Consider the following 57,671-nt stretch of genomic DNA (forward strand, 5'->3'; position numbering starts at 1 on the left):
CTCAGTTTTTATATCAATTTTCAGAATTTACCGCTTTTGGCCAATTTGCTTTCTGGCCAAAGTCTCCCTTTTGTAGAAGGCCTAGCCAATGATTTTAGCTGGCAGGGCTTCGATTGCCGCTTCCAAGAACAACATCTGGTGGGGAGCGGACAGCTTTATTTGGCCCAAAAGGATGATTACTGGAGCTATTTGTTAAATGCGCCTAGCAATGAAAATAGCCAAATTGCCGCCTATTTGCCCGAACAGCTGGCTTTTGCCCTAACGGTTAATATCTCGGCCTTTGGCGATTATTACCGCCAACAAAAAGAGTTGGATCCCGATTTCTCTCGCTATATTTTGCCCTATTTGGGCCGAGAGCTGGCCTTTTTTATGCAAGAGCCCGCCCAAGAAGAAGATTTACAACCTGCTTATGCAGTGGCGCTGGCCCTGCAAAATCCCTTGGAGGCCAAAGAGAAACTCAAAAAACTGGAAGGCGAAAAAGGCCTATTGGATAGTATGCAATACCAAGGGGCCGAAATTAGAAGGTTGGCCAAAAATGGCCTGCTCAGCCCCTTGTTTGGAGGCGAGTTTGCCCCCTTGCAAACTCCCTATTATCTGATTGCCGACAACTACCTGATTTTGGCCAATAGCCGCCGACAGCTAGAACGCTGGTGGGAGCAATACCAAAATAAAAAGATGCTGGTCCATAATCCCGTTTTTAAGGGCCAAGTAGAGCAGATGAAAAACCGCTCGACCCTCTATTTCTTGATTAATACGCCCAATGCAGCCCTTTTATTCAAAAAGTTTTTGCGCAAAGATTGGCGAGATGCCTTTGACCAGCGCTTTTTGGCCTTTCGCTCGCTCTATCCCATGGGCCTGCAGCTAACGGCGCATAAGGGCCATTTCCTCAGTACCTTTTCGGCTGCTACCCAAGCACTACAAGAACAGGCAGGGGCCGAACTGCTCTGGCGGGCCGCCTTAGACAGCAGTTTGTTGATGCCACCCAGCCTGTTGCAAAACCCCAAAACAGGAAGCTATTTTATTGCGGCCCAAGATAAGGCCAAGCGCCTCTATCTTTTTAATAATGCGGGAGAATTGCTCTGGAAAAAAGCCCTGGGCGAGCAGCTATTGGGCCCTCCCCAATTGGTGGATTATTATAGTAATGGAAATTATCAGTTGGCGGCAAACACCAAAAGCAAGATTTATATCTGGGAAGAAGATGGCGAGCTGCTCAAGGATATTCCCTTGGTCATTCGGGCCCTAAATGCGGTTATGTCGGTAGACTATGGCCGAGGATTGCGCTTTTTTGTCTCCGCTGCCGATAAAAATATTTATGGCTTCGATAAATTTGGAAAACCCCTAGAAGGCTGGAACCCCAACAGCAAAATGGGCGCTCTGCGCTTTCCCTTGCGCTATCTAGAAAAGGGCGAGAAGGATTATATCTTGGGTATGAGTGGCTCGGGCCAGTTGTACTTTATGAAGCGCAATGGCGACCGAAGAATGCCGACCAAAAGCTTTAAGGGCTATTATCTCGATAATTTTTATTTGGACCTAGAGCAGGAGCGGATTGTGGCCGGAGCCACCAACGGACAAATTGAAGTCTGTAACCTGCAAGGCAAAAAGTTTGGCATTCCGCCCCCAGAAAAAAATATGAAGGGCGTTCAATTTGCTTATGCCGATCTTTTGGGCGACCTTCGCCCCGATTTTATGCGCCTGATGGGGCAGAAGTTGTACATCCATTATTATGATACGGCCCAAAGTCTGCAAGCGGCTCCGGTATATGAATATGAGGCGCCTCAAACAGACATTTTTCCGATTCGTTTATTGGCCCAAGAAAAAGCACTTTTGGGCAGTTATTCGGCAACAAAGGGCCAGATTTATCTGATTGATGCGGCAGGAAAACTACAAAAGGGTTTTCCCCTTGCCGCCGATGGTCCCTTTGTGGTAGCCGATCTTTTTGATGATAATAATAATGTCTTGCTTTGTAGCCAAGGTAAGGAATTGAAGGCCTATAAGTTGCGTTAGAAGATGGATTTGGGGCTTGCCCGCCCTGCGGGCGGGCCGGGCTGTGCGGCAGCTCGCTGTTCGCTCGGCCCTGCGCAAAAAAGCGAAGCTTTTTTGCGCGGTCTGGCCCTTCGGGCCACTGCCTACCATCCCTAAGCCGAGGGCCAGCCGCTTGGCCGGGCGGTCCTTGGCCCAGCGCTGCGGAGGGGTGGCCGCAGGCCAGACCGAAGGCGAAAGGAACTGAAGCCTGAAGGGCCGAGCAGACCTGCGAGCCCCGCAGCATAGCGGCGGCCGCTTTGCGGCCGCGGGCCCCAAAAAAAAGAAAAAAAACGCTTGAAAAGCAACGAACAAAAAAAATAAAATAGAACAAACAAAATGAAAGCAGCAGGTCAAAATGTAAAGGTTTGGGACAAAGAATTTGCGCCCTTTATTTCTGCCCAGCAGATAGAGGAACGGATTGAGCAATTGGCAAGAAAAATAGAGCAGCAGTATGCCGAAACAGAACAGCCCATCGTTATTTTGGGCATCTTAAATGGCTCATTTCGCTTTGCCTCCGATTTGGTCAAGGCCTTGAACATCCCCCTAGAAATTAGCTTTGTGAAGCTGCAATCTTATTCGGGAACCAGTTCTACGGGGCAGGTCACCGAAATGATTGGTTTGGACCTTGATTTGGCGGGCAGAGCCGTATTGATTGTAGAAGACATTGTTGATTCGGGCCGTACGCTCTACCATTTTTTGCCCAGCTTGAAGGCCAAAAACTGCTTGTCGGTGGGCCTTTGCAGCCTATTGGTCAAGCCCGATGCCATGCAATATAAACTGCCCATTGACTTTGCGGGTTTTGCAGTGCCCAACGACTTTTTGCTCGGTTATGGCTTAGATTACGACAAGCGTGGCCGAGAATTAAATGATATTTATAAGGCGATAGATTAAGAAAAATGAGAATTGATATCCTTTCTGCGCAGCCTCAATTGATGGAGAGCCCTTTTGCGCATTCTATAATGAAACGGGCCCAAGAAAAGGGGCTTTTAGAGGTTGTTTTGCATGATTTGCACGACTTTTCTACCGATGAAAAGTATCGCCGAATTGACGACTATCAATTTGGAGGTGGCGCGGGCATGGTCTTGGCCATTGAGCCTATTCATCGGGCCATAGAGCATTTGCGGGCCGAGCGGGAATACGAGCATATTATTTATATGACGCCCGATGGGCAAACCTTGAATCAAAAAACTTGTAACCATTTATCCTTGGCGGGTAATTTGATTATCATCTGTGGACATTACAAGGGCATTGATGAGCGAGTGCGCGAGCATTTTGTGACTATGGAAATCTCTGTGGGCGATTATGTGCTTTCTGGTGGAGAATTGCCAGCTTGCATCTTGGTGGATGCCATTGGGCGTTTGTTGCCAGGTGTATTAGGCGATGAATCTTCGGCCCTCTTGGATTCTTTTCAGGATGGCATTTTGGCGCCCCCCGTATATACTCGCCCAGCCGACTATAATGGCTGGAAAGTGCCCGATATTTTGCTGTCGGGCCATGAGCGAAAAATCAATGCTTGGCGAGATGAGCAAGCCTTGTTGCGGACCCAGCAGCGTCGGCCCGATTTATTGGAGGAATAGATCAGCTATGAAGTTTTTAGTCAGTTTATTATTTGTTGGCTCGACTGTCCTGCTTTTTGGGCAGTCGAGACTGTCTACGCCCATGGAGATCATGGCATTTATGGAGGCTTCGCCCACCCAATACCGCATCGATCAATTGTATGGGCCGCCGCCCAAGCGGGAGCGGCCTGTTTTGGCCAATGGGAATTATGTGGAGCTAGAGGACAATCGAGAGCATTTGCGAGATTATGCGGCCTTAGAAACGGAGGCGCATAAGGCCCTTAAAGCCAAAGCTTTGGCCTTGGCCAATCGGGAACGGCCCAAGTATAAAAAGATACGCAAGCTGTATCAGCAAATCTTAGATGATATTCCGCAGCATGCCCAGATATTAACATATATGGGCGACAGCTATTATCGGCAAAAAAACTGGGAAAAAGCGCTCTTGTACTTTGATCAGGCCCTAGCCGCCAACCCTATTGATTATGTGGCCCAACGCCTAAAAGCGGAGGTTTTTTTACTGCAAAAAGATACGGCCAAGGCGGCCCAAGCCATTGCCAAGGCCCATCTGTTGAATCGGAATAATAAGCTGCTCTTGCTTCGCTTGAAAGAAATTTGGGCCTTAAATGGCCAAAACTATGAATTGGCCTGGGGCTTTGACCCCAAATGTTATCTAGAGCGAGAGGCCGATACCGTCAGCATTGTAGCCGATGGGGTTTGGTTGACCTATGGCATGTACAAGGCGGTTTGGTCCTATGAACCCGACTATCAGTACATCAAGTCCAGACAAGAGGTTTCTGATTTTCTCTTTCATGCCGAATTAGAAGGGACCCTAGGCACCTTTTTGACCTATAGCGCCCTGCCCGAAAAGGGCCGAAGAATTGAGCCCGCCCTAGAGGCTTTCGCCCAAGCCCTAGATGCCGATTTATTGGAGGAATACGTCTTTTATGAGGTCCTTTTGGTCGACCATCCCGCTTTGGCGGCCCATTTGACGGATGAGTTTGCGGCCAAGCTTTTAGAGTATATGCAAAAGATTAGGAATCAGGACTTTGGGCGAGATTAAATTAACAGATCTATAACAAGGAAAGGGAACAATAAGCTGTTTAGAGTTGTATAAAAGGCTTAAGTTTAAAATAGAACAACCAAACTCCCTTTTTCGCTTATGGCAGCAAAACCGATTTCCATTGATTTACAAGCGATTTGGCGCAAGTATATTTGGCCTTATCGTTCTTTTTATTTGCTTGGCGGCTTCCTTATTTTGGGCCTTATTATCCTTTTTGGGACCCCGCTGGGGCTTTATCTTCGGGATATAGAGCAGCTTCGTCAAGACATACAGGCTTTTGGTCCTTGGGGGGCGGTCATTTATGTGGCGGTCTTTCTTTTGGCCAGTTTGCTCGGTCTGCCGGGCTCTGCTTTTATGCTGTTGGCCATGCTTTTATATGGTAGTTGGGAGGGGGCGGCCCTGACCTATTTTGCGGCTTGGTTATCGGCCTTGGCTACTTTTTATTGGGCCAAATTGTTGGGTGGAAAAAATGCACCTCAGGCCAAGGGCTGGCTCAAAAAATATGTCGAAAAGGTAGAGCAGCGCCCTTATTGGAGCCTCATTGTAATTAGAACGTTCATGCAATTATCGCCTTTTGTGGGCTATAGTTTGGCCTTTAGCCAAATGAAACCCAAAGACTATATTTTGGGAAATGCCCTGGCGCTTTTGGTCCCTATTAGCTATATGGCTTTGGCCTATGCCATTTTTGAGGCGGGCTATTTTTCCTAATGAGTATAAAGGTTTGGGGCCCGCGGCCAGCTAGCCGAAGGCTAGCTGGCCGCCGCTATGCTTCGCCGCTCGCAGGTCTGCTCGGCCCTGCGTTTTTTTCGCTACGCTCAAAAAACTTGGTCTGGCCTACGGCCACGGCTGCGCAGCGCTGGGCCGCTCAACGGTCTTTTTTTCTTTTGGGCATTCTTCTTTGGCGGTTTTGGCCCTTGCCTAAATTCCTTTTGAAGGAACAGAAAACGACATAGAGGAGTTAATAGAGACTTCAAGCATCAGCGCTAATCAAAAAGATATGATAACAATTACGAATGGTTTTTTACAGCCTTATATCAAAGACCTAACGCCTTTAGCGACTTATAGGTCTAAATTTTTTAAGTACTTTTTACAGGCCCATCATATTCCAGTGAGAACAGATGATTTAATAGATTGGGAACATTTAGGCCAAGAATATTATACCTTTGATGTAGAGACAGATGAGGACTGGGTTACTGCTCGGCTAAAAGAGACTGAGTTATCAGAATATCCAGAGTTAATTGTAGAGATGGGCTATGGTAAACCAATTTGCAAAGTAAAAACCTCGACTTTTATAGCGCACTGGTACGATTTCTATGGAGCTTCTGGTTACCAAGGTATCAGCGCAGTCAGTTTAAATTTAAAATATCTGATAGAATTACGTCATGATACAGGCTTGTTTTACAGTAACTTCAAGATAGATCCAGATTCATAGCCTCTTGTTTTTAAGCTATGTCTACTAGGCTGTTCTTCTTTGGCAGTTTTGAGCCCATGGGCTTAAGCCCATTTTTATTGCCTTTAGCATGGCCGCTTTTGTATATATATCCATCCTACAGGCCCAGCTAGCAGGCGGCGCAGCCGCCGCAAAGGAGCGAAGCGACTTGGCCTAGGGGCCTGAAAGGGTGCCGCGCAGCGGCAGACCCAGCCAGCTTGCTGGCGCAGGGCCGAGCAGACCTGCGAGCCCGGCAAGGGCCCGGCCGCCAAAGGCGGCAGGCCCCAAAAAAAAACTCCAGATAAAAATCAGTAGAAAATAGGAAACCTTAGGCCAAGGCATATAGGGTAGCCAAAAATAAGTTGCTTTGCAAAACAATATATTGCGTCGCTCTTCTTATCTTGTAGGACCAAAAATCAATCAGTTATGTCAAGAATAAATAATAGAACAGTCCTGATTACAGGGGGGGCGGCCGGAATCGGGAAGCTCATTGCAGAACGCTGCCTGCGCCAAAGGGCCTATAAAGTGATCCTTTGGGATATTAACGAGCAGAAATTATTGGCTACTCAGGCCGAGTTTAAGGGCCGAGGTCATGAGGTGGCCGTGCAGGTAGTTGATGTGGCCAATTTAGAAGATATTGAGACCGCCGCCGCCGCTTGTAAAAAACAATGGGGAATGGTGGATATCCTCTTTAATAATGCCGGCATTGTGGTCGGTAAACGCTTTGAGGAACATAGCCACCGAGAAATTCGGAAAACGATCGATATCAATGTTTCGGCCCCTATGCATATTGCCCTGCAGTTTTTGCCCGATATGCAAGACCAAGGTGAAGGCCATATTGTTAATATTGCCTCGGCTGCCGGCCTGATTCCTAACCCGAATATGTCTGTATATGCAGGCAGCAAATGGGCCGTAGTCGGTTGGTCCGAATCTTTGCGTCTAGAACAAGAGGAGGCCAAAAATGGGGTAGTGGTGAGCACCATCCTGCCTAGCTATATCAATACAGGCATGTTTGATGGCGTGACCGCACCCGCACTTACGCCCATTATGGAACCCGAATATATTGTGGATAAAATCATGAAGGCGGTTAAGGAAGATGATATCCTGGTGATGGAGCCCTTTATGACCAAGGCGATTCCCTTGCTCAAAGGTGTTTTGCCCACCCGCGCTTTTGATTTTATCGCAGGCCGCCTATTTGGGGTCTATAAAACCATGAGCACCTTTAAAGGGAAAGCGCCCAAAGAGGCTGTACCCGATAAAGATGAGTTGAAAGCAGAATAAAATAGAAAGGGCCAGCGATTTTCGCTGGCCTTTTTTTGCCCAAAATTAAAATAATCAGAACTTGAGAAACTATTTATTCCTCCTATTTACCACCTATGCATTGGCGGCTTTCGGACAGAGCCCCCTAGTCAGTTTTCAGCAGGTCTTGGATAAAAATAAGGCCGAGGGATTAAGTCCTATTTATTTGCTTTTGGATGATAATATGTTGCTAAATGCGCAGGCTTTTCCTTTTGGAACTTGGCGCAGAGATAACCCAGCGGAAGAATTGAATCAAGGCTTAAGCGAGGGAATTACATATTATTTACCTTTTAGTCAAGCCTATTATCGAGATCAAATCCATGTCAAATGGGCCAAATTGACGCCCATGGAACAATATGCCCTGCATCTATTTATAGAGGAGGCCATCGCCTATTGTGAAACTTTTTCTCTGGCCCAAGAAGAACAATACTTAGCCAACTTGCAGCAGCTGGGCAGCTTGCCCAATTATGCCAACCGTTATGCAGAACGCCAAACTTATGGCTTTAATGTGGCTGCCAAAGAGCTTTTTGTGCGCTATGGACCAGCCGATTTTTATGGAGGAAACCTAAAACATCCCAAACCCTATTTTGCTCGCCAAGGTTTTCGCCGACTGCAAGCTTTTATTTACCGAAGAGTAAAGGCAGGAGTGCCAATTGAAAATATAGAACGCTTATTTTTAGGCCTGCAAAAGCTGTTGCCAGCATTGAAGGATGGCCAGTATACCGCCTATGATGAAAAAGGACGCTTGCAAGAAGAAGGCGAAATCCGAAATGGAAAGCCCTATGGCCGTTGTCGGCATTATCGCTATTCCTATGGCGCGCCTCAAGAGAAGCTGCTAGCTGTAGATTGGCAGACGGACAAAAAAGGTCGGCTGAAAAAACTGTACTTTATAGACCTTTATGCACTATCCGATATGCGGCATTATTTGCAATATAAAAAGGGAAAATTGCAGGCTTATCAGATCAAGTTGCGAGATCTGCGAGCCTCTTCTTATTATCAGCTAGATAGTTTGAGTATGGATTTGCGCAAAAAAAAGGTGCAGCTATTTAGAAAAAATAGAAAGCTGCCTTATACGCTTAGTTTTAAGCGGGCCCCAGAGCGGTTTAGCCAGTATATCTGGGACCAAAAAGAGCTACAAGAAGATATCGTTTTGGACCTTCGACTTTGTGATCAGGAAGATATTTGTTTTCCTGTAGAGGAGTTAACTATGGCTAATCGAATCGTAGGTCTTTATATAGCCCCTCAGAGCCCCGAAGAATTTGTAACAAAATGGAAGCCCTTGCTGCAGCAGTTCCCTCGCCTGAAAAAGGTGTACCTCTATTTGGAGAAGGAGGCCGATTGGCCGCTTTATCAAGAGCTGTTGGATCAGGGGATAAAGTGGGAGCTCTATTAAAAGTATTGCTGTTGGGCTAAAATCTCCCTGAGGCATTGGTCCAAGGGCGCCCGCAAAAAGAAATGCCCATCAGCCACCCAATGAAACTGGGCCGAAGGAAGCTTTTGGGCAAACTGCTGCCCATAGCGGCCAGGCGTAATCTCATCTTCCTGACCATAGAAGAGGTAGAGCGGCAGCTCTTTTTCTCGAACCAACTTTTTGAGTTTTCGCTTATAGACCGGAAAGTCGTATAGTGAAATCCAGCAGTTGAACAAACGATGCCGACGATCAGCCTGCTCAATTTGTTGGCGAAAAAGGACGTAGGTGGCCTTGTTGAGCAAATTGGCCCTTCTGGCCCAAGCAAAAATAGAGAGGATCCATCCTGGCGGCTCTAGACGAGCCGCCAAAAAGCGACGCAAGAAAAGGGGGAACAAAATGGGGCTGTCCGAGGGAGTAGCTTGCAGGCCCGCTGGAGCCAAGAGAATCAAGGCCTCTAAATTGGGCAAGAGCTCGGGCGCTAGGCTCAGGGCAATGCGTCCCCCCATGCTATGCCCAGCCAAGCTAAAGCGCTGAACGTTTTCTCGGGCCAAAATGAGCCGAATAATTTCTAGCAGCTCTTGGGCGCTAAAATGATCGCTTTCCCACTTCGTTTTTCCATGAAAGGGCAGGTCTAGGGCAAAAACCCGATAGCGTTCTCCCAAGCTTTTCAATTCCTCAAAGTAGCCGCCATGATTGGCAAAGCCGTGTAGGGCCAAAAGGGCCTTGGGCCCATGGCCAAAACAACCATAATGCAAGCGGTGCGGACCAAAATCAATTTGATGATAACTAGGAGACATTTGTTTTGGGCGTTTGAGGCTGCCAAAGGCGAAGCAAAAGCGTTTCTAGCAAAAGAAAGAGCAGGGCGAGAATCAAGAAGTATTTCCAAAGAGAGGCCCCTTCTGTTTCTTCCAAAACCAAGCTGCCAAAGTCTTGGCCGTAGTTGCCGTCAATGATATTGTAACGCCCATCTGCACTGCTTTCCAACTCTTCTAAAGAATAGAACTCTAGGGCCGATTCTCGACGGTTGTAGTTGAAGGCAAATTGGTCCAATACTTCTTCTTTATTCAAATAGAGTTGATAGAAACCCGCCTCCTGCAATTGGTTGTTGAGGCCCAAAAGTAGGCGATTGCCCAAACGGCGCTGCTCCGGAATAAACTCCAGTTGCCTCGAGCCTAATTTAAAGGCGGTTTCTTGCTGCTGGGCCTGCGCCTCAGATTCTAGATTTTGATCTTGGCCAACAATATAGGCGATCTGCTGCCGCTTGCCACTTTCTAAGGCCATACGATAGAGCATAGGCACAAAGACTTCCCCATTCTTGCTCAGGTCCGAGCTCTCACTATCCGCAGGGGCAGAACAGAGGTAAAGAAAACCATTTTTCACCTTGTATTTTCCCAAAAAGCTGCTGCCATCTCGGTAGCGCAATAGCTGCTGTTCTGCCGCTCGGGCCGATTTACTCAAAGGGAAGTTGGCTTGACTAATCGGCAGTTTCATCCGATCACTCTCATTTTCATAGACATCGCTAAAGATAAAGTCTTGGTAGTTGATGCTCACCACTTTGCGCTCTTTTTGCTCTAAAGGCTGCAAACGATTGGCCCCCAATTGCTGCAAAAAGTTGTTGTAGTCCTCTAGCTTTGCCGAGCGACTGGGCAAGATGAGCAGCTTACCGCCTTCTTCTACATAGGTCTTGAGCTCGGCCTGTAGGCCCGAAGATAATTTGCTGAGTTGGCTGAGTATAATGAGGTCGTTTTGGGGCAGCTTAGAGTAGTCTAACTGACTTACAGATTGAGATCGCATCTCAAAATAGTTATCATCAGAAAAGGCGGCAGAAATGGCGCCCAAAGCTTGGCCCTCATAGAGCTCTAGCAGCTGCAGCTTCTCCTTGACATAAAAAGAAAAGCGATAGCTGTTGTCAAATTCAATCGGAAAATCAGTAAGCTGTAGCTCGGCCAAATACCAGCCCGTTTTGTTCAAGTTGAGGCTGATGGTATCATAAATAGCACTGTTGGCCGGTACATCTAGGCTCCCAATTGGCCGATTTTCGCCATTGAGTTGTAGCGAAAGACGCAGTTTGTTCTGATCCGTTTGCCCATAGTTGCGAATCTTCACAAAAAGGCGGTTATTTTGGTTCAATCCCTGAACGGGGGCCTCAAACCAAGCGCTATCAATGGCTACATTTTTTAGGGCGGCTGCTTGCAAGGGGACCAAACTCAACTGTAGCTGGGTATCGGCCTCTATTTTGGCCAAATCACTGCTGTTTTTCTGAAAATCAGAGATAATGAAGGCCTGCTTTTTCTTATTCTCTCCTTTTTCTAGGGCTTGCTTTTGGCGGTTAAAAACCCGCTCCATATCCTGCACCTGATAAGACAATTGAATTTCCCGAATTCTTTGCAAAGCATCTTCCTTAGACAACAACCGTTGGTCGCGGCCCTCTAGGTCCATAGACAAAATCTGAATGCGGTCATTGGGCCCATAAGCGGCCACAATTTCCTCGGCCCGAAGACGAGCTTTTTCTAGCAGACGCAAATCTTCGGCCTCGGCAGACATGCTGTAAGAGTTGTCAAAAAAGATACTCACATCATGGTTGCCCAATTCGGTTTTGCTGCCCGCTTTCTGCCAATAGGGCTGTGCAAAGGCAAAGACCAAAGCCGCTAGGGCCAGCATCCGAGCAGCCAGAACCAGCAGGTTGCGCAGCCGCTGCCAAGAGTTGGTTTGTTCCTTGACCTCTTTCAAAAACCGAAGGTTGGTAAAATAAATCGTCTTGTACCTCCTAAAGTAAAAGAGATGAATAATAACAGGGATAATCAGGGCAAAAAGGGCCCATAAAAAGCTGGGATATAGAAAACTCATAGTCTATTTTAAGAAAACCTATTTTTATTTTTTGGGGGCTGTCCCGCCCTGCGGGCGGGTCGCTATGCTTTGGGGCTCGCTATTCGCTCGGCCCTTCGCCAGCTTTGCTGGCTCGGTCTGGCCTGCGGCCACCCCGCCGCAGCGCTCATCCTGCGGCCCTTCGGGCCTGCAAGACGCCATAGTTTGGACCATTGATTTAGCCCAGCGCTAAATATAAACAATCTTTAGGGCTAATGTTTTTTTTAGGTCCAAAAGCTTTGTTAAGCCCTTAGCGGAAACGGCCTAGCGCTGGGGAGCAGTGCCGCATCGCGGCAGACCCAGGCGGCGTAGCCGCCGCAGGGCCGAGCAGACCTGCGAGCTGCGGACCATAGCGCCGACGACTAAAAGGAGGCGACAACAAGGCTGAAAGCCGCAGTTCGACGACTAAAAGGAGTAACGCCCCTAATAACCAAAACGCTCTTTAATCATCCAGTAGAGTAGGCCAACACTAGCGCTCAAGAGCAGGAGCAAGGCGGGCAAGCCCCCCAAGTTAGAGAGCATTTTGATGCCTTCTATACCTGCTTGACTGACCATAATGTAGGCGGCGGCACCAATGCAAAGGCCCCAAATTACTTTGATGTAGAGCTTGGGCGACTCCCCCGCTTTTAGTCCATCCATACTAATGCTGCCCATGGCTTCGGTGTTCGAATCGGCGGCAGTAACATAGGATAAAAAGACCGTGAAAATGAAAAGCAGGGCCATAAAGGGCATTAGAGGGGCGGCATATTTGGCCATCAGCTCATAGATGATAGACTCGGCGCCATGGGCCGCAAGGCTGCCCAGCAAATCTTGGCCAGTTTGCACCGCCCAAAGGGCCGAGCCGCCAAAAATGCTCATCCAGAGCAGGGCAAAAATAGAGGGCAAAATCCAGTTGAAGAGCAGCATTTCTCTAAGGGTATAGCCCTTGGCAATTTTGCCCAAAAAGAGGGCCGTAATAGGGGCCCAAGCCATCCAATTGGCCCAGTAGAAAGTGGTCCAGCTATTGGCCCAATCCTCTTCTGGATGATAAATGTTGTAGAGGTTTTTTTCTATAAAATGACCAAAGTACTCGCCTAAACTGCCTCCAATTAGGGGCAGCATCTTTTGGCCCGGCCCCAAAAATAAAAAGCTAAGCGCAATAAAAATAAAGGCCCAAATATTTACCGTCGATAAAAATTGAATACCTTTCTTAAGGCCCGTAGCCGCCGAAATAATAAAGGCCAGGACCGTCAGTATGCAAAGTAAAAGCAGCATATTGTTGTTGCTCGTCCAGCCGAATTGGCTGCTTAAGCCCCCCGCCAAAGTGAGCAAACCGGCCCCCAAAGAAGAAGCCATGCCCGCCACCAAAGCAAATAGACAAAGGCTGTCTATGGTAGAGGATAAGCCCTTGAAGCTATGGAAACCACCTTCTTTTTTGGCTTTTAAGAAGGGAAATAAAAGGGCGCTTAAGCTATATTTTGCCCCATAATTATAGTGGGCCAAGGCAAAGAGTAGGGCGGGCAAGCAATAAATGGCATAGGGCGTAAAGCTCCAGTGCAAATAGAGGGTAGAAAGGGCAAATTGGGCAGCTTCTGGGCTCTGGGCGGCCAGTTTGGCGGCAGCCGGGGGACTCCCATAATGGTAGAGGGGTTCGGCCGTGCCCCAAAATAATATCCCTGTGGCAATAGTCGTACAGATGCTAATGCTAAACCATTTCCAGCGGCTGAGCAAGGGTTGGGCATCGGCCCCGCCAATGCGGATTTTTCCTAGCGGCGAAAGCAGTAGGACAAGCAACAGGCAGAGCATTAAAAAGCTCGTGAGGCTAAATAAGGAACCAAAATTGGCCAGCAGGGCCGCATTTAGGGCTTTCATTTGGGCCAAAAAGGCTGTTGCTTGGCTCATACTATATATTATAGCGAATAATAGCAGGCCAAAGCTTGGCCAAAAAACAGTCTTTCGAAGAGTTTGCATATCTTTGGGGCTCAAATTTTGATGATGAAGAGATATTTTCTAGAATTTGCCTATAACGGCAGTCGATTTCATGGTTTTCAGCGCCAGCCTCAGCAAATGAGCGTACAGCAGAAAATAGAAGAGGCCCTATCTACAGTTTTGCGACAAGAAATCCAAATTGTGGGTTGTGGCCGCACCGATACGGGGGTGCATGCTCTACAGTATTTCGCTCATTTTGATGCCCAAGGGGAGCTGCCCCAGCGCATTCCCTTTCGCCTCAATAGTTTGCTTGGGGCCGATTTTGCCGTTTATCGTTTATTAGCCGTAGAGGCTGAGGCTCATGCCCGCTATGATGCCTGTTCTAGGGCCTATGTCTATCAGCTGAGTTTGCGGCCCGATCCCTTTCGGCAAGAAACGGCCTTCCATTTTCCTCGGGCGCAGATGTTGGACCCTCAAAAGATGCAGGCAGCAGCGGCTTTGTTGCTCGACTATGAGGCCTTTTTCCCTTTTTGCAAAACCAATAGCGACGTGAAGCATTATGGCTGCCAATTGAGTCGGTCGGAATGGGATTTTAGCGACCCCTATCTTTGGCGCTATGAGGTGCAGTCTAATCGTTTTCTTAGGGGCATGATTCGCCTGATTGTTGGCGCTTGTTTAAATGTGGGCTTGGGCAAATTGTCTTTAGCTGAGCTAAAAGCAGCTATGGACCAACAAAAAGCCCTGAAACGAGCCTATTCGGTCCCGCCTCAGGGTTTGTTTCTCAAGGATATCCAATATCCATATATTCAAGAGGATTTGCCTAGTCTGTAGCTTGGCTGCGCAGTCGCTTTTCTACCGTATCGGTTACCGACCGAAGGATAGAAAAGGCGGTTTCGGCCATTAGGTTGCGTTTGTTGTCTAGTAGGGGATTCACTTCAGTTACCTCCATGCACTTCAGGCGGTCTTCCTGCGCAAACCGACAGAGGAGTTGTCGGGCTTCTTCTGGGGTCAATCCATTGGGGACGGGGGTACCGGTGCCCTCAGAAACCAGTTCGCAATCCATGCTATCTACATCAAAAGAGACATAAATTATATCGCAGTTTTGGAGGTAGTGCAGACTTTCTTCGGCAATGCGGAGCGCTCCTTTTTCTTGCACCTCAGCCACTTCAAAGACCTTGATTTTATGTTGGTCGATCAAAAAGTTTTCTTCTTTTTCGGTATCTCTCAGGCCAATAAAGACGAGGTCTTCTGGATATATTTTTGGCGAGATTTCGCCTACTCTTTTGAGCTGCTCCCAATAGACATTGAGCTCAGGGGATAGGTTATTTTGGCGCATATCTAGGTTGTCAAAACCCAAAGAGGCGGCCAGGGGCATACCGTGCACATTACCCGATGGGGTGGTATAAGGGGTATGCAAATCGGCATGGGCATCTACCCAAATGACGCCCAGTCGTTTGTCTGGATAGGACTTGCGCAGGCCAGCAATAGAGGCCCCTGCCGAAGAGTGGTCGCCGGAAAGGATGGTAAGAAACTGGGTCCCTTCGGTGAGCAATTGCTCCATAGCATCGGCTACATAATTATAGACCTTGAGGATGCCCTTAATGTGTTTGGCATGCCGAGTGGTTGAGCTGGGCCGAAACAGAATTTCGTTTTCATTGGGCACCAAATGCAGGGGGTAATGGGCAAAATAGGTATCATTCATTTTGAGGGAGGCCACTTTCATGGCGCCAATACCTAGGCTGGCCCCGCGGGTCCCTGCGCCCAATTCAGAGCGGATTTCTAAAATTTGTATGTTTTCCATAGCTGTTGTTGTTGTTCTGTGAAGATGGCCAAGATAAAAAAGCATTAGAGAAAATAAAAATTATGATTCTATAGCTTTTTGCTTTCATTTTATTAGGTTTTGGGGCCCGCGGCCAGCAAAGCTGGCCGCCGCTATGCTGCGGGGCTCACAGGGCTGTTCGGCCCTTCAGCCGCCAGCTGTTCATCGCCTAGGGACAAGCCCCTAGGCTAATCCAATGGAGTCAGCCCTAAAGGGCCTCAACTGCTGATATAGCTGGTCTTGCTCATCTGTTTTTGCAAAGAAGGGCCATATCCAATGACTGGTTTTGCGCTTGCTGTAGGTTTCAACCTACAGTGAAAAGGGCCGAAGGCCCGCCGGCCTAGGGATGGAAAAGGGGGCGGCGAAGCCGCAGACCGAGCAAAATGAGCGTAGCGAATTTTGCGAAGGGCCGAGCAGACTTGCGAGCCCTGACACAGCCCGGCCGCCTTTGGCGGCAGGCCCCAAAAAACAAAAATAGTCCTTCAACTTTTTCTGGCAAACTTTAAACCCTTACTAAAATTATGAGCGACTCCTTTGGGAAAAACCTATTGAGAAAGCGCTGGCTAAATATTCTGCTTATCGTCTTAGCTACTTACTTGAAAAGTATACTAGAGAAAAAATGGCTGCTCTTTATCTTAATGATTCAGTTGACTTATCTGCTATCCTTTATTTTTTTAGATAATCAGGCGGCCAAATATGGAAATGGGCTGTTTAAGGGTTCCTATCGACTTACGGATGATGGGGTATATATTGCTAATTTTTCAAAGCAATCTATCCATAAAGATGAGAGTCCTTTTGGGCTGCCTTCTTGGAGTGAAGAAGAGGCTAAACCTTTTGTTTACAGCATAAATCGTTATGCCTTAAAAGACGGTCAGTTATTCTTTGATCTTGTTACCGACAGTGGCTAGTACTGGTATTATGCAGATGATGGTTTATTGCCAATTTCAAAAAGAGAGCTAGAGCCCCTTGCTTTATCTTGGGTAAATTTAGCTTCAAAACCTACAGTCTATTACTACTGGAAGCTAATTTTTGTAATTATGTTCTTATCTATTATGGGCACCTCCTCTTATCTAGGGATTTTGATGCTGGTCTTTTTTCTGAGAAGAAAAGAGTTTTATAAAATATATTGAATTTAGTCCCTCAGCTTTTTCTCACCGCCCTTGAGCGCTAAAAAATGAGCGAAGAACCACAGTTCTTCGCCCAAATCTATTTTCAGCTAAAAGAAAATGGCCTAATGCTGTTGGCAGCAAGCGGGAAGCTGATCATGGGCTTTTGGATCGGCAGGGAGCTCATCGGCGGGATAGCCCAATTGGCTGAGGGCCTTGCGCAGGGCAGCGGGATTGGTTTTTTCCTCATCGTAGTGAATCTCTACGGTCTTGCTGTTCAAATCAACGCTAGCATGATAAACGCCTTCTATTTTTTCTAGGCCCTGACTAATTGTCGTTTGACACATACCACATTGAGGGTCAGATTTAATCAAAAGTTCGGCGCCATTTTCATGATGATGCTCTTTTGTAGCATGATGCTCTTCATTGGGCCCATGATGATGTCCAGCATGGGGATCGGCCTTGGTTTTTTCGCCTAAAGTGTAGCGGAAGCCCGCATAAACCATCGTTCCAAAAACAGGGGCATAAACGGCAGAAGCATCAAAAAGCTGGGGTTGTAGGTTTTGCCCAAAAGGATCTTGAGCGCCCAAAATAGGTTGCTCTTGGCGGTAGTTCGTCAGGTTTTCTCCACCCAAATAAACTTCCCAACCTTTGCCCAATTTTTTACTAACTTGCGCATTGAGCAAGGCAAAAGTAGGAGAGAGGGCCTCTTGTCGATAAGCGGGAAGGTTGTTTAGGTCGCCATAAAGCGTAGGGAGACGTTGTGGCCCCAGCAATTGGCTGTTGAAGTTAAACTGCCAGCCCGATTTAGGCAGTTGGTATTGTAAGGCCATCAAGCCACGGTGACGAGGAGAAAAAGCCATCCAGGTCAATTGCCCATGATGTGTGGTATACACATCATTGTATTTGTAGGCCAAACGCAACTCTAGGTTTTCAATAAGGTCTTGGGTCCAAGATAATAAAATGCTGTTGGCAAAAGAGCGGCCGTCTAAATTGTAAAACTGAACTTGGCTGCTGCTGTGGTCAATATCTGCCACCAAACGCTGCTCAAAATCAGTGCGGTAAACATCTAGACTCAAGCTTCCCGCACGCTCGCCCAAAATATAGTTGTGCGTGATATTGAGGCCGTAGTTCCAGGCTTTTTCTACGGCAGGAGTTTCGTTTAGGATAAAGGCCCGGCTGCTGGGCAAATAACGAAAGTTTTCAATCAATAGGTTGGGCAGGCGAATTCCCCGGCCCCCAGAAGCCCTAATGATAAAGTCTTGATTGAAGTTGTACTTGAAGTTGAGACGGCCAGTGGGGAAGTACTGCATGCCATTAAGGGTTTGGACCTGGTCCAGACGGAGCCCAGCAATAAGGCCAAAACCTCGGCCTGTTTCTGGATCGAGCTCCTGCTGCCAGTTGTATTCGGCAAAAAGAGCAGATTGCTGCTCTCTGCGGTCCATATTGAGCTCATTTACTTGCTCCTGAAAGTCATCTAGGCGATAGTTAAAACCCGCCATCAGCTCTTGTCCCTTGCCCAAAGGCGTTTGAAAGAGCAAGTTGAGGTAAGCTGTGTTTTGCTTTCCATCATAAAGTCGGTCGCCAAAAGAAGAAGATTGATTGTGCTGGCTAAGGCTATAAATAAGGGCCAAAGATTGCAAGGGGTTGTCAAAACCAATAAATCCAAGTTTACCAAAGACCTCATAACGCTCAATATCAGAGTCGATTTGGTATAAGCGCTGGGGCAAGTCAGCTGCGGAAAAGAAGCTCGCCACTTGTCCGCCCTCTCTTTGGTCCAATATAGCTTGCGCATTGATTTCGGCATGTAGGTTTTTGGTCCGGTGGTTCAATCGCCAAAGGGCGTTGAGCTGCCGCTTGAGGGGGATGTCCATAAAGTTGTCCCCATTATGATCTACCGCCTGGTTAAAGTAGTTGCCATGTAGCAAAAGCCCCGTAGCCGTTTGCTCATTAAATTTATGAGCCAAGTTTAGGTTGAGCTCGCTGCGGCCCAAATGATTGAGAAAGCCATTGAGGTAGAGCTTGGGCGCATGATGTGGCTTAATCAATTCGGTGTTAATTTGCCCCGTAAAGCCCTCTACGCCATTGCGTACCGTGCTCGCGCCCTTAGAAATTTGGATGCTTTCGACAAATGTACCAGGAATGTATTCTAAGCCATAAGCTAAGCCCAAACGATTAAAGTTGGGCCGGTTTTCTATCATCAACTGACTGTAAATGCCCCGCAAGCCCAACATTTCAATGTCTCTGGCCCCAGTAACGGCATCGGTAAAACTTACATTGACGCTCCCATTGTTTTCAAAGCTTTCAGCCAAAGAGCAGCAAGCCCCTCTGTGTAATTCTCCCTGCCCTAAGGTCTCTACATTGATGGGGTTGATCGTTGACGCAAAGGCATCGCCTTGCTTAGCCGTTACTTCAACGGTGGCCTGCTCTAGAAGTAGGTCATCGCCCACAGTAAGAATTAAATCTTGCTCCGAGGGCAGTATTTCTACAGATACCGGCTCATAAGAAAGATGGCGAATTTCTAGGGTGTGTGGCTGGACCGTATCTAGGCGAAGAATGCGAAATTTCCCCTCAAAATCCGTAACCGTCCCAATGCTCGCACTATCCTGCCAGTGCAAACTAGCCGAAATAATAGCTTCCCCTTGGCCATTAACAAGCTGGCCCGAAAAATAAGATTGGCTATAGGCCAACTGGCTCCATGCTAGCCCAACTAGCAGGAGAATATATTTGTAAAATTGCATAAATTTTTGATTTTCTGATTATTAACTAATACTCGTACAGAAAATCAATTCTAGCAACGCATGATCTGAATAAATTGCAAATAATCCGCCCCCGAAAAAAGCAGCGGCGCCCGCTTTTGCCAAAAAATGAAGGGCGCAGCCCAAGCCAACTCTTCCTGAACAGACAGGGAGCGGCTTGGCCAATGGAGAACTAGGCGAGGAGCCCAAAATAACTGAAAAGATCCGAAGGACTGGGCCAGATTGGGCGGCAGCAGCTCCCCAGAATCATCCCAAATAGAAAAAAACTCTACCTCATTGTCCTGACAACAAGGTTGCTCTAAACTGCAATGATGCTGCTGCTCTTCCAAAATAGAACAACAACTTTCAGCCGAATTTTCTACTCCCTGCCGACAACAAGAGGCCTCGGCCCAAATGCTGTAGTGCCAACTGTCTTGACAAGCACAAAAATGAGAATAACTACTCCAACCCACTGAACCACAAAGTAGTAGTAGGGCAAGTATAGGCGCCAAAAAACGCCCAACTTTATGTAGTTGGACCGTACTCATCTGACAAATGAAGCACTTTTTTTAGATTTATCTAAATTTTTAACCCTTTTTAAAACCCTAAGCCTGCTCTTTGGCCCGCAATTCAGCTGTTTTGGGGCCCGCGGCCGCCCATAGGCGGCCGCCGCTATGCTTCGGGGCTCACAGGTCTGTTCGGCCCTTCGCTTTTCGCTGCGCTCAAAGCTCGGTCTGGCCCTGCGGGCCACCCGCTCCGCAGCGCTGGGCCAAATGGCTCTTGGCCCTAAAGGATAAATAAAAGTTATTGGTCCCTCAACTTTTTCTGGGGTAAAATATGCAAAAGCAATCCTAAGTCAACAAAATGGCTTTATCTAGCAGAGCTGTCTTCAGAAACAAAAAAACTTAGCCGTAGAAATACCAATAAACTCTAGCTTTTTGGGCCAAAATAAGCAGCATGTAAATAAATAGCTCATAAGGAAGGGTTTAGCTTCTGTTTTTCACTAAGTTAACATTAGTCCGTCAACTTTTTCTAGCATTAAAAAAAATAAAGATATAAACGAAAAATTTTAAAGCCAAAATGGGCGTCGTATAAGGCGGGTAGCGTTATGCTAGCTCAAAACAAGAATATTATTTGGTCCAAAGTGGGAGAGAGGGCCAACTTAAAAAGCGAATGCCGTAACGGCATTCGCTTTTTAAGTTTATTCAAATGAGTTTTCTAAAATAAAAAGGAAGCTCCATCCTCAGGAATAGTTAATTGGGAAGAGAATCCTTGCTCTTTGGCAAATTGACGTAATTCTTTTCGACTCAATACGCAATGGGCCAAAGCTTCCAAATGTATGGCCACCAATTTACTCTTGGGCAACAGTTGATGAATTTTTGCAATTTCTTCTTTCCCCATAATGATTGCTCCCAACTTGGCATCCGCCAAACGAGCAGCCCCCGCATTGACTACAATATAATCAGGAGCCAAACGCTTCAAGTCTGCTTCTACTTCCTGAGTCAGAATAGTGTCTCCCAAAAAATAAATAGAGGCTTGCCCCTCCGCTTGAAGATAATAGCCAGAACTTTCCCCTAGAAATTTGGCCAGCTCCGGAATAGAATAGGCCAAATCACTGCCATGCTGCCCCTTGGTCCGTTCAATCTGGACATTGCCTATCGATACTTTATGCTCTATAACTTCCGTTTTTTGAAATCCTTGGGCCTGAAGCTTTGCCGCATCTTCTTCATTCTGAAGATAAACGGCTTTATTCTTATCTATGAGCTTCGCTGCGGTCTCATCCCAATGATCAGGATGTAAATGAGTCAATAAAACAGTATCGGCAGCCACAAGCTCTTCAATAGAAAGAGCTAAATCTACAGTGGGATTAGGAATCTCTGAGTTGACTGTGCCTGGAAAGCAACCAAGAGCGCCCTTCTCTGCAAACATAGGATCTATTAAAAAACGTTGCCCCCCATAATTCAAATAAACGCTGGCATTCCGCACAAATAAAAACTGATTTGACATTCTTCTAGAGTTTTTTTCGATGAAATAATTCCGATAAGGCAAAATTATTCCACTCAACTATTAAGTAACTACCTTCCTAACTCTAAAGACTACCATTTTGATAAGCAGCCAAAAAGTCTGAGCTTTTTTGCCCCGTTTGCGCCTTAAAAAACCGCATCAGATGATTGGGCTCTGAATAGCCTAAAGCATAAGCAATCTCACTAAGGCTTTTTTCTGGATGATAAATCAACTCTAATTTAATTTCTGCCAGCAATCGCTGCTTGATTAACGCACTGGCCGTTTGGCCAAAAGTTGTTTTGGCTAGTTTGTTTAAACTAATTCGACTCAAACCCAAAAGTTGCGCATAATCTTCTACCCGCTGCTTTTCTCGAATATGTAGCTCCAATAAGCGCTTAAATTCATAGGCCAATTGCTTGCCCTCTGTAGTAAATGCCAGCTGATAATGCATCGCATAATCTCGATTTATCCGCTCCAATAAATAATAAATCAAAGAGCGAATAATATGAGCGCTATTCGTCAATGGATAGAGCAATTCCTTTTTTATCTCTTCCAAAAAGAAGAATAAGGGCTCTAAAGCTCCAGCCGCTAAAGGCAAATATAAAGGCTGCTCCCGCTGGTAAAAATAAAGTAGCTTATAAGTAAATAACTGATCAGCAAAGAACTCATGTAAAAACTCTTCTTTGAAAAAGAGCACTTTAAATTTTAATTCCTCCGCCTGAACTTCCCAACGCCTAAGTTGAAAGGCGGAAATAAAAACGAGGCAATTGTCTTCCAACACAATTTTTTGGTCTCCTAGATATAAGGTTCCCTGAGCTCGCTCAAAGAAAAGGATCTCAAAACAATCGCCTCGATAGGGCCGAGCAAAGAAATAGGGATGCAAAGCCGCTAATTGCTCCTCATCAAGTACATTGAGCATAAAATCTACCCCGCAAGCGGTTTTATTGAATTTAATTAGCTGCATGACTCTCTTCTTTTTATTTCCTACATCAAATGGCCCATTAGATATCAGTGCGCTTAAAACTCCCAAGCCAAAAGGCCCGCAATTTCTGCGCGACTCGGAAGATACTGCTCCCGATAGGCTTGGGCCAATAAACGCTCTTCCTCATAATAACGCAGGGCCAGTTCCTGATAATTAGTCTGCATCAGGCTTGCCTGCTCCGAAATACAAGCCCACTGAAAGTAATCAGTCAAACGCTCAAAAAGCTGTTTGGCCCCCAACTGAATTTGGTCCATATCTTTGGCCTCCGCAAGGGCAGACAGTTTTTGTTTCAATAGCGCAAAGTCAGCCCTTAGTTTGTCGGTTCCTCTTCGCTGCTTTAGCTGTTCATAGACAAATTCAAGCAGTAGAAGCAAGCCTTTGCTCTTCTGACTGGCCCGCAACATATCTAAGATCATGATATTTCCAGCACCTTCCCAAATGGGCAAAACCATAATGTCTCGCATAACTTTGGGCATCACGCCATCTTCAATATAGCCCAATCCCCCCATCAGTTCCATGCTTTCTCTGGCCACATAAACGCCCTGCTCTGCCGTGGCTTTCTTAATCATAGGCGTCAAGAAGCGCAACCACTCTTTGGCGGTCGCATCTCCCGCTTCTGCTTGGTCCAATAAACTAATGGCTTTCCAGCAGCTGTAAAACTGGCCCTGATGAATGCTGCCCAATTCCCAGAACTTCATGCGGACCAAAGCATGCTCTAGCAGTTCTTTCCCAAAGGTATTTCGATAAGTCGCAAATTGATAGGCTTCTATTAAGGCTCTGCGCAAACCCGAAATAGCCGCTACCGAATTATACAAACGAGAGAGGTTGATCATATCGGTCATGATCTTAAAATCTTGCCCTTCTTCTCCTATGAGCTTGGCCCAACTGCCCTGCAGGAGGTATTCGCCGCTGGCCATGGAGCGAGTGCCCAATTTATCCTTGAGCCTGATAAGGTCCATATTGTTAGCGCTGCCGTCTGGCCGCTGCGGCTCCAACAGGAAGATGCCCAAACCTCGAGTGCCCTTTTCTAAGGGGCCCGTCCGTGCTAAGGCAAAAATGATTTCGGCGCTGGCATTGCTGCAAAACCATTTCTCGCCCTCCAAGGACCAATAGCCATTGTCCAAAGGACTCGCCTTGACCAAATTGGCCCCTACATCCGAACCACCCGCTTTTTCGGTCAAAAACATGGCGCCTGTATAAAAATCCTTGGGCTCATCGGTATAAATTCTGGGCAACAGCCTTGCTTTGTCCTCTTCCGAGGCATATTTATCGATCAACAAAGCAACGCCATCGGTCATGCATAAGGGACAATATAAACCGCTTTCGCTCATGGCATAGAGATAACCTAAGGCAAAACCCAAACGATGCCGCTGCCCCGCATAACGCTCCCTAAATTCAGGGGCCCACTTTAAGCGAAACATCCCCGAATGCACGGCTATGGCTTTGAGCTCTTCATAGGCAGGATGAAAATCAATCTGATTGATGGTTTCGCCCAAATAGTTGCGCTTGCGCAATTTTGGCCCATTTTTATCTGCTGTTAAGGAGAGTTCGTTCATCACTCCAGCCGCCAAACGGCCCAATTGCTCCAAAGCATCTGATTGCTCAGAAAGGACTTGCGCAGGCAAATGCGCATGTAGGTAATCCTCTAATAGCTTATCTGACTTAAAGTAGTTTTGACTTGTTTTATGCCCCCGAGGCAAAACGCGATTCTCTTTTTGCATAATCACTAAAATAAATGGGAAGGGAATTTTTTGCGGTCCAACAGGGCGCAAAGCGCCCGCAGGATGAGCGCTGCGGAGCGGGTGGCCCAAAGGGCCAGACCAAAGGCAGGCATCGCCTGCCTGCAGGGCCGAGCAGACCTGCGAGCCCCGCAGCATAGCGACCCGCCTTTAGGCGGGACAGCCCCAAAATATAATAAAAAAAAGCGCCTAACTAATCAATTAGCTCGGCGCTGATCTAGCAATTTGGACCTAAGCCTCAAAGGACTTGATGGTCGCTATAATAATGTTGCAGCATTCATCTAATTGCTCGACGGTCATGACCAAAGGAGGCGCAAAACGAATGATGTTGCCATGTGTGGGCTTGGCCAATAGACCATTTTCCGCCAACTTGACGCAAATGTTCCAAGCCGTTTTGCTGTCGGGGCTGTCATTGATGACTACGGCATTCAATAGGCCTTTTCCACGGACCAAGCTGACCAGCTCGCTTTGTTCCACCAATTCGGCCTGAATGCGATCTCTAAAGCGCTGCCCTAATGCTCTTGCGTTTTGGGCCAGTTTTTCCTCTTTAACGACCTCTAGGGCGGCCATGGCCACGGCACAGGCCAAAGGATTCCCCCCAAAGGTGCTCCCATGCTGCCCTGGCTGAATCACATCCATGATTTCTTTCTTGGCCAAAACGGCAGAAACAGGATACAAGCCCCCAGAAATGGCCTTACCCAAGATCAAAATATCGGGCTGCGTGTAGGTTTCCTGCTTTTCACAATGCCCACCGCAGCTACAATCGCCGCAGATGCGCAAAAGGCTACCCGTTCTGGCAATCCCCGTCTGAATTTCGTCGGCAATGAAGAGCACATTGCGCTGTTTACAAGCCGCAGCCGCCTTGGGAATGAAATCTTCATCGGGCACAAAAACGCCTGCCTCTCCCTGAATGGGCTCGACCAAAAAGCCAGCTACCCGATCGCCATATTCTTCTAGCGCTGCTTCTAAGGCCCCTAAGTCGTTGTAGGGCACAGAAACAAAACCAGGCGTATAAGGACCAAATTGGCCTTTGGCATCAGGATCAGAAGAAAAGGAAATAATAGTGGTGGTCCGCCCATGGAAGTTCTGCCCACAAACAATGATTATCGCCTGATTGGCGGGAATCTGCTTTTTCTCATAGCCCCATTTGCGGCAAAGCTTGATGGCGGTTTCTACGGCCTCGGCCCCAGAGTTCATCGGCAAAACCTTGTCCATGCCAAAGTATTCACTCAAGGTCTTTTCATAGACCCCCAAACGATCGTTGTAAAAGGCTCTAGAAGTGAGGGCCAAGGTATTGGCCTGCTCCATCATGGCCGCCACAATTTTCGGATGAGAATGGCCCTGATTCACGGCAGAATAAGCCGAAAGGAAGTCGTAATAACGCTTTCCCTCTACATCCCAAACATAGACGCCCTCTCCCTTGGCCAATACCACGGGCAAAGGATGGTAATTATGGGCCCCATACTCATTTTCTAAGGCCATCAAATCCGCTGAAGATAGTTGATCTTGCATAGCTAGCTGTTTATATTCAATTGTCAGTAAATTTCTTTTTTTTGGGGCCTCCTGCCTTCGGCAGGCGCTACGTTCCAGGGCTCGCTATTCGCTCGGCCCTGCGGCGCAAAGCGCCTTGGTCTGGCCCTTTGGGCCACCCTTTCACATCGCTAGGCCTGCGGGCGCTTCGCGCCCTGCAAAACTGCAAAAAGCCGCCTAAGGCAGCAAGATGAGCTGAGCCAATTGCCCCTTATAGCCTATAATATAGTTAGCTGCGGGCAATTCCGCCAAAGAAAGGCTAATTTTTGGTCCATTGGGCTGCATACTTTTGACCAATTGGCCCTGCATGTTATATATATATAGTTTTGCTCCAGCCTCATAGGCTAGGCTTAATTGCAGTGCTTTCGCCCTAGGCGAGGGATTGGGCCAAATTTTTAAGGGCTCCGCCTGGGCCAAAGGCCTTAGGCCCAATGGCAGCTGATGAATTACCCCCAAGGCATCCAAATCAAAGCCCGAAGAGGGAAATGGCGTGGGCCAAGGGTCGTTAATCAGCTGCCCCCGACTATCATAGCTTCCGTACTCGCCAATATGGCCCACTACATCCACTACACGGACATAGGCTATATTGTTAATGTCTACTCGACTAGAATCTGCCAGTTCCGATAAATCGAAGGGAGTGCCATAGTTTGCTCGGTATTTTCCCGCTAGGTTATGAATTTTACTGGCCTCCAAGGCGCCAAATCCCCCCACTTGCTGGGCCGTATCCGTTAGGGAGACCGCAGGAAAACGCACAAAATCTACCCCATTAGAACTGACCTCTACAAAGGCTAACTCCAAAAAGCTATCGCTAAAACCGTTTTCAAAGATGGCGAAATCTGGCCCTGTTCCATCAATAATTGGCGGATGGATGTAGTAAGTGGCTTGGCCGCCATCTCCAAGGCTGAAGACGGTCCCATCTCCAGCTGGACCAGCCGCAGCCGCAGGCTGCCCATTGCTGGCCAAGCCCAGCTGAGGCTGACTAATATCCTGTGGTCCTCTGCTCCATACATAAGGCGTCGCGCCCCAATCGGCCCAAAGGACAGAATCCTTATGTAGAGCGGTGCTTCCTGCCTGCCCAGCCGCAGGCGCATACTGCGCATTCAGATTAAAGGATAAAAAAAGAGCGAGGATAAAGCTCCAAGAATGGTTCATCTGCCTATTATTTTACAATTCTACTCTCAAGACCTCAAAAGCGAGGTTTTGGGCCAAACAATCTACTCTAGCATAAATCCGCTCTAGCTGACTGCTATAATTTAAATGTCGATTAGCCACAATTTGCATGCTTCCATTGGGCTTTAGTAAGGGTTTAACGGCCTGAAAAAGGCCCAGACTCACTTCTATATTGTTTTCATGCCCAAAATGAAAAGGTGGATTAGAGAGGACCAAATCTAGACTGCCCGCAGGAATATGCGAGAGATTATCGGTCCAGACCGCCGAGGCCTCAGGCAAATTTAATTGGCTGGAGGCAATGGCCAGATAAGCATCATCGGTTAGTTGGGCCTGCATCTTAGGCGCCCGCTTAAGATATTGATGGGCCAGAATGCCATTGCCGCAAGCGAGGTCCAATAACTGCCCTTCTTCTTCCTGCACTAGCCAGTTTTCTATAAAAAAGCGGCTGCCCTTGTCCACCTGCTTAGCCGAGAAAACCCCATAATATTGTTGGTAGCTATCACTTTCATAATAAATACTTCGCATCAAGGATTGGCCAGCCAAGGACTTTTTGCCCCGCATGCTCAAGATGCGTGCTTTTTTCCAGGCTCTGGATTGCTCTACTTGCTCAAAGTACTTTTGGGCGATTTGCAGCATGCTAGGCGTAAAATGCCGAGTCATAAAGGCGGCATGTATGCTCCCATCTTCTTTTAGGGCCTGATGCGCCTGCTGCAGCTGCAATTCAAAGAGGTCCATAGACTTAGGGACCAGCATGAGGGCCTGCGAGCAAGCTTGGGCCTGCTCCAAAGGGAGGCAATAATGCAATTGGTCCAAATCTAAGCCATTGAGCAAAAAGTTTTTGGTCCAAGCCTTCTTTTGAGAGGCATAATTGGGGACCAACTGTGGTTCCCAGCCCGACAAAGCTAAGGCCCAAGCCCCAAAGCGATCATTATACACCAAAGGCTGATCTGTTAAAGGGAGCTCCCCCTCTTCTAGTAGGCGAAGCAGATAAGCCTGAGCGGCAGAGACTGGCACCAAAGAGCGGTTGGTCGTCTGCGGATAACGTTGCAGCTTGAAGGGCCGCCCTCTAAACTCAAATTGAAACATAGGTTGATTTATTGGTCCTCAATAGGCCGTAAAATACATTTTTTTGGGCAAAAAAATAATCTGCTCCAAGGCCCTTTGGGTCTAGCAGGGCGCGAAGCGCCCGCAGGCTGAGCTGCCGAAGCAGGGCCGCGCAGCGGCAGACCAAAGCCCGAAGGGCTGTAGGGCCGAGCAGACCTGCGAGCTGCGCAGTGGAGCGACCCGAGCGATCATTCATGAGGGTTTCAACCCTCATTTTGTATAAGTTCGCAAAGCGATACCGCTTTGCGCTGGCTTTCAACCCGGCGGAAGGGGCAGCCCCAAAAAAAAGAGACAGCCACCCTAAAGTTACTGCCTCTTCCATTATAGCATGCTTAGTCTATTGCTTATCTATATTTTGAGCTTTGAGTTGTCGCTGCAATTCTTTTACCGCCGCCTCAATTTGCTCATCTCTACCGTTGAGCATCTTCTCATAATCGTTTCGGACCATGATGTCGGGCTCCAGTTGGGTATTTTCTAGCAATTGGCCCTCTAGGGTTTCCATGCCCACCTGCGGAATGCCGAAGACCATGCCGTTTTGTAGGCGCTCCCACCATACTGCCGTGGCCGTACCTGGCACAGGCATACCGATCAGTTTGCCGATGCCCAAGGCCTTGTATACATAGGGAAACATATGGGCGTCGGAGTAGTTGCCTTCGCTCATGAGGACCACCGAGGGGCGCGACCATTTGAACATGGGCTCGGTACCGATCTTTTGTCCTCTTGGGCGAATCTTGAGGTAGACCTCTCCGCTGAGGAAGCTGGCCAAGTCATCATGCAACCAGCCCCCACCATTGAAGCGAGTATCTACGATTAGGGCCTTTTTGTCGTAATGACGGCCCAAAGCATCGGAATAGACCTGCTGAAAAGCCGAATTATTCATGCCTTTGACATGCACATAGCCCAATTGGCCATCAGAAAGCTCCTCGACCATCTTGTGGCGGCTTTCTACCCAGTCCTCATAGCGGAGATTGAACTCTTGGCCAAAAGAAATAGGCTTGATGCGGATGTCTTGGCGGCTCTTCTCTTTGCTGTTATAGATCGTGAGCAGGATATAGTCCCCCGCTTTGCGATTGAGCAAAGGCCAGAAGTTGTCTTCTTTGCCAATTTTTTGTCCGTCAATCGCCTCAATGATGTCTCCTGCGGCTACTTCTATATCCGCCTTATCCAAAGGACTCCCCTTAAGGATTTTGGCAATTTTGATTCCCGCCTTATTATGGGCATAATCCATATAAATCCCCAAAGCAGCGGTTTGGTCTCCACCTTTTCTGTTGGGGGCATATCGGCAGCCTGTATGCGAGGCATTTAGCTCTCCGAGCAACTCGCTGGCCATCTCGGCAAAGTCGTAGCCATTGTTAATATGAGGAAGGAAGCGAGCATATTCTTTTTTATAGAGGTCCCAATCTACGCCATGAAGGTCCTCTAGGTAGAACTTGCGTTTTACCTGTCTCCAGATATGGTTAAACAAATAGGCTCGTTCTTCGGCAGACTGTAGTTCCATTTCTCCTTTGAGGCGAACTGTTTTTACCTTCTTGCTCTTGAGTTCCATCTCTTTGATTTGTCCTCTGTTGCCAAAGTAGAGTTTCTCTCCTTTTTTATCTAAGATTAGTGAAGAGCCAGAGCCGCCCAGCTTTTGGACAATCTCCGTCTTTTTGCTCCGTAAGTTAGTGGCCCAAAGGTCATAGCCTTTTTCAAAGGCGGCCAGATAATAGAGGGTTTCTCCTTCTTTGTCTAAAACGGCATCGGCCAAACTTGCCGAATGGATAGTTAGGCGGGCGATGCGGTCCTCAAGACCCTCCAATTCGATATTTAGGGGTTTAAGCTCCTTGTCCTCTGCTGTTTTTTCCTCTTTATCCTTCTTCTCTTCCTTTTTGCTGGCTTTCTTTTTTTCCTCTTCCTCCTCTTTGAGCAATTGGTAATCTTCTTTGCTCAGGCGGTAGCGGTCATAGGCGTCTTGGGTCAAGAAAAGGGCAAAAACGTCATTCTGGCTTCCCCAGCTAGCATGATTGCGCATGCCTTTGCGGTCCGAGAACCAAATGAGCGATTCTCCGTTCATGCTCCATTTGGGGCGGCCATCATTATAGCCGCTGCGGCTAAGGTTTACAGGAGCGGTTTTCCCATCGGCGGCCACTAGACCAATTTCAGAGATCCATTGGTTTTCTTGCAAGAACTCTAGCAAAAACCATTTGCCATCGGGAGACCATTGGTAGTATTGGTCGCCATCGGAATAAGAGTAGTTGCGGTCTTTCTCCAAGATGGTCCGCTCTTTTTTGCTCTCTAGGTTGATGACCTTGAGCCTTGTGCGCTCTTCTAGAAAGGCCACCTCCTTCCCATCGGGAGAATAAGCGGGTTGGAAAGTCTCTTTATCTGAGGCCAAGATGGTTTCTTCTTGGAGCAAGGTAGAATTAAAGAAATACTTTTCTTCCTTGCGGACCAAGCTAGTTTGGTAGAGATTCCAGCTTTCTTCTCGCTCCGAAGCATAGAGAATGCTGCGACCATCGGGGCTAAAGCTAATGCTGCGCTCCTGCTCTGGCGTATTGGTAATGCGCTTGGTTGTTCCGGCTTCCACAGAAGAGACAAAAACCTCCCCTCTATAAACGTAGGCCACTTCTTTGCCATTGGGCGAAAGGGCAAACTCCCCGGCCCGATTGGCCATGACGATTTCTGTGGGGTTGCTCCGCCAGTCGCTAGCAATTTGTACCTGCAACTTTTGGGCGTTGGCGCCTGGCTTTAGGGTATATAGCTCTCCATTGTATTGGAAACAAAGCAGGCCTTCATCAGAAATAGACAAAAAGCGAACGGGATGCTTATCGAAGTTGGTCAATTGCTTTTTGTTCTTTTTGCCTCGAATCTCTAGACTATAGACATTTAGACTGCCCGATTCTTCTGAAAGGTAGTAGAGGGTTTTGGCATCTTTAGAAAGCACGGGCTCTCTGTCTTCCCCGCCAAAATCGGTCAAGCGGCTAAAGCTTTTGTTTCTAAGCGGCTCATACAACCAAATATCTCTAGTAACAGAAGATTGATGATGTTTGCGCCAGGGGTCTTCATAGCCCTTTTTATCTTGAAAGACGTAGATATCGCCTTTGCGGCTCACTTTGGTGTATTCTGCAGCGGCAGAGGTAATTTGTTCTACTCTTCCGCCCGTGGCGGGCACGGCATAAAGCTCGGTCAAACGAGCGTAGGGAAACTGTTGGTTCTTGACATCATCTATCCGCAGGGAGCTAAAGAAGATACGGCGACCATCTCCGCTGAAGTCTGAGGGATAATCATCTGTAGAATGGAAAGTAAGGCGCTTGGGGGCCCCACCTTCTGCGGGCATCGTGAAAATATCAAAATTGCCGTAGCGATCAGAAGCAAAGGCAATTGTCCGACCGTCCTTGGACCAAACGGGCATAAAGTCGTGCGCACTATGCTGCGTGAGCGGCTTGGCCTCTCCACCTGCGGCAGGCATACTATACAAATCGCCTTTATAGCTAAATACAATGCTTTGCCCATCGGGAGAAATAGCGGGGTAGCGCATCCAGAGCGCATCTTGTAGCTGCGCTTGGGTCCATAAGGGAAGTAAAAAGAGCAACCAAAAGGAAGCAAATATCTTTTGCATAAGTTCTTGTTTTGATGAATTCAGATAATAAGTAGTCTTGGGCAAGATGAGGAATAATATCGACCAATGTTTTTTAAACTAGACGAAAGCCGCTTCTCTTTTATTCATAAACTGCTGCAGGAGGATTTGGGGCTGCCCCTCCCTATGGTCGGGTCGCTCCACTGCGCAGCTCGCAGGTCTGCTCGGCCCTGCAGCGCTTTCAGCGCTTTGGTCTGCCGCCTTCGGCGGCCCTGCTCCGGCAGCTCAGCCGCTCTTCTTGGGTTTTTTCAGGCTTGGGGGATCGGCTTCGGCCCTAAAACGACCTTTTATCCCCTTCACTAAAAAACGAATAGGCCTAAAGACTTGCAATGGAGCATTATTTTTCCAGAGAATGCAGCAAAAGAGTTGCAATGGACTATTTTTTTTCCAGCAAATACGCTGAGGGATTGCAATGGAGTATTATTTTTTCAGAGAATGCAGCAAAAGGGTTGCAATGGACTATTTTTTTCCAGCAAATGCACTGAGGGATTACAATGGAGCATTATTTTTCCAGAGAATACAGCAAAAGAGTTGCAATGGACCATTTTTTTTCCAGCAAATGCGCTGAGGGATTACAATGGAGCATTATTTTTCCAGCAAATACAGCAAAAGAGTTGCAATGGACCATTTTTTTTCTAGCAAATGCGCTGAGGGCTTGCATGACACATATATTTTTCCAGAGAATGCTCTGGACCGAGTCTAAATCCTCACTGCTTTAATTTCCTATACCTTTTATAAGCCCTCCTTAACGGCCGAAGCCCCAGCATTAGCGCAAAGAAGAAGGATGAGCGGCTTAGCGCTGTGGAGGGGTGGCCCAAAGGGCCAGACCAAAGGCAGGCAAAGCCTGCCTGCAGGGCCGAGCAGACCTGCGAGCCCCGCAACATAGCGCCCCGCCCTTCGGGCGGGGAAGCCCCAAATCCCCCTTAAAAAGAAATTTGCTTTTCTGCTTGGAAGAATGCATTTTTGTGGGCTCAAATCAAGGGGAAGTATGCGACTAAAAAGTTTAGAAATAAAGGGATTTAAGAGCTTTGCGGAAAAAACGGTCATCAATTTTTCGGAAGATGTGATTGGGATTGTGGGCTCCAATGGCTGCGGAAAGTCTAATATTGTAGATTCGATTCGCTGGGTGTTGGGAGAGCAAAAAACCAAACAGCTCCGCTCAGACAGCATGACCAGCGTGATTTTTAATGGGACCAGTAAGCGCAAAGCGGCCGCTTTGGCCGAGGTAAGTCTGCGCTTTGAAAACGATCGAGGCGTATTGCCCACCGAATTTCAGGAAGTGACCATCAAAAGAGCGCTGCATAAAGACGGCAGCGGGGAATACTACCTCAATGGAGTCAAATGTAGATTAAAAGACATCAATAACCTCCTTTCTGATACGGGCATGGGCTCGGACTCCTACGCCATCATTGCACTTGGAATGGTAGATGATTTGTTGCAGGATAAAGACAACAGCCGCCTCAAGCTTTTTGAACAGGCGGCAGGCATTTCTAAATATAAAATTCGCAAAAAAGAAACCCTACGCAAGCTCAAACAAACCGCAGAGGACCTAGAGCGGGTGGAAGATTTGCTGCATGAGGTGGAGCAACAGCTCAAAACCCTAGAGCGGCAGGCCAAGCGGGCCAAGCGCTATCTAGAGCTCAAGGCCGAATATAAACAGTTGAGCATTGACCTACAGGCCATTCGGATTAGGGGCTTGCGCAAAGATTATTCGGAGCTCGAAAAAAAGATGGCGCAAGAGCAGCAGCAGATCCAAAAACAACAGGGCGAGCAAGAACTGGAGCAAGAGCGCTTACGCTCGGCCAAGCGAGAGCAACTAGAAAAAGAACAACGCTTATCGGCCGCCCAGCAAAAGCTCAATCAGTTGATCGGCCGCATCAAGGGCCTAGAGAACGAGCAAAAGATGAAGGCCCAAGAAGCCCTCTTTTTGCAGCAAAACAAAGAAAAACTATTGGACCGTCTGCGCTCGGGCAAAGAACGCCTAGCGGCCGCCCAACAAAATGCCGACCGTTATGCCCAGCAAAAGAAAACCGAGGAAGAGGTCCTAGAAATCCTTTCCGATGCCCTCTATGAGGCCCAAGAACAACTCGCTAAAATTCGTTCGGAACATGGGCAGCTCAAAATAGAAGTAGAACAATTTCTGGAAGAGCAAAAGAGCATGCAAGAGCGTTTGGTACAGGCCGAAAAAGAAATGGCGGTCTATGAAACGGAACAAAACAACCTCAAAAAGCAGTATCGACAAATTGATGAGCGTTTGGCCCTACGTGCCGAAGAGCTCAAGGCGGTAGAGCTAGCCTATAGAGAAAGTGCTAGCGAGTTACAAACCCAAAAAGGCATATTGGAAGGGCTGCAACAGGCCGAAGAAATCCGAAAAAACGAACTAGAAAGCGTAGAGCAACAACTGGAAAGCGAAAGTCAAGTTTTGCAGCAGAAAAACCGTTTATTGGATGCCAAAAGCAACGAAAAAAAGTTGTTGGAGGATTTGGTCAAGAGCATGGAGGGCTATGCCCAATCTGTAAAATTCTTGCATCAGAACGATAGCTGGACCGACAAGCCCACCCTCTTATCGGACCTCTTTTATTGTCCAGAAGAATATCGCTTAGCGGTAGAAAACTACCTCTCTCCCTACCTCAACTACTATCTGGTCCAAACCGCAGAAGAAGCCTATAAGGCGGTACAGCTACTAGAGGAAGCAGAAAAGGGAAAAGCCAACTTCTTCATCCTAGATTGGATAGCGCCCAAAGACGAAAAACAATTATCGGTTCCAGGCGCTCGGGCCGTTTTGGAGCTAGTAGACTATGAGGCGGATTATGAGGCGCTGGCCCAACAACTATTCGCCCAGGTCTATATATTGGAAGAGGGCCAAGAGCGGCCTGCTCAAAGCGAAGGACATTTTTTGTCTAAAGACGGAAAGCGAAGTTTTGGTCCCTACAGCCTAAAAGGGGGCTCTGTTGGCGCCTTTGAGGGTAAAAAGATTGGGCGAAAGAAAAACTTGGCCCTTTTGGCCGAAGAAATCGAGCTATTGCAGACCGAAGTGAGTGGCCTACAGCAAACCGTAGACGAATTGCGGCTGCGCCAAAAACAATTGCGGCAAGCCGACCGCAGCCGAGAGATCCAAACCGCAGAAAGAGGCCATCAGCAGCTCTTGCAAAAGCATATTAGCTTGGAGGGAAAACTAGAGGGCTTCGAGCAATTTAAGGCAGAAACCAAAAGTCAAAAAGAGCAGCTCCGTACAGAGCTCAAGAAAATACGGAACGACAAAAGGGAAATAGAGGGAGAGCTGGAGTTTCAGGAAGATCAATTGGAGCAACTACAAAGACGCTTGGGCAAAAAGAATATGGCCTTTAAGGAACAAGCCCAAGAGCTCTCTCAAGCCTCTTCTCAATACAACCAAAAACATATTGAGCAGCTCAGGCAACAAAACCGCCTAGAGGGCCTAGACAAAGAATGGCAGTTTGCCCAACGGCAGGCCCAAGAGCTACAGCAACAGCTCAAGGAAGACCAAGAAGCCTTAGAGGAGGGCGAAAAGAAAGAGCAAAGCCTGTTACTGGCCCAAGAAGATAGCCAAAAGCAGCTGCAAGAGCTCTATGAAGACCGACAACTCTATAAGGCTCGCCTCTCTGATGTGGAGCAACAATTCTTTAGTGGTCGTGGCGAAATCCAAACCCTAGAAGAACATTGGGAAGAGGGCCAAAAACAATTGCAAAAACGACAAGAGCTCTATCAATTGCAAAAAGAACGCTTTGCCGAACTCAAAATGCAGTTGTCTAATATCGCCGAGCGCCTCCGCATTGAGTTTGAGCTGCAGCTCTCTCAGCTCCTAGAGCATGAAGTGCAAAGCGAACTGCCCGAAAAGGAATTGGACCAAAAGGTGGAGCAGCTCCGCCTGCGAATCAATAATTATGGGGCCGTCAATGAAATGGCGATCGAGGCCTTTGATGAGGCCAAGGAACGCTTCGATTTTATTGGCGAACAGCGGCAGGATCTTATTGAGGCCAAGGACAGCCTGATGCAAACCATTGATGAAATTGATGATACGGCCAGCAAAAAGTTTATGGAGGCCTTTGAAGAGGCCCGTGAGCATTTTATTCGGGTCTTCCGCTCTCTCTTCCTAGAAGATGATACCTGCGACCTGCTGCTTTCTGATCCGCAAAATCCACTAGAGTCTCGCATCGAGATTATTGCGAAGCCCAAGGGCAAGCGCCCGCTTTCTATCAACCAGCTTTCGGGGGGAGAGAAAACCCTGACCGCTACGGCCCTGCTCTTTTCGCTCTATCTGCTCAAACCCGCCCCTTTCTGTATCTTTGATGAGGTGGATGCGCCTTTGGATGATACCAATATTGCCAAGTTCAATAACATCATCAAGGATTTTTCGGCCAATTCTCAGTTTATTATCGTTACGCACAATAAGAAGACCATGGCGGCAGTAGACGTAATGTATGGGGTGAGCATGCAGCAGGGCGTTTCTCAGGTCATTCCCGTCGATTTCCGTATGTTGCAGCCTCAATAGGCCCAATTTATTTATCTCAGAATTAAAGTGAATATGCGTTTTTTCCCTTTGCCCTTTATTTTTGCCCTCTTTTTGGGCCTTCAGCTTGCTGCACAGCCCTACCAAGTCGGGATAGAAAATAATTTTGAGGGCTACTGGCAACTCAAACAGGTGGATAACCAACCTTTGCCCGAAAGTGCCAGCATTTACATCCAATTTGATGGCAATCAACTCTTGTTGGTCAATGGAGAGGACCAAAAGGGCGGCCGCTGGGCCTGGAATCATCCCCAAAGGCAGTTTATCGTAGAAACCGATAGCACGGAAATCTGGACCCTCATGGCTTTTGTCCCCAAAAGGCTGCTGGTCCTCAGAGAGGAAACTAGCCAAAAGTTACTGACGCTCTCGGCCATGCCCGCTCCGCCTCATAGCCAGTTTGTTCAGGCCTATGCCTCGGACCTCCTCGGCGAATGGCTGCTTTCTGCCGTGAATGATGTGGCCGCCCAAAATAGCCGCTCGGTCAGCCTGCAGCTTTCTGCCTATGGCCGCTTGTTTATTGATGCTGGGGTCGAAAAAGATAGCATTTTCTGGCGGATGGGGCCCAAAAGGGAGACGATCGTGACGATGGTGGGGCCCAATAATATGGAACAGTCCGAAAGCTGGTCTTTGCTCCAAATCGATAAGGAGAATATGGAATTTAAGGACCCCAATGGCGCTCGCCTCCGTTTTAGCCGCTACAGCCGCCCCGTCTTGCCTTCCGAGATGAAGCAGTTGCTGGGCCGCTGGCGGATTGTGGAGATCTCTGGCCAAGGTCCCGAACAGCTCAATTATCCCGCTTTTGAGTTTTTGGAAAATGGCGAATTGCGCTTTTTCCTCGGCGACCAGTCTACCGAAAAAGGGGCCTGGGGCCTTAGCGATACTGGCGACCGCTTTCAGTTTGCGACCTCCGCAGGCAATGAAAGTTGGTCTATTTTGTACTGGACCAATAAGGAGATGCTCCTAGAAATGAATAATCTCAAAATGGTCCTCATCCGAGAGTAGCTATTTTGGGGCCCGCGGCCGCCCTGCAATTTGGGGCGGCCGCCGCTATGCTGCGGGGCTCACAGGTCTGTTCGGCCCTTCGCAAAACTTCGCTGGCGCTCGTTTTGCTCGGTCTGGCCTTCGGCCACCCCTCCGCAGCGCTGGGCCAATTGCTCGCTTCGCTCGCAGGCGGCAAAGCCGCCTTTGAGGCTCCGCTCTTGAGGGGCTACCCCTTCTCTAAATCTCTTAAAGTTGTTTAATCCTATGCGTCTGGCTCTATTTCTCCTCTTTTTTTCCCTATCTTTTGTATCCCTTTGGGGCCAAAGCAAAGCTATAGATAAAATGCGCAAGAAAGAATTGCGTAGTCTTTGCCTAAAACAGCAAGAAGAGTTGCGCCAACTCCGGGCCGAAAAAGAAAAGCTGCAAGCCCAATTGGCCGAAAAACGACTGCTCAATAGCTATTTGCAAATGGACCTTATGGATTGGAGCCACTGCTATGAGCAATTGGCCCAAAAACCGCCCATAGAAATCATTATGCTGGATATCAAGCAGCTGGGGCTTTGGTCCACTAGCTTGCCCAATCAAGAAGAAAAACGGGAGCTCTTGCAATGGCTCATCAGCCAGCGACAAGAACAGCTCAACCTCTTGAGAGACCGCTTAGCCGATCGCCAACTGCCCCAGAGCGAAAAAGAACGGCTCTTTGGCCTCTTTCAGCAAGCTTATGCCCCCTTTGCCAATAACTGGAGACGGAAAGATTTTGGACCAAACCTCCAACTTTGGGAACAAAAAAGCCGAAACTTGCTTTGGCAAAAAACGAGGGCTGATTTATCCAGCAGCCTAGCAGAAAACCAACTTATTGAAGCATCTTACCGTAATTAAATAATATGCAAGAAGAACATAAAGAAGAAGAAAAGGAATTGACTCCCGCCATGAAAGAGTTTGCCGATGGCGATGAACCCTTAGAAGACAAAGGCCTGCTGATTTCAGAAACTTGGTTGTATAAGATTTTTGTCAAATCGGCTTATCGTTTTCTCAACAAGCCCCTAGCTTTGCTGCAATTGCTCAAGCAATCTGCCGAGCGCCTACAGCGCTACGATAGCGCCCGAGAACTAGGCGCCGATGTGCTCGAACAATTTCAACTACTCTTTAGAATGGTCCGAGCCTATGCCAAGGGCGAGTATAAGGGCGTTTCTTTGCAAGGAGTGGTGCTTTCTATTGCGGCCTTGCTTTATTTTGTAGCGCCCCTAGACTTTATTCCCGATTTCCTAGTCATTGGTTTGGTGGATGATATTGCCCTAATTCTATGGTTAGTTAAGAATTACCAAAAGGAATTGGAGGACTTTCAGTCTTGGGAGGATGCCCAGAAAATACAAATCGAAATTGAGCCTACTCCCATAGAGGAGGAAAAGGACCAAAGCCAAGAGCCATAAGCAAACTGTTTTGGCCAAGAGCGAAGCGGCGGGGGCTGCATGTTTTAAACATGCAGCCCCCGCTTTTGGTCCAAAGGCGGCGCAGCCGCCACAGCCGTAGGCTGATGGCTTAGTGAGCTGTAAGGGGGCCGCGAAGCGGCAGACCAAAGCGGCGCAGCCGCTGCAGGGCCGAGCAGACCTGCGAGCCCTGAAAGGGAACGCCCCGAGCCCTTGAGGGCGAGGGGAAGCCCCAAAAAAAGCCCCTCAACAAAAACGTTAAGGGGCTGAGAAAAAATAAGCGTCTATAATGATTATTGGACCAGCAAGCGGAGGCTGTGGCTACCATTTTTATCCGTCAATCGAAGGATGTAAAAGGCAGGAACCAATTGCTCGAGGTCAATCTCTAGGCGGCTTTGGCCAATGGCCAACTGCCAGCTATTGAGCAGGCGGCCATCCAGGCTGATGAGTTCTAGTCTTTGTTCGCTTTCTAGCGGCTGGCTAAAGCTAAGCGTGCTGATCTCCTTGGCGGGATTGGGCTGTAGCTGCATGCTATTGCCATTGGCCAAGTTCTGAATGCTGCTTGCTGCGACCGTAATCGTTTCGCTATATACACAGCTGCTATTGCCATTAACACTGAGCGTAATGGTATAAGTACCTGGCAGGTTGTAGCTATGTGTAGGGTTTTGTAGGGTAGAGCTATTGCCATCGCCAAAATCCCAGGCCCAGCTAGAGGCATTGGCAGATTGGTCCGTAAAGCTGAGATCCAAATCGCTGGCCGTATAGCTAAATACCGCTCCATTGTTTACATTAACGCTCAGATTGCCCAAGGGAGAGCGGCAAGGCGCTTCCTCTACCTCCCAATCATAGACATAATACCAGAAGTCCAAAGGACCCGTAGTTGCCGAAGAGCTATTGATTGACAATAGGCCGGGGACCACATAAGGATAACTAGCGCCGGCATTATTTCGGAAAAGATCGGTATAGGTCCCACCGAGGCTATAATTTCCTGGACTGGGAACCTCTAGGCCGAGTTCTACTCTTTGTGGACCTCTCACTGCGTTAATTGTCACTTGGTCCACAATATTTCCATTGCCATCCCAAAGATAAATTGTTCTTGGTCCAGCACTTCCAGCATCAATCCAGCCAGAAACAATGACCAAAGGCTTGAAGGCCTCAAAGTTTTGGGTGCCCGTAAATCCAGTATTGTGGTAACCGCCATTTCCTGAGGCTCCAGCAGAATCAATACCGACAAAGCTTTTGGGGTAGAAGGTTACGCCCTCCATTTGGTAAGTGGTATTGCTATTGAGGTTGGGCGTAACGAAAGTGAGGCTAGTATCCAGAGGCGTTCCTTGGGCATCGTACCAAATCACGCTGTTGCTGCTCGTATTGGCGCTAATAGTTGTGCTGCCTGGGCAAATCGTTTGATTGGCCGCGGTAGGCGCGCTAGGTATGCTAATCGTCACGGTACTGCTAATCGTATCGCTCCCTAGGCTATTGCTGACAATAAGGACCACATTATAAGTTCCATTGGCGCTATAGTTATGGCTAGGATTGGGGAGGGTATCCGTATTTCCGTCGCCAAAGTCCCAGCGCCATTGTTGGGGCACATCCGTAGACTGGTCTTCAAAATTAACGCTGCTGCCACAGGCCGAAACCAAAAGGCTATTAAAGTTGGCTGTGGGGGCAGTTACTGGCGTTTGGCAAGAAGTGGGTAGGTCAAAAGCCTCTGTTTGGTCCGAGCGGTTATTGCTACTTCCTTGGTCTGCACTAGCGCCCAAACCACGGCGGGCAAAAACTTCCCAGATCAAACATTGGTTGGCTCCGCCATAGAGCAATTGATCGGCTTGGAGGATAGCGTCACGGCCATCGACAAAGCCGGGGCCACAGGGCTGTAATTTGATCCCATTGATGACCAAATTCATCGCCATATTGTTTCCAGCAGTACCATTATAAAGGTCTGCATCATAGCCATATTGGTCAATAAGGGCCCAGTTGAGGTCCCAAAGCACCGTTGCCCAAACGAAACCGACTCCATGAGGCTCAGAAAGGTTCGTATTATTCACATCCCCATAGGTATAGCTATTAATGGCCATATCTGTGGTATAAGGTGCTGGGCGAATTCCCGTTCCACTAACGGCTTGGCCGTTGGCAAACGTACCGATGCCACGGACATCAGTGGCTTGGTCGCCAGGCTCAATTGTCATCATCAAACCAAAGTAATCGGACCAGCCTTCGCCCATTTGCTCTGCATTGCTGAGGCAACCAGAGTTAGAGGCGCCACCGGTCAGGCGAGTAGAAATGCCATGGCCATATTCATGGGCAATAATTCCATTGTCAAAATCGCCATCTTTATCAAAGTTAGCCGAAAAGTTACCGATACTCGCATTGACGGTCCCATTGGCCATTTCGGCGACAATAGCGGCTCCATCGGTATCGCTAATCATAATGCTGGGAATATTGGTCGTTCCTGTTCCGCCCATAGTAATGGGGGCGCCAGCAGTATTATTGATCACAATAACGGCCAAGGCTCCAGCGGCTTCGGCGGCTTGCACCTTAGCCACAAAAGTACAGCTTCCTCGATATACCACAGCAATTTTTCCGTTGAGGCTGGCTGCATTGGTTAGCGGGTCGCAGGCATCATTGGGATCTGGTGCTGTGGCGTCATCGGCAAGGACCAAATCCTCTGTAATAGGTGTAGTGGGGACATTGGGGCCGAAAGTACCCTCAGTAGCCGTATAAGTTCCGGCGATGCTGCTAGGACTATTCACATCTAGTAGGCTAGTTGCGCCTCCGCCATTGGTCCAAAGAAACATTTGCATAGTAGGGTTGCTACCTTCTGGGGGCGTTCCAAAGTTAGCGTTGTTGGTTCCGCCGCCATCTTGGGCTTCGGCAAAGACATAATCGCCGCCTTGGCCGCCACGGCCATAGTTATTCTCTTGAAAGTTTCCGCTGGCCTCATCAAAACCGTAGTGATACCAAACGTCATGCGTGAGGTTATTCCAATAAAAGAGGTTGGTTATCGCTGCATCCTCATAGGCTGCGGGTTGTTGATTCATATTGAGCGGAAAATCAAAGTTGAGGGCGCTACCTCCATCGGGCGAATAGCCTGGCTGATCTGCTGCGGCTCGGTCCTCATAGGCATGTACATTATTTCCGCGGGTGATGGTGTATTCTGCACCAGCTTGTCCGTCGGTATCATGCCAACCGAGGGGAGAGGCCGTTGTATCGGCGGGGTCCACCTCTAGGGTTCGGCTACCGTGGTTGGGGCTCTCTAGGGGCTCTGCAAAAACTCGATATTGTGCGGGCAGCGCATTATTGGCCAATGTTCCGCTTACTGTGGGCAGGTGGGGGACATCGGGGCGGCTACAATTGCCAAAAGCATGATCAGCAAAGCTACAATGCTTGACCCAATCCTCTTGGGCCAAAATTTCCCCGTTTTGGGCATCAATGCGGAGCGACCACCAATGCTGTTTGTTCGTTTGATGAATACTAAGGTCCCAAGCAAGGCGGATTTCGCCTTCTGGCCCTGGCTGATAGCAAAGTTTTAGGGGAATATTCTCTAGAGAAATGCCTGCGGGACTAAATAAATAGCTGTTTGCGCCGCTATTTTCTAGTTCTCTTAAATCTTGCAAAGGGGGTAAATAAAGGGCATCGGCGGCTTTTTGGATGGCCGCTGCGGGCGTAATTTGGGCGCTTCCAGCCAAAACTCTTTGGGCCAAATTAGCTTCAAAGCGGTTGCCCAGACTAATCAGTTGCCCATCTTTAATATTGAGGTTAATCACGGCATTTTGGACCTCAATACCCTGGTACATTTGGCGAATATAAATGTGTTCTACGCCAGTTTGTTTGCTTTGGTGGCGGTCATAAACGCGCCATTCTGATAGGTCGGAGGGACTGAGTCCCAGCTGTTTTTGCTCTCCTAGCAGCAACTGTTGAATCTGTTCTTGGCTAGTTTGGGCCCGAACTTGGCCCCCGCAGAACAGCAACAACAGCAAAGTAGGGAGTAAAAGGTTGTTTTGCATAAGAAATGAATCAAAAAGATTAGTAAAATCTGGGCAAAGATTCAGATTTTTGGCCTTAAATTCAAAATTAAAGCTTGTAAACTGCTGATTTTTGAAAATAAATTTGGTTTTAGCTATTTCAGCTAATTAAATATAAGGTTTTATTTTATATATAGTATTTTGATTTGGGGCTTCCAGCTCGCCGAGGGCTCGCTGGCGTTACGCTACGCAGCTCGCAGGTCTGCTCGGCCCTGCAGGCTTTTTCGCTTTGCTTCAAAAGCCTTTGGTCTGCCGCCTACGGCGGCACTGCTGCGCATCACTAAGCCGCTCAGCGGGAGAGGGGAGGCTAAAAGAAGCGGCTGCGGCAGTCTTGGTCCAATAAACGGTTTTGCAGGCCCGAAGGGCCGCAAGTAATAGCCAGATTTAAATATACTCGCTTTTATAGCAAAGATGGCCAAAGCAGCGCCGTTAAATCTGGCTGAGGGATAGATAGCAGTGGCCGAAGGCCAGACCGAGCTTTTTTGAGCGCAGCGAAAAAAAGCGACAACAAGGCTGAAAGCCGCAGTTCGATGACCGAAGGGAATAACGGCCGAGCAGACCTGCGAGCTGCGGTATAGCCCGACCCAAGGCCAAAGGCCGCAGGGGCAGCCCCAAAAAAACAAACAGAAATAGAGCCGTAATAGATGAAAAAACGCCAAATTATTATCGATAGGGGGCATTTTGCGGAAGTCTATTTAACATAATATAAATTATAGGCAAATAGAGGGCTTACAAAAGGGAGAGAGGCCCTGTAGATCGGCCTTTGAGGGAATTCGGGCGTTTATCGAGAGATTTATTTCTTAGTTTTCTGGACTTTGAGCAGCTGAGTTTGGCGCAATAAAATTTGTTTTAGGTTGATTTTGATGGCTTTGTTTCTTTTGGCTCCTTGGGTTTATTGCTGGGCCATTTTTCTGCATTTTCTTGGGCCTGATATATTTTCGTCTTCTTTTTGTTCGCTGCTGCGCTTGCTTTTTGGGGTTTTATGGTCTTAGCGAGCCAAATTTGGCTCATCCCCCCAACTTTGGCTACGTTCTACTTCTTTGACCATTTTGATCTGCTCAAAAAAAGTCTTTAGCTAAAAAAATCTTATAAATCACTGTTTTATAGTTAATTGCACCTAAAAACTAGCTTTAAACAAACATTTAGGCCCTTTAATCGTTGAATCCACTATTTAGCGCCGTATATTTGCGGCGCTTAGTAATGAGCATATTTTTAGCTCAGAAATCAGTAGGAAAAAATGAATGGAAAACGAGTAGTTGTCGGCCTTTCGGGCGGTGTAGATTCGAGTGTAACAGCCTATCTCCTTTTGGAGCAAGGTTATGAGGTGATTGGTCTTTTTATGCGAAATTGGAATGATGATTCGGTCATTGAAGAAAGCGAGTGCCCTTGGATTGAGGACAGTAATGATGCGCTTTTGGTGGCTCAGGAGCTGGGGATTCCTTTTCAGGTCGTGGACCTAAGTGAGGACTATAAAGAGCGGATTGTCAATTATATGTTTGCAGAATATGAGGCGGGCCGCACCCCTAATCCCGACGTACTTTGCAACCGAGAAATCAAATTTGATGTCTTTTTGGAAAAGGCCTTAGAATTGGGTGCCGATTATGTGGCGACGGGCCATTATTGCCAAAAAACGAGTATTGAAAAAGATGGAAAATTGTATCATCAGCTAAAAGCTGGAGCTGATCTGAACAAGGACCAAAGTTATTTTCTTTGTCAATTATCTCAGCAGCAATTGGCCAAGGCCCTCTTTCCTATTGGGCATTTGCAGAAATCTGAGGTTCGAGAAATTGCCAAGGAACAGGGATTGATTACCGCAGAGAAAAAAGATTCTCAGGGACTTTGTTTTGTGGGTAAAATCAAATTGCCTGTATTTTTGCAGCAGCAATTGGCCCCAAAAACGGGGCAAGCCATAGAACTAGCCGCCGATTCGCCTATTTTTAAGCCTGTTGCTACAGATAACTTAGCCGATTTGGCGCGCCCCTACCCTTTTTCGCCTGATTTGGGTAAAGTGGTGGGCGAACATACTGGCGCCCATTTTTTCACGGTGGGTCAGCGTAAAGGTTTGCAGCTAGGCGGATTCAAAGAGCCCCTTTTCGTTTTGCATACCGATACCGAGAAAAACATTGTTTATGTGGGCCAAGGCAAGCAGCATCCGGGTTTGTATCGTCCCGCCTTATTTATTCCTAAGAAAGATGCGCATTGGCTGCGTCCAGATTTGGCCCTAAAAGTGGGTGAAAAAATGAGCATTATGGCCCGTATTCGCTACCGCCAAGCCCTACAAAAAGCAGAATTGATTGCTCAGGAAGAAGGGCTTTACTTTTTGTTTGAGGAAGCGCAAAGAGGCGTTACTCCAGGGCAGTTTGCCGCCGCTTATTTAGGCGATGAGCTGATCTTTTCTGGCGTGATTCAGTAAGCAAAAAATGATAGCAGCAGGCAAATATTGACGGCCTTTTTTTTAAAACCCCACTGATAATCAAATTATTATCGGTGGGATTATTTTTTGTCTTCATTTGGTTTTTAACTAAAACCAAAATTAAATGAAAGCGATTTTAGCCTTATTTATTTGTCTACTTAGCAGTGTTCTTCTTTTGGGCCAAGATTTGGTCCGCCCTGTGGTTGATCTGCAATTTAAAATTCCGCCTCTGGGCTCAAAAGTATTTTACTACAGCTTTGAAAAAGGGGATAAAGTTCGGCTGAGCTGTGAAGAGCTCAAGGGGAAGAAAATCAAGAGCCTCAAGTTTGAGACAGATGAGGGGCAGCTTCTTTTTCAGGCCTATAAAGCGGAAAAGATAGAAAAAGAGATAGAAATTATGAGTCGGGGCGTTTATGCCCTACGGATCGGACATGGCAGTTTTGGGCGTCGGCTCTGTGCGCTCAAGATCAGTCGGGAGGCGGCCAGCGAGGCGTCTAAAGACTTTAATACTGCTTGGGTTTGGAAAGAATTGATTGACAGCAGCTATAGCAGTTATACCAAAGATACTATTATTGGCTATGAAAGCTATTTGGTCAATAAGAGCAGAAGAGTTCTTGTTTCGGTGGATACTTCCTTTAGCTACATCATAGATAGAAAAGAGCGAGTACATTCTGAGACGGCCTTCGGCAAAAGCAATCTGAGTTTGGTCCAGTTCTATCTTCCCAATAATCAGTATGTGCCAAACAAGCTGCGGCCCTATAGCAGCAAAGAGTTGATTGCTTGGTCCTATTGGATTGGCGTGGGGCAAAAATCCTTAGAGCAATTTGAAGCCAGAGATAAGAAACTTAAAGGAGCGATTGCTTTGGTTGGTGCTATTTCGGGTTATGGACTTTTAGCGCAGGCGGCTACGGTGGGAGTAGATTTAACCAGCGACCCTAATTTGGGGGATAATGTCAAATATAGTTTTTCTTCCTCCTTGGGGGTTTTTCAGAAAGGGAATGGCCCAGAGGCCATGGCTAAGGTCCAAAGTCCCAAAGAGGGATTAGTTAATTTGCAGTTAGAAAACGACAACTTTAGAGAGGGTATAGATGTGCATCTAAAGATTGGGGCCCTTTTTGTGCATAAACGCTGGAAAGATGAAAACTATCAAGTAGAAAAACAGCGGCCCATTATCAAGAAGCTAGAGAAACAGAAATTAAAAACTAAAAGCAGAAAAATTAGAGTGCCCGCCCAGTAGGTTTTATCCCCTCCTCCCCTCGGAGGCATAAATACTGCCAGGCGCCATTTGGCCCAGCGCTGCGGAGCGGGTGGCCGAAGGCCAGACCGAGCAAAACGAGCGCTAGCGAAGTTTTGTGAAGGGCCGAACAGCCTTGTGAGCCCCGCAGCATAGCGGCGGCCGAGCTAGGCTTTGCCTAGCCGGCCGCGGGCCCCAAAACAAAAAAACTAAATAAATAGTCCCTAAAACTTGAGAGTATATTTTAAAGTTACTACCTTTAATTAAACTAAAAATATGCTCGACGAAAAAGAAAAACTCTGGGCCATTGCCCTACAGCAATCTCCACAAATGGGGGCTATTCGGGCCAGAAGGTTATTGCGGGACTTTGGTTCTATTCAGGCCATTTATGAGGCCGATGCAGTGGCTTTGGCCCAGGCTAGTTATATTGGAAAAACCGCCATGCGGCATATTTTGAGCCGAGAAGGGCTAGAAATGGCCAAAAGGGAGCTAGATTTTGTGGAAAAGAAGGGCATTGAGCTGCTGCTCTTTGGCCAAAGTAATTATCCGAGACGTTTGTTGCAGATCGAAGATGCGCCCTTTTTGCTCTATTATAAAGGTTCGGCGCCTTTGGACCAGCTGCGGACGCTTTCGGTGGTGGGCACCCGAAAACCTACAGAAAACGGTCGGGCGGCTTGTGAGCGTATTTTGACCGAAATCAAGGAGTTTTCGCCACTAATTGTTAGCGGCTTGGCTTATGGTATAGATGCTTGCGCCCACCGAAAAGCCTTAGATTTGGGGCTAGAAACCGTGGCCGTTTTGGCCCATGGGCTCAACCGAATTTATCCGCCGCAGCATCGCTCTTTGGCCGAGCAAATGCTAGAACAAGGGGGATTATTGACCGAATTTATTAGTCAGAATAAGCCTCTGGCTTGTAACTTCCCGATGCGCAACCGCATTATTGCGGGCCTATCTGATGCGCTTTGGGTGGTAGAGACGGGGCCAAAAGGCGGCTCAATGATTAGCGCCCAAAAGGCCATAGATTACCAACGAAAGGTTTTTGCCCTGCCAGGGCGCTGGAACGATAAACAGTCTTTGGGCTGCAATGAATTGATTCGACAGCAAACAGCTTTGCTCCTGAGCCGAGGACAGCAATTGGCCCAAAGCATGAAATGGAGCCAACCAAAGCGAGGGCAACAACAACAGCTTTTTCAGCAACTATCGCCCAAAGAGCAGCAAATTACCGACCTCCTCTTGGGTGGACAGCAATTGCATTACAATCAGCTGTTGGCCCAATTGCCTTGGGGCCACAGCCAATTGATAGAACTTTTATTACAACTAGAAATGCGGGGGCTGATCAAAGCCCTAGCTGGTAAATACTACCGCTTGGCCTGAGCATCTCGGAGCAATTGCTGGCAATTGTCGGGCACGAAAAGAGCGCCATCTCCATTTCCCTTGAGGATTTCTCGGACCACCGTAGAACTATAATAAGAGTATTCGGGGGCGGTCAATAAGAAAATGGTTTCCAGGCCATCGCCCAAATCTCGGTTGAGCATGGCAATAGAGACCTCGTAATTAAAATCGTTGGAGTTGCGCAATCCTCTGAGGATAAAATCGGCCCCCTTCTCTTTACAGTAATCTACGGTAAGTTGCGGAAAGCGGTCGATTTCCACTTTGGGGTCATCGGCAAAGCTGGCTTTGAGAAAAGAAAGTCGCTCCTCTTCCGAAAAGTAGTAGGATTTTGTCGAGTTGGTCCCTAGGGCCACAATAATTTTATCAAATAAAGGCAGGGCTCGGCGGACAATGTCTTCATGGCCTTTTGTAATGGGGTCAAAAGAACCCGGGAAAACAGCAATTTTCATAAAAAAGATATTCTGAGTCAAAAAAAGGCGCCAAACCTTCGTTTGGCGCCTTTAAGTTAATCAACTTGATGGCCTATTCGGCAATTACGATAAATTTATTCTTCTTTCCGTTTTGGCAGAAGAGGTAGCGCTCGGCAAGGAGGTCCTCACTGCTTAGCTCTTGGTTGAAGTCGCTCACTTTTTTTGCATTTAGTGCAATCGCTCCCCCCTTTACGGCCCGACGAAGATCGCCATTAGAGCCAAGGCTCTTATGCTTACCCACCAAAAGATCGGCCAAGCTAATACCTGCTTCCAGTTGGCTTTTCTCGACCTTGACCACCTCCAGTTCTTGGGCCAAAACAGCAAAATCTTTAGCCGAAAGGCTTTCCAAAAATTCCGCTTTTAGCTTTTTGCTAAAGGCAATATTTGTGGCTTTTTGGGCAGAAGCTAGGGCCTCCTCTCCATGTAGGCGGATGGTCATTTCCTCAGCCAACACCTCTTTGAGCCCTCTGGGGTTTTCGGCATATTCTGCCTCCAAAGCTTCGATTTCTTCTCGGCTCTTGAGCGAGAAAATACGGATGAGCTTGCTCAAATCAGCATCATCTACATTCAGCCAAAACTGATAAAACTGATAAGGAGAAGTTTTCTCGGCATCTAGCCAGATATTTCCTTTTTCAGACTTACCAAACTTCTTTCCGTCCGATTTGGTCAAAAGCGGACAAACCAAACCATAGCCTTTTCCACCGCCTTTACGGACAAATTCAGTTCCCGTCGTGATATTCCCCCATTGGTCACTACCACCCATTTGCAAAAGGCAATCGTAGTTTTTATTGAGGTGATGAAAATCATTTCCTTGGATCAATTGGTAAGAAAACTCGGTAAAAGATAGGCCCGTTTCCAAGCGCTTTTTCACCGATTCCTTAGCCATCATATAGCTCACCGTAACATTTTTGCCAATATCGCGCAAAAAGTCAAAGATGCTCATCCCCTTGTAAAAGTCGTAGTTGTTGAGCAAAATAGCGGGGTTCTCCCCTTCAAAATCAAGCAGTTGCTTAAACTGCGCAGTTTGGCGGTCAATATTCGCCTGCAAAGTATCATAATCCAAGAGCTGACGTTCTTCGTCCTTGAAAGAGGGGTCGCCAATTCGACCAGTGGCCCCACCCAACAAAACGATAGGACGATAACCCGCTCTTTGCCAATGCTTGAGCAACATAATGGTCACCAAGTTCCCAATGGTCAATGAGGGAGCGGTGGGGTCATAACCAATATAGGCCGTTTTGGGTCCTTCCTGGTTCAGGGCATCTTCTAGGCCCTCCGTCATTTCTTTCAACAAGCCACGCCATCGCAGCTCTTCGATAAAGTTCATGCCTTTATTTTTTCAATTCGTAAATAGTCATTCTCTTCGCAAAGAGAAATTGTCCATGCTCGGAAATTTAACGCTTCAAGATAAAGTTCCCAACAACTTCTCTGTTTTTATTTTTTTGGGGCCTCCGCAGCTTTGCTGCGGCGGTTACTCCCTTTGGTCGTCGAACTGCGAACTAAAGTTCTTGTTGTCGTTTCGCAGCTCGCTGCTGTTTTGGGGCCTCCGCCTCGCTTCGCTCCTCGGCGCTACGTTTCGCAGCTCGCAGGTTTGCTCGGCCCTTCGCCAGCTTCGCTGGCTCGGTCTGGCCTGACGGCCACTGCTTCACATCGCTAGGCCGCTCATCTGGGTTCTTTGCGCTGGGCTTTTTGCTTCGGCCCGCCAAAACTAGAAATTACTTCACAATGCCCAAAATCTGGGGCAACCCCCAAAGGTTTTTAAATGTAGCCTGCTGAAAGCGACCAGTTTGGACCTGCTCCTCTTCTCTTTCCCAAAAGTGCAGATTAGAAACCGAATAGAGATAACCAAAAGCATAGGCCGTATGCCCTTCTTTAAGCTGGGCAATATACTCCAAAGGGTAGCGATAGAGCGTTTCTTGCTTTTTGACCAGTTTTTGGGCCTCTTCTCGGCAGCTTTTTGCTTTTTCCAGCCACTTATTGGGATCTTCAAACTTCTCTTTGCGCAGTTTTGCCCGTCTTTTGTCTAGCAAATAATTTAGGGTGTAGGCTCGGTGTCTGGCCCGCAAAGCCGTTATTTGTAGACTATTGGCCAGTTCTTCTCCCAATTGCTTTTGTTTCCCCTGCTGAGGAAAATGTCTTTTTTGAAGGGCCAAAAGTTCTTCTGTTCTTAGGGCAAAGTCTAACAAAGGGGCCACCACGGTCTGGCTCACGGTATCTAGTTGGTGCGGCGCTGCCTGATTCTGGATGTAGGGATAGCTATAAAGCGGACGAGGTTGGAACTCCATTTCGACCAAACGGCCAGGTAGCTCGTCTGTAGTGCTAGAGGGCGCCATATAGCGAATGAGTTCTTTGTCCTTAATGAATTCCTCTTGCAAACGGAGCATGGACCAAACGGGATCGGTCCAAAGGTCATTTTGCATCAATTCGGCCAAATACTGCAAGGGGTCATTGATCTCCTTTTCTCCCTGAATTTGATGCTCCCAAGACCAACGAGCGATGCTCCAATCAATCAACCAATAGCTCCACTCCCAACCCGAACTAAAGGTAATATGTCCTTCGGCCTTCAAAGAATCCATAAGTTGGATATCTTCTAAGCGAGCAGAGAGATAAGGTAAGAGCGTCATGGGCACCGAATTATCAAAAGTGAGCCAATAAGCAGACCCTGGAAAATACCAACATTCTCTTTTCTTGGCCTCCTCTTGGTAGAGGGCCAAGATGGCTTTTAGGTTTTTGTTATTGTAAACTGGGGCACGTTCGTCTTCTAGGTCATAAAACATGACGGTATGGACCATTAGGCCATGGCTGCGCTCTAGCTTCTGTTCTTCGGCAGATAGTTCGGGCAGTTCCTCTTTTTTGTCTAGCATGGCCTCTTCTTGGACCAGATGCGCTCGGCTCATAAAATGGGCCTTATAACGGTTTTTGATTAGGTCCGCTAAGAAGATTTCTAGTTCCTGTTTCTTTTTTTGCTTCCCCTTGCCAAACTCTGTCGTAGAAAATTCTACATTATAGACATCCCAACCAGCTTGGGCCAAATAATCCATATTCTCCTCAATCTGTTTCTCTTTTGATTTGAGGCTATTGGGAAAGGTCTGGTAGAGTTGAAAAGCTTTTTGCTGGGTCATATGCATAGAAATATCAATGCCCATCAACAAGCCTCTTTTTTGGCCATAATCTACTATTTTCTTAATGTAGGGCATCCAGCTCTTGCGGTCGATGCTATTGAGTAAGTTGAACTCAAAGTAATTTTGTTGGTTTCGGGCCAACCAATCAATGTACCCTTTCACTTCTTTTTCTGCATCGGGATAATTGGGGTCCAAGAGGGCTTCTGTTAGCTCAATGGGGTGCATGCTATGTAAATGAAAGCCTTTTTTGGCAAAGCGGGGACGAGCCTGCCAGTCTAGCCCTTCGGCTACGGGCCAAGTCGTAATTTGGGGAATCAGGCTTTCTTTGGGATGAAAAAACTGAAAGCCCAATTGCTCTTGCAACAAACCATAAAGGCCCATACTCACTCCTTGGTAAGAATTAGTGAGTAGTTCCATTTTTATTTGCTGGCCAGACATTTTACTGCTCCAGTTATAGGCATGTTCAGGAACATAGAAGCCTGTCCCTTCTTTATCGGCCTGCCCCTGATGGATATAAGGCAGAATAATCAGAACTTCAGCATCGGCTTTATTGTAGCTCAACTCACAGCGGCAAGCCTGTTCCAAAAGGCGGCTGGCATCCTCAATAGCATACTTACTGATAGAGACCTCAAAAAGCTCGGCATCTGCCATGATGCTAATGGACCGAATGGCAAAACTATTAGGCATAAAGGCCCAAAAGAAAAAGAGAGAAAAAAAGAGTGGATGTAGCCGCATAATAACTTAAGTATTGCTGTTTGAAGCTGTGGGTAGAAGACACCACAGTTTGGCCATTTAGGGGCCTAGGGTCAGAAATGCGGCAAAGATAAGAACTGAAGGCCGAAAAGAAAATCTCTTTTCGGCCTTTAGGATATCCTTCTATTTTTGGTCCAAAACGGTTTATAGCTCGATAGCATAGCCCTCGCGGCGGTCATCGCCTACTGCTTGGAGTTGGCCATTTTTATGGCGTAAAATAGAATTGAGTCCTCCGAAGAACATGGCTTTTTCGGGCCATTCGACTAATTGTTCTAGTTTGGGGTCTTCGGTATTGGCTAGGCCTGCGTATTCGGGTTCTAGATTGAGGCGGCCATGTTCGTAGTGCAGGCGGCTGGCGGTGGTGGCCGCTTGCAGGTCCATCTTTTGGTCCAAAACATGGTGCAGGAGTTGAAGGACCATGCCGGGGATGCGGCTAGCTCCGCCCGTCCCTGTTGCCAGATGAAATTGATTCTCTTTGAGGACCAAAGTGGGCGCCATCATAGAAGACAAACGGCTATTGGGAATCCAGTTATGAAAGCCATCGGGTAAAAGGGCCGCCTCGCCCAGCATATTATTCATCATGATGTTGGTCCCAGGGATCATATAACCACAGCCTTCTCCATTGGAGAGGGTAATGCTGATGGCATTGCCCAATTCATCGGCAATATTGAGGTGAGTGGTGCTGCCCCATTTGCTATTGAGCTTTTTGGGGTTGCGGTCTATACTATAAATATCGCCAAGGACCTTTTGCAGGCGGGCCAGTTGTTGTTTAGTATGGAGCGGATCAATGGGGAGGGGCTCCAAAGCGGACAAACCTTCTGCAATGAGGACCCCGCCCGTGCTGGGCAGTGGGTTGGTCAGTAGCTGATGTCCTTTATAATTTAATTGTAGGGGCTTGCGCCAAATTACTTCATATTGGGCCAAGTCATCTGCTCGGAGCAGGCCGCCTTGGGCTATACTATCTTTTAGGAGCAGCTTAGCCGCTTCGCCCAGATAAATATCTTTGGCCCAATCCTTTTCATGGCTGAGGTAATCAAAGTAATCGGCTAGGCCAGGCATGCGCTGTATTTGGCCCACAGGCAAAGGTTTACCATCGGGATAAAAAATAGCTGCAGATTCTGCAGAGCGGGTCATAATGGGCTGCAATACCCGAATATCAAAAAACTGGAAATCGGTCATGGCGAGGCCCTCTTTGGCCAAAATCTTAGCCGGTTCGATGAGGACCGAAATAGGCAGGCTAGCGTAGCGTTCATGCAAGGCCGAAATGCCCGCCATCATGCCAGGAGTGGCCATGGAACCCATACCAATGTGAAAGGTTTCTTGGGCCGAGCCAAAATCTACCTGCATGGGGTAAAACTCTAGTTCGGAGGGGGCGATTTTCTTGAATGGGGTTTGCACAAAAAAATCGAGCAGCAAATTTTGTCCAGCAGCGGTATGCAAACAGGCAAATCCGCCTGCGCCCAAAGAGGCCATACAGGGCTCGGCTACAGAGGCCGCAAAAAGAGCCGCAATAGCGGCATCAAAGGCATTGCCTCCTTCCTTAATAATTAGGGCGGCAGCTTCTGCTGTTTTTTGGTGGCCAGCGGCAATGCTGGCGCTTAGCGGAGTAGATAGCGACATAAACAAGGGTTGTGGAGTAGATAAATCTCTTGGCTAATTATTTTGGACCTAGAAGCGGGGCGAAGCCCCGCTGGCCTAGCGATGTGAAAGGGTGGCCCGAAGGGCCAGACCAAGGCGCTTTGCGCCGCAGGGCCGAGCAGACCTGCGAGCCCTGAAACGTAGCGCCTGCCGTAGGCAGGAGGCCCCAAAAGGCAATTAAAATAAAAAACCCTTTCCAGGAAAATGGAAAGGGCCAAAATTATTTTGTGTTGCTTGCTAAGAACTAGCCTTCTTTGGCCAATAATTCTTGGAAGAAAGCGATGAAGTCGGCCACGGGCATACTGCCTTTGTCGCCATCTTCGACTCCCTGAATACGGACCGAAATGCTGCCTTCTTCGGCTTCTTTCTCGCCGAGAATGAGCATAATGGGAATGCGTTTCAGTTCGGTATCGCGGATTTTGCGGCCCAAAGTTTCGTTGCGGTTATCGACATAGCCACGGATATCGGCGGCGGCCAATTCCTGTTGTACTTTGGTCGCATAATCGCCAAAGCGATCAGAAACGGGCAAAATAGCGTACTGCTCGGGCATGAGCCAAAGCGGGAATTTTCCTGCCGTATGCTCGATGAGGACCGAAATAAAGCGTTCTAGCGAGCCAAAAGGCGCACGGTGAATCATCACGGGGCGGTGCTTTTGGTTATCGGCGCCCACATACTCCAGTTGGAAGCGTTCGGGTAGGTTGTAATCTACTTGGATGGTCCCGAGCTGCCAAGAGCGGCCGAGGGCATCCTTGACCATAAAGTCGAGTTTGGGACCATAAAAAGCAGCCTCGCCCAATTCGGTAACCGTGGGTAGGCCCACCTCTTGAGTGGCCTCGATAATGGCTTTTTCTGCGGCCTCCCAGTTTTCCTTGCTTCCGATATACTTTTCGGGTTTTTCTGGGTCGCGCAAAGAGATTTGGGCCGTAAAATCGGTAAAGCCCATTTTGCGGAAGACCATCATGGTCAAGTCAAGTACATTGAGGAATTCGGTTTTGAGTTGGTCGGGCGTACAAAAAATGTGGCCATCATCTTGAGTAAAAGAGCGGACACGAGAAAGGCCGTGTAGTTCTCCACTTTGCTCATAGCGGTAAACGGTACCGAATTCGGCTAGGCGGATGGGCAACTCTTTATAAGAATGTGGTTTATGGGCAAAAATTTCGCAGTGGTGCGGGCAGTTCATGGGTTTGAGCATGAACTCTTCGCCTTCTTTGGGCGTGTTGATGGGTTGGAAGCTATCCTCGCCATATTTTTCATAGTGGCCCGAAGTGACATAAAGATTTTTGTGACCGATATGAGGAGTAGCTACCAATTGATAACCTCGGCGCATCTGCTCCTGCTTGAGAAAATCTTGCAGGCGGTCGCGCAAGGCAGCCCCTTTAGGCAGCCAGATGGGAAGACCCATCCCTACTTTTTCCGAAAACATAAAGAGTTCGAGTTCGGCACCTAGTTTACGGTGATCTCTTTTCTTGGCTTCCTCGAGCATAGCCAAATACTGCTTGAGCTCTTTGGCTTTGGGAAAAGTGATTCCGTAGATACGGGTTAGGGTTTGGCGGCTTTCATCTCCGCGCCAGTAAGCGCCAGCTACATTAAGTAATTTGACGGCTTTGATCAGCCCTGTATTGGGAATATGAGGCCCACGGCAGAGGTCGGTAAATCCGCCCTGCTCATAGAAGGTGATCGTTCCGTCTTCTAGGTCCTCCAATAATTCGAGCTTATATTCATCGCCTTTTTCTTGGAAATAGGCAATGGCATCAGCCTTAGAAATCTCTTTACGGATATAGGGATTTTTTTGGCGAGCGAGCTCGATCATTTTCTTTTCTAGGGCTTCTAGTTCCTTAAGGCCAATCGTTTTGCCTTCGGGCAAATCGATATCATAGTAAAAGCCATTTTCGATGGGTGGGCCAATGGCGAATTTCACGCCGGGGTAAAGGGCCTCGATGGCTTCGGCCAAAAGGTGGGCGCTAGAGTGCCAGAAGGCATATTTGCCTCCATCATCTTGAAAGCTGAGTAGCTGAACGCTGGCGTCTTTCGTTAGGGGGCGAGTAGCATCCCAAATTTCGCCATCTACTTTAGCGGCAATAATTTTACGAGCTAAGCCTTCGCTAATCGACTTGGCCACATCCAAGCTGTTCACTCCCGACTCATACTTACGAACGCTGCCATCGGGAAGAGTAATCTCAATCATTTTGTAAAAGATATAATGAACTTCTGCGGCCTTGAGCCTTTGGAAGTTCGATGTGTAAAAAATAGGTATAGGTGTCAAAGCTAAGTTTTTTTGTGCAGTTGTCTAGTTTTGGACCTAGATAATTCTATTTTTGCCCCATGATTTGAAAATTCATTTAAAGTAAAATGCCAAACACCTCCCTTGTAGATGTATGCATGATCACCTATGCGCATGAGCCTTTTTTGAGGCAAGCCATAGAGAGCATCTTAATGCAGAAAACTGATTTTCCCTTTCGTCTAGTTATTGGAGAAGACTGCAGTCCCGACAACAGCCGAGCAATTTGTGAGGAATACGCCCAAGCTCATCCAGAGCGAGTCGTTTTACTCCCTTCTGACAAGAACTGGGGGGCAATTCCCAATTTTGAGCGAACCATTGCGGCCTGTACGGCCCCTTATATTGCCTTTTGTGAGGGGGATGACTATTGGACCGACCCGCATAAGTTGCAAAAGCAATTAAATTTGCTAGAGGCTAGACCAGAAGCGGTACTTAGTTTTCATGAAGTTCAATTTTTAGAAGATGATGAATTTCGCCCTTTGGTCCAACCTTTTGAGGAGGGACAACTCTTGGGCTTTTTTGAGCTTTTTGATCGTCACATTGTGCCCAACACCTCTACGGTTATGATTCGCAAGCCCAAGAAAGCTCCCAAGCGATTTGCAGAGGTATTTAATGGGGATACGCTTTACTTCTACTATGCGCTTAACTTTGGAAAGGCGCTATTTAGCCGAAGCATTTTGCCTTCTACCTATCGTTTGCATGCGGGCGGAATTTTCTCTAGCTTGGCCCAATTTGGCCGCCGAGAGAAGGCCCTAAAAACCTACCGTATTTTGGCCCAAAACATGCAGGGCGAGGCCGAGCAAAAAGCGGTTGAGGCCCTCTTGCTGCAACTTTATCGAGAATACCTTATCTTGGCCCTCAAAGAAAAAGCGCTGACTGAATACTTAAAAAAGAAATGGGCTTATTTTGGCTTTGCCTTTAGTCTAGGGCAATACAAGGCCCCTTGGCTTCATTTAAAAGACCTACTTTATCACCTTAGCCTTTATTTTAAAAGAAAGTAATGAAAGAAACAGAAGAAAACTGGAGCTTAGTGATTGGCCCAAAACGCTCGCTTTGGTCCCTAGATTTGGCCGAGCTTTGGCAATATCGCGATTTGCTACAGATGTTCGTTCGCCGAGATGTAGTGACCGTTTACAAACAGACGGTATTGGGGCCGATCTGGTTTTTTGTGCAGCCCATTATGACTATGTTGGTCTATGTCGTCATTTTTGGCAATATTGCAGGCCTACCCACAGATGATATCCCTCAGCCGCTCTTTTATTTGTCGGGCATTATTATCTGGAATTATTTTTCAGATTGCTTTATGCAAACCTCCGATACCTTTTCACTTAACCAAGATATGTTTGGCAAGGTCTATTTTCCTCGCCTCATTATGCCACTTTCTAAGGTGGTGGCTGGTCTGATTAAGTTTGGGATTCAGTTTATGCTCTTTTTAGCCGTTTATGCCTACTTTTTTATCAAAGGGGTAGATTTGGCGCCCAATGTGGCCTTGGCTTTGGTGCCCGTTTATATCCTACTTATGGCGGCTTTGGGATTGGGTTTTGGGCTGATTTTCACTTCGCTAACCACTAAATACCGCGACCTTAAATTTTTGGTCCAATTTGGTGTGCAGCTCCTGATGTATGCCAGTCCCATCATTTACCCCATGAGCATGATTGACCAACCCTTGCTCAAAAAGGTCATTTACTACAATCCTTTGGCCCAGGTGATTGAGGGCTTTAAATATGCTTTTTTGGGCCGTGGCGAACTGAGCTGGACGGGCTTTGCCTATGCGGCTGTTTTTGCTTTTGTGGTCCTTTTTCTAGGCGTTTTTATCTTTAACAAGACGGAGCGCAGTTTTATGGATACGGTTTAGGGGCTTGCGGGCTTTGCCCGCCGGGCCCCTTCAGGGCTCGCAGGTCTGCTCGGCCCTGCAGCGGCTGTGCCGCTTTGGTCTGGCCCTGCGGGCCACCCATTCCGGGCCCCTAAGCCGCTCATCGGGACCCATAGCTTTGGGCTGCAGGGCCAGGCACTAAATGGCCACAACAAGCCCTTTAGGGCGAAGTTCGACGACCGAAGGGA

At 47.7% G+C, this 57,671-nt stretch carries 39 protein-coding genes (1 of these 39 running past the window's edge); 19 read left to right on the forward strand and 20 right to left on the reverse strand.

Features of this window, described 5'->3' with window-relative positions; all coding sequences use genetic code 11:
* From SGRA_RS18260 to SGRA_RS18310, 8 genes are all read left to right on the forward strand, one after another.
* A protein-coding gene (locus tag SGRA_RS18260) for a DUF3352 domain-containing protein (RefSeq protein ID WP_015694301.1) crosses the window boundary here: on the forward strand, positions 1-2,004 show its 3' portion. 690 nt of this gene lie to the left of the window's left edge; only the last 2,004 of its 2,694 coding nucleotides appear in the window; its start codon lies beyond the left edge, outside the window; the stop codon is at positions 2,002-2,004.
* A gap of 354 nt (positions 2,005-2,358) precedes the next feature.
* Positions 2,359-2,913, forward strand: a complete 555-nt coding sequence (gene hpt, locus SGRA_RS18270) for a hypoxanthine phosphoribosyltransferase (RefSeq protein WP_015694303.1) — start codon at positions 2,359-2,361, stop codon at positions 2,911-2,913.
* Between the two features lie 5 nt (positions 2,914-2,918).
* Entirely contained in the window at positions 2,919-3,599 is a 681-nt protein-coding gene (gene trmD / locus SGRA_RS18275; RefSeq protein ID WP_015694304.1) for a tRNA (guanosine(37)-N1)-methyltransferase TrmD, read from the forward strand.
* A gap of 7 nt (positions 3,600-3,606) precedes the next feature.
* The gene (locus tag SGRA_RS18280) at positions 3,607-4,638 is read left to right on the forward strand and encodes a tetratricopeptide repeat protein (protein ID WP_015694305.1); all 1,032 of its coding nucleotides are present in this window, start codon (positions 3,607-3,609) and stop codon (positions 4,636-4,638) included.
* A gap of 99 nt (positions 4,639-4,737) precedes the next feature.
* Positions 4,738-5,346 (forward strand): TVP38/TMEM64 family protein, encoded by a 609-nt coding sequence (locus tag SGRA_RS18285; protein ID WP_015694306.1) that lies wholly within the window; start codon positions 4,738-4,740, stop codon positions 5,344-5,346.
* A 289-nt stretch (positions 5,347-5,635) separates the two neighbouring features.
* The gene (locus SGRA_RS18295; RefSeq protein WP_015694308.1) at positions 5,636-6,070 is read left to right on the forward strand and encodes a hypothetical protein; all 435 of its coding nucleotides are present in this window, start codon (positions 5,636-5,638) and stop codon (positions 6,068-6,070) included.
* Positions 6,071-6,493: 423 nt separating this feature from the next.
* Positions 6,494-7,348, forward strand: a complete 855-nt coding sequence (locus tag SGRA_RS18305; RefSeq protein ID WP_015694310.1) for an SDR family NAD(P)-dependent oxidoreductase — start codon at positions 6,494-6,496, stop codon at positions 7,346-7,348.
* A gap of 61 nt (positions 7,349-7,409) precedes the next feature.
* Positions 7,410-8,759 (forward strand): toxin-antitoxin system YwqK family antitoxin, encoded by a 1,350-nt coding sequence (locus SGRA_RS18310; protein ID WP_015694311.1) that lies wholly within the window; start codon positions 7,410-7,412, stop codon positions 8,757-8,759.
* Here SGRA_RS18310 and SGRA_RS18315 read toward each other — a convergent pair.
* From SGRA_RS18315 to SGRA_RS18325, 3 genes are all read right to left on the reverse strand, one after another.
* On the reverse strand, positions 8,756-9,574 hold the full coding sequence (locus SGRA_RS18315) for an alpha/beta fold hydrolase (protein ID WP_015694312.1): 819 nt from the start codon (positions 9,572-9,574) through the stop codon (positions 8,756-8,758). The genes SGRA_RS18310 and SGRA_RS18315 overlap by 4 nt on opposite strands.
* A complete protein-coding gene (locus SGRA_RS18320) occupies positions 9,564-11,624 on the reverse strand; it encodes a BatA domain-containing protein (protein ID WP_015694313.1) in 2,061 nt (686 codons plus the stop codon). The genes SGRA_RS18315 and SGRA_RS18320 overlap by 11 nt, the downstream gene beginning before the upstream one ends.
* A 441-nt stretch (positions 11,625-12,065) precedes the next feature.
* A complete protein-coding gene (locus SGRA_RS18325; RefSeq protein ID WP_015694315.1) occupies positions 12,066-13,592 on the reverse strand; it encodes a BCCT family transporter in 1,527 nt (508 codons plus the stop codon).
* 21 nt (positions 13,593-13,613) lie between these two features.
* Here SGRA_RS18325 and SGRA_RS18330 point away from each other — a divergent pair, with 21 nt between their 5' ends.
* Entirely contained in the window at positions 13,614-14,381 is a 768-nt protein-coding gene (locus tag SGRA_RS18330; protein WP_041329999.1) for a tRNA pseudouridine synthase A, read from the forward strand.
* Here the strand turns inward: SGRA_RS18330 and SGRA_RS18335 are convergent.
* Positions 14,371-15,351, reverse strand: a complete 981-nt coding sequence (locus SGRA_RS18335) for an arginase (RefSeq protein WP_015694317.1) — start codon at positions 15,349-15,351, stop codon at positions 14,371-14,373. The genes SGRA_RS18330 and SGRA_RS18335 overlap by 11 nt on opposite strands.
* Positions 15,352-15,890: 539 nt before the next feature.
* On the opposite strand from SGRA_RS18335, the gene SGRA_RS18340 reads away from it, so the two are divergent.
* Positions 15,891-16,277, forward strand: a complete 387-nt coding sequence (locus SGRA_RS18340) for a hypothetical protein (protein ID WP_015694319.1) — start codon at positions 15,891-15,893, stop codon at positions 16,275-16,277.
* Positions 16,278-16,600: 323 nt separating this feature from the next.
* Here SGRA_RS18340 and SGRA_RS18345 read toward each other — a convergent pair whose 3' ends face one another.
* From SGRA_RS18345 to SGRA_RS23890, 10 genes are all read right to left on the reverse strand, one after another.
* Entirely contained in the window at positions 16,601-19,216 is a 2,616-nt protein-coding gene (locus SGRA_RS18345) for a TonB-dependent receptor domain-containing protein (RefSeq protein WP_015694320.1), read from the reverse strand.
* Between the two features lie 50 nt (positions 19,217-19,266).
* Positions 19,267-19,761 carry a hypothetical protein gene (locus SGRA_RS18350; protein ID WP_015694321.1) on the reverse strand — a complete coding sequence of 165 codons (495 nt, stop codon included), beginning with the start codon at positions 19,759-19,761 and terminating at the stop codon, positions 19,267-19,269.
* A 670-nt stretch (positions 19,762-20,431) separates the two neighbouring features.
* A complete protein-coding gene (locus tag SGRA_RS18355) occupies positions 20,432-21,220 on the reverse strand; it encodes an MBL fold metallo-hydrolase (protein WP_015694323.1) in 789 nt (262 codons plus the stop codon).
* An 82-nt stretch (positions 21,221-21,302) separates the two neighbouring features.
* On the reverse strand, positions 21,303-22,181 hold the full coding sequence (locus SGRA_RS18360; RefSeq protein ID WP_015694324.1) for an AraC family transcriptional regulator: 879 nt from the start codon (positions 22,179-22,181) through the stop codon (positions 21,303-21,305).
* 53 nt (positions 22,182-22,234) lie between these two features.
* Entirely contained in the window at positions 22,235-23,920 is a 1,686-nt protein-coding gene (locus tag SGRA_RS18365; RefSeq protein WP_245538591.1) for an acyl-CoA dehydrogenase family protein, read from the reverse strand.
* 249 nt (positions 23,921-24,169) lie between these two features.
* Positions 24,170-25,450 (reverse strand): ornithine--oxo-acid transaminase, encoded by a 1,281-nt coding sequence (gene rocD, locus SGRA_RS18370; RefSeq protein ID WP_015694326.1) that lies wholly within the window; start codon positions 25,448-25,450, stop codon positions 24,170-24,172.
* Between the two features lie 195 nt (positions 25,451-25,645).
* On the reverse strand, positions 25,646-26,620 hold the full coding sequence (locus tag SGRA_RS18375) for a T9SS type A sorting domain-containing protein (protein ID WP_015694327.1): 975 nt from the start codon (positions 26,618-26,620) through the stop codon (positions 25,646-25,648).
* Positions 26,621-26,632: 12 nt separating this feature from the next.
* Positions 26,633-27,724: a class I SAM-dependent methyltransferase gene (locus tag SGRA_RS18380; RefSeq protein ID WP_015694328.1), complete on the reverse strand. Its 1,092-nt coding sequence runs from the start codon at positions 27,722-27,724 to the stop codon at positions 26,633-26,635.
* Between the two features lie 355 nt (positions 27,725-28,079).
* Positions 28,080-31,340: a S41 family peptidase gene (locus SGRA_RS18390; RefSeq protein WP_015694330.1), complete on the reverse strand. Its 3,261-nt coding sequence runs from the start codon at positions 31,338-31,340 to the stop codon at positions 28,080-28,082.
* A 520-nt stretch (positions 31,341-31,860) separates the two neighbouring features.
* The gene (locus tag SGRA_RS23890; RefSeq protein ID WP_015694333.1) at positions 31,861-32,019 is read right to left on the reverse strand and encodes a hypothetical protein; all 159 of its coding nucleotides are present in this window, start codon (positions 32,017-32,019) and stop codon (positions 31,861-31,863) included.
* A 327-nt stretch (positions 32,020-32,346) separates the two neighbouring features.
* Here SGRA_RS23890 and smc point away from each other — a divergent pair, with 327 nt between their 5' ends.
* The 4 genes from smc to SGRA_RS18415 all read left to right on the forward strand — a co-directional run bounded on the left by smc (position 32,347) and on the right by SGRA_RS18415 (position 38,294).
* A complete protein-coding gene (smc, locus tag SGRA_RS18395) occupies positions 32,347-35,868 on the forward strand; it encodes a chromosome segregation protein SMC (RefSeq protein WP_015694334.1) in 3,522 nt (1,173 codons plus the stop codon).
* 33 nt (positions 35,869-35,901) lie between these two features.
* A complete protein-coding gene (locus SGRA_RS18400) occupies positions 35,902-36,885 on the forward strand; it encodes a hypothetical protein (protein WP_015694335.1) in 984 nt (327 codons plus the stop codon).
* Positions 36,886-37,206: 321 nt separating this feature from the next.
* The gene (locus tag SGRA_RS18410; protein WP_148268400.1) at positions 37,207-37,743 is read left to right on the forward strand and encodes a hypothetical protein; all 537 of its coding nucleotides are present in this window, start codon (positions 37,207-37,209) and stop codon (positions 37,741-37,743) included.
* 5 nt (positions 37,744-37,748) lie between these two features.
* Positions 37,749-38,294, forward strand: a complete 546-nt coding sequence (locus SGRA_RS18415) for a YkvA family protein (RefSeq protein WP_015694338.1) — start codon at positions 37,749-37,751, stop codon at positions 38,292-38,294.
* Positions 38,295-38,584: 290 nt separating this feature from the next.
* On the opposite strand, the gene SGRA_RS18420 is transcribed toward SGRA_RS18415, so the two are convergent.
* Positions 38,585-42,295, reverse strand: coding sequence for a T9SS-dependent M36 family metallopeptidase (locus SGRA_RS18420; protein WP_015694339.1), 3,711 nt, complete (start codon positions 42,293-42,295; stop codon positions 38,585-38,587).
* A 1,255-nt stretch (positions 42,296-43,550) separates the two neighbouring features.
* Between SGRA_RS18420 and mnmA the strand changes: the two genes are divergently transcribed.
* The 3 genes from mnmA (at position 43,551) to dprA (ending at position 47,334) form a co-directional block, all read left to right on the forward strand.
* Positions 43,551-44,726, forward strand: coding sequence for a tRNA 2-thiouridine(34) synthase MnmA (mnmA, locus tag SGRA_RS18430; RefSeq protein WP_015694342.1), 1,176 nt, complete (start codon positions 43,551-43,553; stop codon positions 44,724-44,726).
* A gap of 124 nt (positions 44,727-44,850) precedes the next feature.
* On the forward strand, positions 44,851-45,963 hold the full coding sequence (locus SGRA_RS18435; protein ID WP_015694343.1) for a hypothetical protein: 1,113 nt from the start codon (positions 44,851-44,853) through the stop codon (positions 45,961-45,963).
* A 273-nt stretch (positions 45,964-46,236) separates the two neighbouring features.
* A complete protein-coding gene (gene dprA, locus SGRA_RS18440; RefSeq protein WP_015694344.1) occupies positions 46,237-47,334 on the forward strand; it encodes a DNA-processing protein DprA in 1,098 nt (365 codons plus the stop codon).
* Here dprA and coaD read toward each other — a convergent pair.
* The 5 genes from coaD to thrS all read right to left on the reverse strand — a co-directional run bounded on the left by coaD (position 47,319) and on the right by thrS (position 55,517).
* On the reverse strand, positions 47,319-47,801 hold the full coding sequence (gene coaD / locus SGRA_RS18445) for a pantetheine-phosphate adenylyltransferase (RefSeq protein WP_015694345.1): 483 nt from the start codon (positions 47,799-47,801) through the stop codon (positions 47,319-47,321). The genes dprA and coaD overlap by 16 nt on opposite strands.
* Positions 47,802-47,874: 73 nt before the next feature.
* On the reverse strand, positions 47,875-49,146 hold the full coding sequence (gene tyrS, locus SGRA_RS18450; protein ID WP_015694346.1) for a tyrosine--tRNA ligase: 1,272 nt from the start codon (positions 49,144-49,146) through the stop codon (positions 47,875-47,877).
* 388 nt (positions 49,147-49,534) lie between these two features.
* Positions 49,535-51,676: a hypothetical protein gene (locus tag SGRA_RS18460; RefSeq protein ID WP_015694348.1), complete on the reverse strand. Its 2,142-nt coding sequence runs from the start codon at positions 51,674-51,676 to the stop codon at positions 49,535-49,537.
* A gap of 162 nt (positions 51,677-51,838) precedes the next feature.
* The gene (locus SGRA_RS18465; RefSeq protein WP_015694349.1) at positions 51,839-53,314 is read right to left on the reverse strand and encodes a gamma-glutamyltransferase; all 1,476 of its coding nucleotides are present in this window, start codon (positions 53,312-53,314) and stop codon (positions 51,839-51,841) included.
* Between the two features lie 262 nt (positions 53,315-53,576).
* Positions 53,577-55,517: a threonine--tRNA ligase gene (thrS, locus tag SGRA_RS18470; RefSeq protein ID WP_041329775.1), complete on the reverse strand. Its 1,941-nt coding sequence runs from the start codon at positions 55,515-55,517 to the stop codon at positions 53,577-53,579.
* A gap of 194 nt (positions 55,518-55,711) precedes the next feature.
* Here thrS and SGRA_RS18475 point away from each other — a divergent pair, with 194 nt between their 5' ends.
* On the forward strand, positions 55,712-56,611 hold the full coding sequence (locus tag SGRA_RS18475; protein WP_015694352.1) for a glycosyltransferase: 900 nt from the start codon (positions 55,712-55,714) through the stop codon (positions 56,609-56,611).
* Positions 56,611-57,465, forward strand: a complete 855-nt coding sequence (locus tag SGRA_RS18480) for an ABC transporter permease (protein ID WP_015694353.1) — start codon at positions 56,611-56,613, stop codon at positions 57,463-57,465. The genes SGRA_RS18475 and SGRA_RS18480 overlap by 1 nt, the downstream gene beginning before the upstream one ends.
* Positions 57,466-57,671 lie beyond the last annotated feature (206 nt).

The organism is Saprospira grandis str. Lewin (assembly GCF_000250635.1).
In the GTDB taxonomy this organism is placed as follows: Bacteria; Bacteroidota; Bacteroidia; order Chitinophagales; family Saprospiraceae; genus Saprospira; species Saprospira grandis.

Bases quoted from the DNA above. Each gene is read 5' to 3' on its own strand.
- SGRA_RS18400 (WP_015694335.1), top strand. From the start codon at position 35,902: ATGCGTTTTTTCCCTTTGCCCTTTATTTTTGCCCTCTTTTTGGGCCTT.
- SGRA_RS23890 (WP_015694333.1), bottom strand. From the start codon at position 32,019: ATGCAAGCCCTCAGCGCATTTGCTAGAAAAAAAATGGTCCATTGCAAC.
- rocD (WP_015694326.1), bottom strand. From the start codon at position 25,450: ATGCAAGATCAACTATCTTCAGCGGATTTGATGGCCTTAGAAAATGAG.
- SGRA_RS18350 (WP_015694321.1), bottom strand. From the start codon at position 19,761: ATGAGTACGGTCCAACTACATAAAGTTGGGCGTTTTTTGGCGCCTATA.
- dprA (WP_015694344.1), top strand. From the start codon at position 46,237: ATGCTCGACGAAAAAGAAAAACTCTGGGCCATTGCCCTACAGCAATCT.
- SGRA_RS18380 (WP_015694328.1), bottom strand. From the start codon at position 27,724: ATGTTTCAATTTGAGTTTAGAGGGCGGCCCTTCAAGCTGCAACGTTAT.
- SGRA_RS18480 (WP_015694353.1), top strand. From the start codon at position 56,611: ATGAAAGAAACAGAAGAAAACTGGAGCTTAGTGATTGGCCCAAAACGC.
- tyrS (WP_015694346.1), bottom strand. From the start codon at position 49,146: ATGAACTTTATCGAAGAGCTGCGATGGCGTGGCTTGTTGAAAGAAATG.
- SGRA_RS18390 (WP_015694330.1), bottom strand. From the start codon at position 31,340: ATGCAAAAGATATTTGCTTCCTTTTGGTTGCTCTTTTTACTTCCCTTA.
- SGRA_RS18320 (WP_015694313.1), bottom strand. From the start codon at position 11,624: ATGAGTTTTCTATATCCCAGCTTTTTATGGGCCCTTTTTGCCCTGATT.
- SGRA_RS18335 (WP_015694317.1), bottom strand. From the start codon at position 15,351: ATGGAAAACATACAAATTTTAGAAATCCGCTCTGAATTGGGCGCAGGG.
- SGRA_RS18435 (WP_015694343.1), top strand. From the start codon at position 44,851: ATGAAAGCGATTTTAGCCTTATTTATTTGTCTACTTAGCAGTGTTCTT.
- mnmA (WP_015694342.1), top strand. From the start codon at position 43,551: ATGAATGGAAAACGAGTAGTTGTCGGCCTTTCGGGCGGTGTAGATTCG.
- SGRA_RS18355 (WP_015694323.1), bottom strand. From the start codon at position 21,220: ATGTCAAATCAGTTTTTATTTGTGCGGAATGCCAGCGTTTATTTGAAT.
- SGRA_RS18325 (WP_015694315.1), bottom strand. From the start codon at position 13,592: ATGCAAACTCTTCGAAAGACTGTTTTTTGGCCAAGCTTTGGCCTGCTA.
- hpt (WP_015694303.1), top strand. From the start codon at position 2,359: ATGAAAGCAGCAGGTCAAAATGTAAAGGTTTGGGACAAAGAATTTGCG.
- SGRA_RS18420 (WP_015694339.1), bottom strand. From the start codon at position 42,295: ATGCAAAACAACCTTTTACTCCCTACTTTGCTGTTGTTGCTGTTCTGC.
- SGRA_RS18410 (WP_148268400.1), top strand. From the start codon at position 37,207: ATGCGCAAGAAAGAATTGCGTAGTCTTTGCCTAAAACAGCAAGAAGAG.
- SGRA_RS18360 (WP_015694324.1), bottom strand. From the start codon at position 22,181: ATGCAGCTAATTAAATTCAATAAAACCGCTTGCGGGGTAGATTTTATG.
- SGRA_RS18465 (WP_015694349.1), bottom strand. From the start codon at position 53,314: ATGTCGCTATCTACTCCGCTAAGCGCCAGCATTGCCGCTGGCCACCAA.
- SGRA_RS18340 (WP_015694319.1), top strand. From the start codon at position 15,891: ATGAGCGACTCCTTTGGGAAAAACCTATTGAGAAAGCGCTGGCTAAAT.
- SGRA_RS18345 (WP_015694320.1), bottom strand. From the start codon at position 19,216: ATGCAATTTTACAAATATATTCTCCTGCTAGTTGGGCTAGCATGGAGC.
- SGRA_RS18365 (WP_245538591.1), bottom strand. From the start codon at position 23,920: ATGCAAAAAGAGAATCGCGTTTTGCCTCGGGGGCATAAAACAAGTCAA.
- SGRA_RS18375 (WP_015694327.1), bottom strand. From the start codon at position 26,620: ATGAACCATTCTTGGAGCTTTATCCTCGCTCTTTTTTTATCCTTTAAT.
- SGRA_RS18475 (WP_015694352.1), top strand. From the start codon at position 55,712: ATGATCACCTATGCGCATGAGCCTTTTTTGAGGCAAGCCATAGAGAGC.
- SGRA_RS18330 (WP_041329999.1), top strand. From the start codon at position 13,614: ATGATGAAGAGATATTTTCTAGAATTTGCCTATAACGGCAGTCGATTT.
- SGRA_RS18280 (WP_015694305.1), top strand. From the start codon at position 3,607: ATGAAGTTTTTAGTCAGTTTATTATTTGTTGGCTCGACTGTCCTGCTT.
- SGRA_RS18415 (WP_015694338.1), top strand. From the start codon at position 37,749: ATGCAAGAAGAACATAAAGAAGAAGAAAAGGAATTGACTCCCGCCATG.
- SGRA_RS18285 (WP_015694306.1), top strand. From the start codon at position 4,738: ATGGCAGCAAAACCGATTTCCATTGATTTACAAGCGATTTGGCGCAAG.
- SGRA_RS18295 (WP_015694308.1), top strand. From the start codon at position 5,636: ATGATAACAATTACGAATGGTTTTTTACAGCCTTATATCAAAGACCTA.
- trmD (WP_015694304.1), top strand. From the start codon at position 2,919: ATGAGAATTGATATCCTTTCTGCGCAGCCTCAATTGATGGAGAGCCCT.
- SGRA_RS18460 (WP_015694348.1), bottom strand. From the start codon at position 51,676: ATGCGGCTACATCCACTCTTTTTTTCTCTCTTTTTCTTTTGGGCCTTT.
- SGRA_RS18305 (WP_015694310.1), top strand. From the start codon at position 6,494: ATGTCAAGAATAAATAATAGAACAGTCCTGATTACAGGGGGGGCGGCC.
- smc (WP_015694334.1), top strand. From the start codon at position 32,347: ATGCGACTAAAAAGTTTAGAAATAAAGGGATTTAAGAGCTTTGCGGAA.
- coaD (WP_015694345.1), bottom strand. From the start codon at position 47,801: ATGAAAATTGCTGTTTTCCCGGGTTCTTTTGACCCCATTACAAAAGGC.
- SGRA_RS18315 (WP_015694312.1), bottom strand. From the start codon at position 9,574: ATGTCTCCTAGTTATCATCAAATTGATTTTGGTCCGCACCGCTTGCAT.
- thrS (WP_041329775.1), bottom strand. From the start codon at position 55,517: ATGATTGAGATTACTCTTCCCGATGGCAGCGTTCGTAAGTATGAGTCG.